At 72.1% G+C, this 57671-nt stretch carries 47 protein-coding genes and 1 tRNA gene (2 of these 48 cut by a window edge); 29 read left to right on the plus strand and 19 right to left on the minus strand.

The features are described 5' to 3' along the window. From ABT299_RS03545 to ABT299_RS03555, 3 genes are all read left to right on the plus strand, one after another. On the plus strand, positions 1-635 hold the 3' portion of the coding sequence (locus ABT299_RS03545) for an inositol-3-phosphate synthase (RefSeq protein ID WP_190857600.1). Its footprint begins 445 nt before the window's first position; the window shows 635 of its 1080 coding nt (coding positions 446-1080); its start codon lies beyond the left edge, outside the window; its stop codon occupies positions 633-635. A 236-nt stretch (positions 636-871) separates the two neighbouring features. Then, complete coding sequence (locus tag ABT299_RS03550) at positions 872-2641, plus strand: ABC transporter substrate-binding protein (RefSeq protein WP_500249643.1); 1770 nt, start codon at positions 872-874, stop codon at positions 2639-2641. Positions 2642-2736: 95 nt separating this feature from the next. Next, on the plus strand, positions 2737-4059 hold the full coding sequence (locus ABT299_RS03555; protein ID WP_190857604.1) for an MFS transporter: 1323 nt from the start codon (positions 2737-2739) through the stop codon (positions 4057-4059). A gap of 64 nt (positions 4060-4123) precedes the next feature. On the opposite strand, the gene ABT299_RS03560 is transcribed toward ABT299_RS03555, so the two are convergent. Together ABT299_RS03560 and ABT299_RS03565 are read right to left on the minus strand one after the other, a co-directional pair. Beyond that, positions 4124-5437: an adenosylmethionine--8-amino-7-oxononanoate transaminase gene (locus tag ABT299_RS03560; protein ID WP_190857606.1), complete on the minus strand. Its 1314-nt coding sequence runs from the start codon at positions 5435-5437 to the stop codon at positions 4124-4126. Next, the gene (locus ABT299_RS03565; protein ID WP_500249644.1) at positions 5434-6945 is read right to left on the minus strand and encodes a CCA tRNA nucleotidyltransferase; all 1512 of its coding nucleotides are present in this window, start codon (positions 6943-6945) and stop codon (positions 5434-5436) included. The genes ABT299_RS03560 and ABT299_RS03565 overlap by 4 nt, the downstream gene beginning before the upstream one ends. Before the next feature lie 340 nt (positions 6946-7285). Here ABT299_RS03565 and ABT299_RS03570 point away from each other — a divergent pair, with 340 nt between their 5' ends. From ABT299_RS03570 to ABT299_RS03595, 6 genes are all read left to right on the plus strand, one after another. After that, a complete protein-coding gene (locus ABT299_RS03570) occupies positions 7286-7867 on the plus strand; it encodes an aminoacyl-tRNA deacylase (RefSeq protein WP_500249645.1) in 582 nt (193 codons plus the stop codon). Positions 7868-8013: 146 nt separating this feature from the next. Continuing rightward, on the plus strand, positions 8014-10797 hold the full coding sequence (locus ABT299_RS03575) for a DUF6049 family protein (protein ID WP_500249646.1): 2784 nt from the start codon (positions 8014-8016) through the stop codon (positions 10795-10797). Between the two features lie 28 nt (positions 10798-10825). Continuing rightward, positions 10826-12523: a murein biosynthesis integral membrane protein MurJ gene (murJ, locus tag ABT299_RS03580; protein WP_500249647.1), complete on the plus strand. Its 1698-nt coding sequence runs from the start codon at positions 10826-10828 to the stop codon at positions 12521-12523. A gap of 179 nt (positions 12524-12702) precedes the next feature. Continuing rightward, the gene (locus ABT299_RS03585) at positions 12703-14379 is read left to right on the plus strand and encodes a protein kinase family protein (protein ID WP_500249648.1); all 1677 of its coding nucleotides are present in this window, start codon (positions 12703-12705) and stop codon (positions 14377-14379) included. Positions 14380-14584: 205 nt separating this feature from the next. Beyond that, positions 14585-15208: an RNA polymerase sigma factor SigM gene (gene sigM / locus ABT299_RS03590; protein WP_190857618.1), complete on the plus strand. Its 624-nt coding sequence runs from the start codon at positions 14585-14587 to the stop codon at positions 15206-15208. After that, positions 15205-15987: an anti-sigma factor family protein gene (locus ABT299_RS03595; RefSeq protein WP_190857620.1), complete on the plus strand. Its 783-nt coding sequence runs from the start codon at positions 15205-15207 to the stop codon at positions 15985-15987. The genes sigM and ABT299_RS03595 overlap by 4 nt, the downstream gene beginning before the upstream one ends. A gap of 103 nt (positions 15988-16090) precedes the next feature. On the opposite strand, the gene ABT299_RS03600 is transcribed toward ABT299_RS03595, so the two are convergent. Beyond that, on the minus strand, positions 16091-16450 hold the full coding sequence (locus ABT299_RS03600; protein WP_190857628.1) for a TfoX/Sxy family protein: 360 nt from the start codon (positions 16448-16450) through the stop codon (positions 16091-16093). An 86-nt stretch (positions 16451-16536) separates the two neighbouring features. Beyond that, positions 16537-17109 carry a dienelactone hydrolase family protein gene (locus tag ABT299_RS03605; protein WP_500249649.1) on the minus strand — a complete coding sequence of 191 codons (573 nt, stop codon included), beginning with the start codon at positions 17107-17109 and terminating at the stop codon, positions 16537-16539. Between the two features lie 197 nt (positions 17110-17306). Here ABT299_RS03605 and trxB point away from each other — a divergent pair, with 197 nt between their 5' ends. Further along, positions 17307-18266, plus strand: a complete 960-nt coding sequence (trxB, locus tag ABT299_RS03610) for a thioredoxin-disulfide reductase (protein WP_190857632.1) — start codon at positions 17307-17309, stop codon at positions 18264-18266. Positions 18267-18354: 88 nt separating this feature from the next. Next, positions 18355-18669 (plus strand): thioredoxin, encoded by a 315-nt coding sequence (gene trxA, locus ABT299_RS03615; protein ID WP_190857634.1) that lies wholly within the window; start codon positions 18355-18357, stop codon positions 18667-18669. A 149-nt stretch (positions 18670-18818) separates the two neighbouring features. Here trxA and ABT299_RS03620 read toward each other — a convergent pair whose 3' ends face one another. Next, positions 18819-19436: a GNAT family N-acetyltransferase gene (locus ABT299_RS03620; protein WP_500249650.1), complete on the minus strand. Its 618-nt coding sequence runs from the start codon at positions 19434-19436 to the stop codon at positions 18819-18821. A gap of 324 nt (positions 19437-19760) precedes the next feature. Between ABT299_RS03620 and ABT299_RS03625 the strand changes: the two genes are divergently transcribed. Further along, entirely contained in the window at positions 19761-20993 is a 1233-nt protein-coding gene (locus tag ABT299_RS03625; RefSeq protein ID WP_190857875.1) for an aminotransferase-like domain-containing protein, read from the plus strand. 98 nt (positions 20994-21091) lie between these two features. Continuing rightward, positions 21092-22033, plus strand: coding sequence for a D-alanine--D-alanine ligase family protein (locus ABT299_RS03630; RefSeq protein ID WP_500249651.1), 942 nt, complete (start codon positions 21092-21094; stop codon positions 22031-22033). Between the two features lie 2282 nt (positions 22034-24315). Here ABT299_RS03630 and ABT299_RS03635 read toward each other — a convergent pair. The 3 genes from ABT299_RS03635 to rsmG form a co-directional block, all read right to left on the minus strand. Beyond that, the gene (locus ABT299_RS03635; RefSeq protein WP_500249652.1) at positions 24316-25329 is read right to left on the minus strand and encodes a ParB/RepB/Spo0J family partition protein; all 1014 of its coding nucleotides are present in this window, start codon (positions 25327-25329) and stop codon (positions 24316-24318) included. Beyond that, on the minus strand, positions 25326-26204 hold the full coding sequence (locus ABT299_RS03640) for a ParA family protein (RefSeq protein WP_318839258.1): 879 nt from the start codon (positions 26202-26204) through the stop codon (positions 25326-25328). The genes ABT299_RS03635 and ABT299_RS03640 overlap by 4 nt, the downstream gene beginning before the upstream one ends. 308 nt (positions 26205-26512) lie before the next feature. Next, complete coding sequence (gene rsmG / locus ABT299_RS03645; RefSeq protein WP_347256751.1) at positions 26513-27202, minus strand: 16S rRNA (guanine(527)-N(7))-methyltransferase RsmG; 690 nt, start codon at positions 27200-27202, stop codon at positions 26513-26515. Between the two features lie 201 nt (positions 27203-27403). Here rsmG and ABT299_RS03650 point away from each other — a divergent pair, with 201 nt between their 5' ends. Continuing rightward, on the plus strand, positions 27404-27892 hold the full coding sequence (locus ABT299_RS03650) for a DUF6458 family protein (protein ID WP_190857644.1): 489 nt from the start codon (positions 27404-27406) through the stop codon (positions 27890-27892). 953 nt (positions 27893-28845) lie between these two features. Here ABT299_RS03650 and ABT299_RS03655 read toward each other — a convergent pair. From ABT299_RS03655 to rpmH, 5 genes are read right to left on the minus strand one after another with little or no spacing between them, the layout of a single operon-like run. After that, positions 28846-29331, minus strand: a complete 486-nt coding sequence (locus ABT299_RS03655; protein ID WP_190857646.1) for a Jag family protein — start codon at positions 29329-29331, stop codon at positions 28846-28848. Positions 29332-29367: 36 nt separating this feature from the next. Beyond that, positions 29368-30405, minus strand: coding sequence for a membrane protein insertase YidC (gene yidC, locus ABT299_RS03660; RefSeq protein ID WP_433242937.1), 1038 nt, complete (start codon positions 30403-30405; stop codon positions 29368-29370). Further along, complete coding sequence (yidD, locus tag ABT299_RS03665) at positions 30398-30769, minus strand: membrane protein insertion efficiency factor YidD (protein ID WP_500249653.1); 372 nt, start codon at positions 30767-30769, stop codon at positions 30398-30400. The genes yidC and yidD overlap by 8 nt, the downstream gene beginning before the upstream one ends. Further along, entirely contained in the window at positions 30766-31134 is a 369-nt protein-coding gene (gene rnpA, locus ABT299_RS03670; RefSeq protein ID WP_190857652.1) for a ribonuclease P protein component, read from the minus strand. The genes yidD and rnpA overlap by 4 nt, the downstream gene beginning before the upstream one ends. 12 nt (positions 31135-31146) lie before the next feature. Then, entirely contained in the window at positions 31147-31284 is a 138-nt protein-coding gene (gene rpmH / locus ABT299_RS03675; protein WP_151593908.1) for a 50S ribosomal protein L34, read from the minus strand. A 759-nt stretch (positions 31285-32043) separates the two neighbouring features. Here rpmH and dnaA point away from each other — a divergent pair. The 9 genes from dnaA to ABT299_RS03720 all read left to right on the plus strand — a co-directional run bounded on the left by dnaA (position 32044) and on the right by ABT299_RS03720 (position 45147). Then, complete coding sequence (gene dnaA, locus ABT299_RS03680) at positions 32044-34293, plus strand: chromosomal replication initiator protein DnaA (RefSeq protein WP_500249654.1); 2250 nt, start codon at positions 32044-32046, stop codon at positions 34291-34293. Positions 34294-34936: 643 nt separating this feature from the next. Beyond that, the gene (gene dnaN / locus ABT299_RS03685; RefSeq protein ID WP_190857656.1) at positions 34937-36079 is read left to right on the plus strand and encodes a DNA polymerase III subunit beta; all 1143 of its coding nucleotides are present in this window, start codon (positions 34937-34939) and stop codon (positions 36077-36079) included. A 97-nt stretch (positions 36080-36176) separates the two neighbouring features. Further along, complete coding sequence (gene gnd, locus ABT299_RS03690; RefSeq protein WP_387025765.1) at positions 36177-37097, plus strand: phosphogluconate dehydrogenase (NAD(+)-dependent, decarboxylating); 921 nt, start codon at positions 36177-36179, stop codon at positions 37095-37097. A 72-nt stretch (positions 37098-37169) separates the two neighbouring features. Beyond that, positions 37170-38294 carry a DNA replication/repair protein RecF gene (recF, locus tag ABT299_RS03695; RefSeq protein ID WP_190857660.1) on the plus strand — a complete coding sequence of 375 codons (1125 nt, stop codon included), beginning with the start codon at positions 37170-37172 and terminating at the stop codon, positions 38292-38294. A gap of 162 nt (positions 38295-38456) precedes the next feature. After that, positions 38457-38978, plus strand: a complete 522-nt coding sequence (locus ABT299_RS03700; protein WP_190857667.1) for a DciA family protein — start codon at positions 38457-38459, stop codon at positions 38976-38978. Positions 38979-39433: 455 nt separating this feature from the next. Beyond that, positions 39434-41383 (plus strand): DNA topoisomerase (ATP-hydrolyzing) subunit B, encoded by a 1950-nt coding sequence (gene gyrB, locus ABT299_RS03705; RefSeq protein ID WP_190857670.1) that lies wholly within the window; start codon positions 39434-39436, stop codon positions 41381-41383. 91 nt (positions 41384-41474) lie between these two features. Further along, complete coding sequence (gyrA, locus tag ABT299_RS03710) at positions 41475-43982, plus strand: DNA gyrase subunit A (protein ID WP_190857673.1); 2508 nt, start codon at positions 41475-41477, stop codon at positions 43980-43982. Positions 43983-44024: 42 nt separating this feature from the next. After that, on the plus strand, positions 44025-44984 hold the full coding sequence (locus tag ABT299_RS03715) for a DUF3566 domain-containing protein (protein WP_347256742.1): 960 nt from the start codon (positions 44025-44027) through the stop codon (positions 44982-44984). Positions 44985-45073: 89 nt separating this feature from the next. After that, positions 45074-45147: transfer RNA gene (locus tag ABT299_RS03720), tRNA-Ile, on the plus strand. 177 nt (positions 45148-45324) lie between these two features. Here ABT299_RS03720 and ABT299_RS03725 read toward each other — a convergent pair. Together ABT299_RS03725 and ABT299_RS03730 are read right to left on the minus strand one after the other, a co-directional pair. Beyond that, the gene (locus tag ABT299_RS03725; RefSeq protein ID WP_500249655.1) at positions 45325-46779 is read right to left on the minus strand and encodes an MFS transporter; all 1455 of its coding nucleotides are present in this window, start codon (positions 46777-46779) and stop codon (positions 45325-45327) included. After that, positions 46776-47297 carry a DUF2231 domain-containing protein gene (locus ABT299_RS03730; protein ID WP_500249656.1) on the minus strand — a complete coding sequence of 174 codons (522 nt, stop codon included), beginning with the start codon at positions 47295-47297 and terminating at the stop codon, positions 46776-46778. Before ABT299_RS03730 ends, ABT299_RS03725 begins: the two co-directional genes overlap by 4 nt. Positions 47298-47453: 156 nt before the next feature. Between ABT299_RS03730 and ABT299_RS03735 the strand changes: the two genes are divergently transcribed. Next, a complete protein-coding gene (locus ABT299_RS03735; protein WP_500249657.1) occupies positions 47454-48389 on the plus strand; it encodes a LysR family transcriptional regulator in 936 nt (311 codons plus the stop codon). 208 nt (positions 48390-48597) lie between these two features. On the opposite strand, the gene ABT299_RS03740 is transcribed toward ABT299_RS03735, so the two are convergent. Next, positions 48598-49080 (minus strand): hypothetical protein, encoded by a 483-nt coding sequence (locus tag ABT299_RS03740; RefSeq protein WP_190857684.1) that lies wholly within the window; start codon positions 49078-49080, stop codon positions 48598-48600. Positions 49081-49176: 96 nt separating this feature from the next. Then, complete coding sequence (locus ABT299_RS03745; RefSeq protein ID WP_500249658.1) at positions 49177-50715, minus strand: MFS transporter; 1539 nt, start codon at positions 50713-50715, stop codon at positions 49177-49179. A 200-nt stretch (positions 50716-50915) separates the two neighbouring features. On the opposite strand from ABT299_RS03745, the gene sigJ reads away from it, so the two are divergent. The 5 genes from sigJ (at position 50916) to ABT299_RS03770 (ending at position 56005) form a co-directional block, all read left to right on the plus strand. Beyond that, positions 50916-51842, plus strand: a complete 927-nt coding sequence (gene sigJ, locus ABT299_RS03750; RefSeq protein ID WP_190857692.1) for an RNA polymerase sigma factor SigJ — start codon at positions 50916-50918, stop codon at positions 51840-51842. Between the two features lie 217 nt (positions 51843-52059). Beyond that, on the plus strand, positions 52060-52944 hold the full coding sequence (locus ABT299_RS03755) for an alpha/beta fold hydrolase (RefSeq protein WP_500249659.1): 885 nt from the start codon (positions 52060-52062) through the stop codon (positions 52942-52944). A gap of 345 nt (positions 52945-53289) precedes the next feature. After that, the gene (locus tag ABT299_RS03760) at positions 53290-54150 is read left to right on the plus strand and encodes a CPBP family intramembrane glutamic endopeptidase (protein WP_500249660.1); all 861 of its coding nucleotides are present in this window, start codon (positions 53290-53292) and stop codon (positions 54148-54150) included. 23 nt (positions 54151-54173) lie between these two features. Continuing rightward, positions 54174-55349, plus strand: coding sequence for a sensor histidine kinase (locus ABT299_RS03765; RefSeq protein WP_500249721.1), 1176 nt, complete (start codon positions 54174-54176; stop codon positions 55347-55349). Continuing rightward, the gene (locus tag ABT299_RS03770; RefSeq protein ID WP_190857698.1) at positions 55346-56005 is read left to right on the plus strand and encodes a response regulator; all 660 of its coding nucleotides are present in this window, start codon (positions 55346-55348) and stop codon (positions 56003-56005) included. Before ABT299_RS03765 ends, ABT299_RS03770 begins: the two co-directional genes overlap by 4 nt. Before the next feature lie 313 nt (positions 56006-56318). Here the strand turns inward: ABT299_RS03770 and ABT299_RS03775 are convergent, their stop codons facing one another. Further along, entirely contained in the window at positions 56319-56669 is a 351-nt protein-coding gene (locus ABT299_RS03775; protein ID WP_500249661.1) for a hypothetical protein, read from the minus strand. A 694-nt stretch (positions 56670-57363) separates the two neighbouring features. Continuing rightward, a protein-coding gene (locus ABT299_RS03780) for a VOC family protein (RefSeq protein WP_190857702.1) crosses the window boundary here: on the minus strand, positions 57364-57671 show its 3' portion. 43 nt of this gene lie beyond the right edge of the window; the window shows 308 of its 351 coding nt (coding positions 44-351); the start codon falls outside the window, past its right edge — the gene reads right to left on this strand; the stop codon is at positions 57364-57366.

Raw genomic sequence — 57671 nt, forward strand, 5'->3', positions numbered from 1 at the left:
CCATCGACGCCAAGGTCGCGTTCGTGAACGCGCTGCCGGTGTTCATCGCCTCCGACCCCGAGTGGGCCGCCAAGTTCACCGAGGCGGGCGTGCCGATCGTCGGCGACGACATCAAGTCGCAGGTCGGCGCCACCATCACGCACCGCGTCATGGCCAAGCTCTTCGAGGACCGCGGGGTCGAGCTGCTGCGCACCTACCAGCTCAACTTCGGCGGCAACATGGACTTCATGAACATGCTGGAGCGCAAGCGGCTCCAGTCCAAGAAGATCTCCAAGACGCAGTCGGTCACCTCGCAGATCCCGCACGAGATGGCGAAGGCCGACGTGCACATCGGCCCGTCCGACCACGTGCCGTGGCTGGACGACCGCAAGTGGGCGTACGTCCGCCTGGAGGGCAAGTCCTTCGGCGACACGCCGCTGAACCTGGAGTACAAGCTGGAGGTCTGGGACTCCCCGAACTCCGCCGGCGTCATCATCGACGCGGTCCGCGCCGCGAAGATCGCCAAGGACCGCGGCATCGGCGGCCCGATCCTGTCCGCCAGCTCCTACTTCATGAAGTCGCCGCCGGAGCAGTACAACGACGACCAGGCCCGCCAGGCCGTCGAGAAGTTCATCGCCGGCGAGGTCGAGCGCTGAGCGGCTCTTGCCGGGTGTCCGGGGGTCTTCGCCCCGGGCCGGGCACCCTCCTCGCAGGCTGAGAGTCTCGTCACAAAGCTCTCGAAGGACGCCCTGACAGTGGACATCCCGCTGTCAGGGCGTCCTTACTTCTCTACATAAAACGGTGATGTAGCGGCTCTTTGTCACGCTCTGGCCCTACTGTGACACCGCCGGTTATCGCACACCAGCTGCCGAGTGCCGGACTGGAGGACGACATGGCGCGCGAGGTGATCAAGGTGACGGCGGGCATCGCCGGGCTCGCGGTCGGGCTGGCCGCGTGCGGCGGCGGTGGCGACGGCGCGTCCGCCGACGGCCCGCCCCGCGACGGCCGCACGCTCCGGATCGTCGGCTCGTCCGACGTCGAGCACCTGGACACCGCCTCGGTCGCGAGCGTCGGCGGGTACGGGCTCGTCCGCACGTTCGCCCGGACGCTGTTCGCCACCCGCGCGTCCAACGACTTCGCCGAGACCCTCGCCGTCCAGGCGGACGCCGCGGCCCGGCTGCCCAGCCGGGAGAACGGCGACATCAGCAAGGACGGGCGCACCTACACGATCCGGCTGCGCGACGGCGTCATGTGGGACTCCTCGCCGCCGCGGCCGGTGACCGCGCAGGACTTCGTCCGCGGGTTCCAGCGGCTGTGCAACCCGGCGTCCCCGTCCGCCGGGAAGGGCTACTACATCTCGACGATCAAGGGGATGGACGGGTTCTGCCGCGGCTTCGGCGGCGTGAACGCCAAGGACGCGCGGGCGATCGCCGCCTACCAGCGCGCCCACCCGATCGAGGGGGTCCGCGCGAAGGACGACCGGACGCTCGTGTTCCGGCTGAAGCGCCCGGCCAGCGACTTCCTCAACCTGCTGTCGCTGCCGTTCACCGCGGCCGCGCCGCGCGAGTACGACGCTTACGTGCCCGACAGTCCCGACCTGCGCCAGCACATGATCTCGGACGGCCCGTACCGGCTCGAGGAGTACCGTCCGGGGATCTCCTACCTGCTGACGCGGAACCCGGCCTGGCGGCAGGACGCCGACCCGATCCGCGAGCGGCACGTGGCGCGGATCCAGATCACCCTCGGCCAGGACTCGCCGGAGACGGTCCAGCAGCAGATCGAGCAGGGCGCCGCCGATCTCGCGTGGGACCAGCCCGTTCCGACGTCGGCGATCCCGCGGCTGCGCGACGACCCGCGCTTCGCCATCCGGGAGACCCCGAACAACAGCCCCTACCTGGTGTTCAACCTGCGCAGCCCGAACAACGGCGGCGCGCTCGGCGACCGGGCGGTCCGGCAGGCGCTGGAGTACGCGGTCGACCGCAGCGCCCTCATCAAGATCGTCGGCGGGCCGTCGGTGGCGCAGCCGCTGCACACCGTGATCCCGCCGGGCAACTCGGGCTACGCCGCCTCGAACCCGTACCCGACGCCGAACGAGTCGGGCGACCCGGGCAAGTGCCGCCAGCTCCTGGCGAAGACGAACCATCGGAAGATCACGCTGAAGTTCCCGTACCGCACCAACAGCGTCCACAAGCTCATCGCCCAGTCCATCGCCGAGAACCTGTCCGCGTGCGGCGTCGACACCCGCCTCACCCCGGACACCGGCGGCTCGTTCTACTCCAGCACCATCGCGACGCCCGCGCGCGCCCGCGAGGGCCAGTGGGACATCGCCGCGCCCGGCTGGACGCCCGACTGGTACGGCAACAACGGCCGCTCGATCATCCAGCCGCTGTTCGACGGGCGCGGCTACGGGCAGAACTCCACCGACTACGGCGGCTACAACAACCCGCAGGTCAACGCGCTGATCGACAGCGCGCTCACGGCGGCGGACGCCGGGCACGCGGCCGGCTACTGGCAGCAGGCCGACCAGCTGATCATGGCGGACGCGGCGATCGTCCCGCTCCTCGACCGCGCCCACACGATCTTCCGGTCGGAGCGCGTCCACGGGGCCCTCTTCGTCCCGACGGCCGCCGGCTACGACTACACGAGGCTGTGGCTGTCCTAGCGGCGGGGCCGTGGTCGTCCCGGCGGCGCGGCCGTCGAGCGGGCGGCGCGGGTCGCGGGGGCCGCTGAGGTCGCCGCCCCGGGTACTTTGATCAGGTGAAAGCGGGTGAGCTGGGCGCGATCGTGCGGGGGCGGGACTTCCGCCGCCTGTACGCGACGCGGCTGACGTCCCAGCTCACCGACGGCGTCTTCCAGGTCGCGCTGGCCGGCTACGTGTTCTTCTCGCCCGAGCGGCAGGCGACGGCGGGGAAGGCGGCGGCCGCGTTCGCGGTGACGCTGCTCCCGTACTCGGCGCTCGGCCCGTTCGCCGGGGTGTTCATCGACCGGTGGCAGCGGCGGCAGATCCTGGTGTGGACGCCGGTCCTGCGGGCGACGGTCGTGCTGCTCGTCGCGGCGCTCGTCGCGACCGGGCGGGACGGCGTCGGCTTCTTCCTGGCCGTGCTGGTGGTGCTGGGCGTCAACCGGTTCTTCCTGTCGGCGCTGTCGGCGGCGCTCCCGCACGTGGTGCGGCGCGAGCACCTGGTGACGGCGAACGCGTTCTCGGTGACGAGCGGGACGGTGATCGCGTTCGTCGGGGGCGGCGCCGGCTACCTGCTGCGCACCCTGTTCGGCGGCGGTGAGCGGGGGACGGCGCTGATCCTGGCGTCGGCCGCGCTGATGTACCTGGCCGCCGGGGCGATCGCGACGCTGCTGCCGCGCGGGCTGCTCGGCCCGTACCCGGCGGAGGCGGAGGCGCTGGCGGGCCGCGGTCCCGGGCGGGACGCGCCGGGGGTGCGGGACGCGTTCGGCGCGGTGCTGTCCGGGCTGGCGGACGGGGCGCGGCACATCGCGGGCCGGCGGCCGGCGGCGCTGGCGCTCGGCGCGATCTCGTTCCACCGGTTCGTGTACGGGATCATCCTGATGATGACGCTGCTGCTGTGCCGCGGCCACTTCGCCGACGACGCCGACGAGGGCCTGGCGACGCTGGCGCTGATGCTGGGCGTGTCCGGCGCGGGGTACTTCGCGGCGGCGATCGTGACGCCGCCGGTGGTGCGGCGGATCAGCAAGCAGGCGTGGATCGCGCTGCAGCTGGCCGCCGCGTCGGCGGGGATGCTGCTGCTCGGCCTGCCGTTCTCCCAGGCGGCGTGGACGGCGGGCGCGTTCGGGCTCGGCGTGGTGTCGCAGGGCGTGAAGCTGTGCGTCGACACGACGCTCCAGGAGACGATCGACGACGCGTACCGGGGCCGGGTGTTCTCGGTGTACGACATGCTGTTCAACACGACGTTCGCGGCGGCCGCCGCGCTCGCGGCGACCTGGCTGCCGCCGGACGGCGTCGCGTCGATGACCCTGGTCGCGGTGGTCGCCGCGTACGCGGCGGGCGCGGCGCTGTTCTGGACGGCGTCGGTCCGCGGCCCGAAACCCCTCCCGGCGCGGGACTAGCGCCTCCCCCGCCCCGCGGTGCGGGACCAGCGCCTCCAGCCCTCGCCCCGGGCCGCGAGAGCGGTCAGAGGGACTCGGCGATCGCGTAGAGCGCGGAGCCGATGTGCCCGACCTCGTCCTCGGTGCACACGTACGGCGGCATCGCGTAGACCAGCTTCCCGAACGGGCGGAGCCAGACACCGTGGGCCGTCGCGATCTCCTGGACGGCGGCCATGTCGACGGGCTCGCGGGCCTCGACCACGCCGATCGCGCCGAGGACGCGGACGTCGGCGACCCCGGGCAGCTCCTCGGCGCCGGAGAGCTCGCTGGTGAGGACGGCCTCGATGGTGTCGACCTCGTCCCGCCAGTCGCGGGACAGCAGCAGGTCGATGGACGCGGACGCGACGGCGGCGGCGAGCGGGTTGGCCATAAACGTCGGCCCGTGCATGAGCGCGCCCGCTTCGCCCGAGGTGATGCCGTGCGCGACGCGGTCGGTGCACAGCGTCGCGGCCATCGTCATGTACCCGCCGGTCAGGGCCTTGCCGACGGACATGATGTCGGGGACGACCTCGGCGTGGTCGCAGCCCCACAGCTCGCCGGTCCGGCCGAACCCGGTGGCGATCTCGTCCAGGACGAGCAGGAGGCCGTGCTCGTCGGCGATCTCGCGGAGCGCGCGCAGGTACTCGGGGGCGTAGAAGCGCATGCCGCCGGCGCCCTGGACGATCGGCTCGGCGATGATCCCGGCGAGCTCGTGGGCGTGCTCGGCGGCGAGCTTCGCGACCTCGTCGATGTACGCCTGGTCGGGGTCGGCGGTGTAGCCGAGCGGCGGCACGGGCGCGAACACCTGCCGCGCGAGGACGTCGCTGAACAGGTGGTGCATGCCGTTGACGGGGTCGCAGACGGCCATGTCGCCGAAGGTGTCGCCGTGGTAGCCGCCGCGGACGGTCAGCAGCCGGTGCCGTTCCGGGCGGCCCTGCGACCGCCAGTACTGCATCGCCATCTTGATCGCGACCTCGACGGCGACGGAGCCGGAGTCGGCGAAGAACACCTTCGTGAGCGGCTCGGGCGTCAGCTCGACGAGCCGCTCGGCGAGCCGCACGGCGGGCGGGTGGGTGAGCCCGCCGAACATCACGTGCGCCATCTTGCCGAGCTGCCCGGTGACGGCGGCGTTCAGCCTCGGGTGGTTGTAGCCGTGGATCGCGGCCCACCACGACGACATCCCGTCGATCAGCTCGGTGCCGTCGGCGAGGGTGAGCCGGACGCCGTCCGCGGACACGACGGGCAGGGCGGGCGCCGTCGCGGGCATCGGCGCGTACGGGTGCCAGATGTGGTCGCGGTCGAACGCGAGCATCCGCTCGGTCTCGGCGGGGCTCATCCGGCCCAGCTGAAGGGGGATCATTCCTCCCCCTCCGCCGCCCCGGGGGACGCTCCGGCGGGCGGTTCGGGCTTGATCCCCTCGTCGGCGGCCCAGCGGCGCAGCTCCCGCTCGGCGGCCTCCTTGCCGACCATCCCCTGGTCGAGGCGCAGGTCGAGGAGGAACTTGTAGGCCCGGCCGACGAGCGGCCCCGGCCCGATGCCGAGGATCGCCTGGATCTCGTTGCCGTCGAGCTCCGGGCGGATCGCGGCGAGCTCCTCCTCCTCGGCGAGCCGCTCGATCCGCGCCTCCAGGTCGTCGTAGGTGCGGCGGAGCCGGTCGGCCTTGCGCTTGTTGCGGGTGGTGCAGTCGGCGCGGGTCAGCTTGTGCAGCCGGGCGAGCAGGGGACCGGCGTCGCGGACGTACCGGCGGACGGCCGAGTCCGTCCACTCGCCGGTGCCGTAGCCGTGGAACCGCAGGTGCAGCTCGACCAGGCGCGACACGTCGGCGATGACGTCCTTCGGGTAGCGCAGCGCGGTCAGCCGCTTGCGGGTCATCTTCGCGCCGACGACCTCGTGGTGGTGGAACGACACCCGGCCGCCGGCCTCGAACCGGCGGGTCCGCGGCTTGCCGATGTCGTGCAGCAGCGCCGCGAGCCGCAGGATGAGGTCGGGCCCCTCCTGCTCCTGCGCGATCGCCTGCTCCAGCACGATCAGCGAGTGCTCGTAGACGTCCTTGTGCCGGTGGTGCTCGTCGATCTCCAGCCGCAGCTTCGGCAGCTCCGGCAGCACGTGCGCGGCGAGGCCCGTGTCGACCAGCAGCGCCAGGCCCTCCCGCGGGTACCGGCCGCAGATCAGCTTGGACAGCTCGTCGCGCACCCGCTCGGCGGAGACGATCTCGATGCGCCCGGACATGTCCTTCATCGCCTGGACGACGTCGGGCGCGACGGTGAACCCGAGCTGCGCGGCGAACCGGGCGGCCCGCATCATCCGCAGCGGGTCGTCGCTGAACGAGTCCTCCGGCCTCCCCGGCGTCCGCAGCACCTTGCGCCGCAGGTCGGCGAGCCCGCCGAACGGGTCGACGAACTCGTACCCGGGCAGCCGCGCCGCCATCGCGTTCACCGCGAAGTCGCGGCGGCGCAGGTCCTCGACGAGGGACGTCCCGTACGACACCTCCGGCTTGCGGGACTTCGGGTCGTAGGACTCGCTGCGGTAGGTGGTGATCTCCAGCTCGTGGCCGTCCTTGCGGAGGCCGACCGTGCCGAACTCGATGCCGATCGTCCAGACCGCGTCCGCCCAGCCGTCGATGATCTCCAGGATCCGCTGCGGCGGCGCGTCGGTGGTCAGGTCGACGTCCTTGGACGGGCGGCGCAGCAGCGCGTCCCGGACCGGCCCGCCGACCAGCGCCAGCTCGTGCCCGGCGGCGGCGAACCGCGCGCCGAGCTCGTCGGCGACCGGCGCTATCCGGCGCAGCAGCTCCGCGATCGCGGTCCTGCGCCGCGCCGTGGCGCTGGGGTTCTCGTTGTCGTCGGGCACCTGGTCGAGCACGGCCATCGAGCGTATTTCCTTGGTGAGCGGGCTGACAAAGGACTTTCGGCGGGTCCGGGCCCTTCACGCGGCGTCGGCCCCGGGTCACGTTCTGGGCACCCCGATGCCGCCGGCGCGACCGCCGGTGAGCCTCCCGTACGCACCACGGTAGCGGGATCCCCAGGCTGTACGGTCCGCCGCACCTGCGGCTCAGGCGCATCGGAAGCCTTCACCTGCCGTTCGGCGGGTGTTGATCCGAGTACCTCGGGTATGTGGGGACACTCCCCGCAGAGTGCGACCTACGGGGGCACAGGGAGACCGGCACGGGGATGTGCGGGACGTTCCCCCCGCAGGACGGAGCCAGATCATGAAGGACGCGCTCACCCTCCACCGCGCGCTGCTCGAGCGGGAGGCCGTGCACGAGATCGTGCGCCTGCCCATCGGCATCGCGCACGCCGACGAGCTGCCCAAGGCGCTCGGCCTGCCGGCGGACCGGTGCCTGGTGACGCGCGTCTTCGCCTGCGACGACCCCGGCCCCGACGACGCGCGTCCGGGCCGGCGCTTCCTCACCGGGGTGATCGTCCGGGCGGGGGACCGGCCGCCCGCCGAGGCGGTCCGCCGCGCCATGGGCGCCCGGCGGGTCGGCCCGGCCCGCGCCGACCTGGTCAACGCCGTCACCGAGTACGCGGCCGGGCTGGTCTGCCCGCTGCTGCTCCCGGAGTCGATGCCGCTGCTGATCGACCAGCGGCTGGTGGACGGCCCGCCCGGTCCCGGCGTCGTCTACACCCCGACCGGCGAGCCGTCCACGGCGCTCGGCATCCGCCGCCCCGACCTCGCCGCGTTGTGCCAGGCCAAGCCGGTCGACCTGGACGCCGCGGCGGGCGTCCCGGCGCACGCGGCGCGGCGCGGCGGGCCGAACACGCCCGGACGGCGCCATCCGGTGGGCTGATCCGCCTCGGAAGTCCGCCGCCCGGCCGGTCCCGACTACCATCGGGGCCGTGGTGCGGGAAAACGACCTCCGCTCCGAGGCCGGCCCGGCGCCGGGCGGCCGCCGGGCGGACCTGTCAGCGGGCACGGCGTGAGGGCGGGCACGGCGTGAGAGCGGTCAGACGCGCGGTGACGCTGGCCGCCCTGCTGCCCTGGCTCGCGGTGGGCGCGGGCCCCGCGCTCGCCGCCGCGCCCGGCACCGCCGCGCTCCCCGGCACGGCCGACGCCGCGCTCCTCCCGGGCGCGGCCGCACAGCCCGAAGCGGCGCAGCCCGGAGCCGCGCAACCCGAAGCGGCGCAACCCGAGGCCGCTCAGCCCGGGGTCGCGGGGCCGCAGGCCGCGCAGCCCGGCTCGCCCGGCGCGGCGCAACCCCCCGACCAGGCGCACGCCCGCGCCCAGGTCGGCCTCGCGCTGACCAAGGTCAGCCCTAAACCGCTGAAGGCCGGCTCCACGCTCGACATCCGGGGCACGGCGCAGAACCGGTCCGGGCACCCGATCGCCGGCACCACCGTGCGCCTCCGCTTCGGCCGCCAGCCGATCACCAGCCGCAGCCAGCTCGACCAGTACGCCGGGATGACGGCGAACCAGCTCCCCTTCCCCGGCCAGGCCAAGCAGATCCCGCAGGCGGCCGCCGCCGGCGGCAAGCAGGACTGGCAGTTCAAGATCCCGGTCAAGGCGCTGCACCTGGTCCCGCCCGGCGCCACGCCCGGCGTCTACCCGGTCGGCGTCGAGGTCCTCAACTCCGCGCAGCAGGTCGTCGGCGGCGTGACGACGTTCGTGACGTTCATGCCGAGGCAGACGCAGTTCAAGCCCGTCGCCGTCGGCTGGGTGCTGCCGCTCGCCGACCAGCAGCACCGCGCCGGCGACTCGGTCTTCCTCGACGACCGGCTCGCCGCGGAGGTCGCCGGCACCGGCCGGCTGAACGACCTGGTCGGCGCCGCCGCGGCCAACCCCAAGACCCCCGTGACCTGGGCGATCGACCCGGCGCTCCTCGACGACGTCCAGGAGATCGCGCAGCACGGCTACCACGTGCTGACGCCCGGCGGGCAGACCGCCGCCAAGACGATGAAGAAGAGCGACGCGGCGGGCACCTGGCTGACCGCGCTGCGGAACGCGGCCAAGGGCGGCCGCTACTTCACCCTCCCGTACGCCGACCCCGACGCCGTGGCGCTCGCCCGCAACAAGATGACGGCCCCGCTCGCGACCGCGTTCGACCCGCGCAACACCCGCGTCGCGTCGGACGTCCTCGGCCGCGCGCCCGACGCGCACTACGCGTGGCCGCCGTACGGCGTCGCCGGCCCCGACACGCTCGACGCGCTCGCCAAGTACGGCCTCAAGAACGGCGGGTCGTTCCTGATGAGCGACCTCCAGTTCGGCGACCCGGCCGCGGGCGCGCCCGCGAACGCCACCAGCGCGATCCAGACGGCGCACCAGGGCACCCGCAAGACGCTGATCTACGACTCGGGCCTGAACGACATCGTCAGCGCGAACTCGCGGACCCCCGGCGGCACGGTGCTCACCGAGCAGCGGTTCCTCGCCGAGACCGCGGTGATCGCCGGTGAGGCGCCCAACGTCCAGCGCACCCTCGTCATCGCCCCCGACCGGACCTGGAACCCCGCCCCCGGCCTCGCCGGCGACCTGCTGAAGTTCACCAAGGGCGCCGGCTGGCTGCGCGCGACCGGCCTCGACAAGATCGAGCGGGCCCCCGCGCAGGCCCGGGAGCTGCGCGCCTACAACGACGAGTACCAGAAGTACGAGCTCGGCGCCGCCTACCTCGACCAGGTGGCCGCCATCGCCCGGCGCGCCACCCGGTTCCGCTCGATCATGACGGCGCCGATCGGCGTGTCCTACGAGCGCGCGCTGCTGCGCGTCCAGTCGGCGTCCTGGCGGACGAGCCCGTCCCGCGCCCGCAACGCCAGGATCGAGCTGTCGAACGAGGTCGACCACGAGATGGCGCGGGTCCGCATCGTCACCACCAAGAACCGGCGCGCGAACATGGCGGGCAGTTCCGGCAAGCTGCCGGTCACCGTCAAGAACACGCTGCACGGCCAGGCGGTCCGGGTGCGGCTGGTCGCCACGTCCGTGACCCCCGCCAAGCTCCAGCTCGGCAAGCTCGACAAGGGCGAGGACGTCATCGACCTCCGCCCGGGGGAGCAGCAGCAGCGCTGGTTCCCCGCGCAGGCGGCGGGCAATGGCACCTTCAACGTCCGGCTGGAGTTGCGCGACCCGTCGTCGGGCAGGGTCTTCAGCAGCGTCGTCATCATGGTCCGCACCACGGGTTACGGGCGGCTCTCCCTGCTCATCACCGGTGGCGGACTTGCCGTACTCTTCGTGGGCGTCGGAGTGCGGGGCATCAGAGCGAGGCGCCGCCGGAAAGCGGAGGCAGCCGGTGACGGGTCGACCGGAGTGGGACCAGCAGAGACCGGAGAACCGGGGAACGGATTCCCCGGTCCCGGGTTCCCAGGGTCCGGGTTCCCGGGGTCCGGAGTACCGCCCGCAGGGGCCTCCGCAGCCGAGCCCCCCGCCGGACCCGCGGCAGGGCCCTCTGCAGGGCACGTCTCCGGGGCGTCCGCAGCAGGGCCGCCCTCCGCAGGGCCAGCCGCCGGGGCGTCCTCCGCAGGGATATCCGGGGCAGCCGGGTTCCCCGGGACGGCCCCAGGGGCGTCCCGGGCCTCAGGGCTACCCGGAGCAGACGCCGCAGGGCTACCCGGCACGGGGCCAGCAGCCCCCGTACCCCCCGCAGCCTCCCCGGCAACCGCGCCATCAGCGGCCCCCGGCGCCCCAGCACCCCCAGGGGCCTCCGGCGCCGCAGAACCCGGCGGGCCACCCGGGCCAGGGGCCGACGGCCCCGCCCCGCACCGCGGCGAACATCGCGGCCGAGACCGCGATTGACATCCCGCTCCCGGGCGGGGGCGGACCCATGGGCGAGACCGTCGTGGACGTCCCGCCCCCCGCGGACGGCGGCGCCGACGGCGGCAAGGCCGCGTCCGGAGGCATCCTGCGCTCCGGCGCGATCATGGCGGTCGGCACGCTGGTGTCCCGCGTCACCGGGTTCCTGCGCACCGCCGTCCTCGTCGCGGCGCTGAGCACCGGCGCGCTCGCCAACGCCTACAACACCGCGAACACGATCCCGAACCAGATCTACGACCTGCTCCTCGGCGGCATCCTGACCAGCGTCGTCGTGCCGCTGCTGGTGCGGGCGAAGGAACGCGACCGCACCTACGGCGACCAGTACGAGCAGCGCGTGTTCACGCTCGCGGTCATCGGCCTCGCGGTCCTGACGGTCGTCGCCGTGCTCGCCGCGCCGCTGTTCATCGACGTCCTCGCGGGCAGCTACAAGGGCGACCAGCGCGACATCGCGGTCATGTTCGCCCGGTTCTTCCTGCCGCAGATCTTCTTCTACGGCGTCGGCGCGTTCGCCGGCGCGATGCTCAACACCCGCAACAGCTTCGCCGCCCCGATGTGGGCGCCCATCCTGAACAACATCGTCGTGATCGGCGTCGGCGGCGTGTTCCTGGCGATGGCGGCGGGCAAGGTCGACCCGTCCAGCATCTCCGACACCGAGTTCATGGTGCTCGCGGCCGGCACGACCGGCGGCATCGTGCTGCAGACGGTCGCGCTGTGGCCGTCGCTGCGCCGCGCCGGGTTCCGGTGGCGGCCCCGCCTGGACTTCAAGCGCGGCGAGATCGGGCAGGTCGGCCGGATGGCCGGGTGGACGCTGGTGTACGTCGTCGCCACGCAGGCCGGGCTCGCCGTCGTCACCGCCCTCGCCAACCGGGCCGGCGACCTCGGGGCCGCCAAGGGCTACGGCGAGGGCTACGGGTACACCCCGTACTTCACCGCCTACCAGATGTTCCAGCTGCCGTACGCGATCGTCGGCGTCTCGGTGATCACCGCGCTGCTGCCCCGGATGAGCCGGTTCGCCGCCGAGGGGAAGATCGCGGACGTCCGGTCGGCGTTCTCCAGCGGGCTGCGCCTCTCCTCGGTGATCATCATGCCGGCGGCGGCGCTGATGCTGGTGCTCGGCCCGGAGATCACCACGGTGCTGTTCGCGCACGGCAACACGAGCGCCGACAACGCGCTGGTGATCGCCCGCGTCATGCAGATGTTCGCGATCGCGCTGGTGCCCTTCTCGACCTACCAGCTGATGCTGCGGGTCTTCTACTCCTTCGGCGACACCCGGACCCCGGCGCTGATCGGCGCCGTCTCCGTCACCGCCAACATCATCCTGGCGTTCGCCGCCTACAACCTGCTCGGCGTCAAGTGGATCGTGGTCGGCATGGCCGGCGGGTACGCCGTCACCAACGCCGTCGGCACCCTCGTGTGCTGGCTGGTGCTGCGCCGCAAGCTCGGCGGCATGGACGGCCGCCGCATCATCGGCGGCCACCTGAAGCTGCTGGTGGCGATCTGGCCGCTCATCGGGTTCGCGTACGCGGTGCACGCCGTCGCCGACGCGGCCATCGGCACCGACACGCTGCTGCCCGCTCTGATCACCATGGTGGTGGGCGCCGGGGGCGGCGGGCTGCTGTACCTGGTGTTCGCCAAACTGCTCCGGGTGGACGAGGTTCAGGCGACGATCGCCACGTTCGCGCGCAGGTTGCCGGGCGGACGCCGGTAAGTCGTGGCAAAGTGAGGGGGACGCGCCCGGATCACGCCGCCATTCCCGTGTTCGAACCACTACCATGTGGGGGACTACGGCTTGCGGGCTGACACCCTGGGGAACGCAAAGAGGAGGGTCGGAGGCGTAAGCTGCCACGCCACGAACATGGGATCTGACCACCTGCGCAGGACGTTGCCGTGAGCACGTCAGTGATCGAACCCGGCACGCGTCTCGCCGGCCGCTACCGGCTCGAGGAGCGCATCAGCGACTCGGGCGGGTCCTCGCTCTGGAAGGCCATCGACGAGATCCTGGCCAGGGCCGTCGCCGTCCGCACCTTCGACCCCGAGTTCCCCCGCGTCGGCGAGGTCGTCACCTCCGCCCGCGCCGCCAGCCGCCTCACCGACCCCCGCCTCACGCAGGTGTTCGACGCCGACGACAGCGGCGAGAGCGCCTACGTCGTCAGCGAGTGGGTGGCGGGCGAGACGCTGGAGCAGATGCTCGCCAAGGCCCCGCTGGAGCCGGGCCGCGCCGCGACCCTGCTGTACGAGGCCGCCGAGGCGATCGCCGCCGCGCACGCGGCCGGGCTCGCGCATCTCTGCCTGTCCCCGCGCGACCTGGTCTGGACGACCGGCGGCACCGTCAAGCTGCTCGGCGTCGCCACCGACGCCGTGCTCGGCGACCGCTACTCCGACGACCCCGCCGCCGAGGACGTCCGCGGCCTCGGCCGGATGCTGTACGCGGCGCTGACCGCGCACTGGCCCGGCGACGAGGCCGCCTCCGACCTGCCCGCCGCGCCCGACGCGGACGGCGTCCCGCAGGCGCCCCGGCAGGTGCAGGCCGGCATCTCGCACGCGATCGACGCGATCGTCTGCCGCTGCCTCGGCATCGGCACCGCCGAGCCGCTCACCGAGCCCGCCGAGCTGGCCAAGGCGCTGCGCGGCGTGCCGCGCACCCCGCTGCCGCTGTTCGCGGGCCTCGGCAGCGCGCCGTCCCCGCGTCCGGCGGCGCCCAAGCGTCCCGCGACCGCCTCGACGGCCGCGACGACGCAGCCGCACCAGCCCCCCGTGCAGGACCCGCCCCGGCCCGCGCCGGGGCATGACGCGCGCGGGCCCGGCAGGCGCGCGCGCGGCGCGCACGCACAGCACGCGCAGCATGCACAGCCCGCGCCTCCGGCCCAGTCCGGGCAGGTCCCGCCGCCGCGCGGCCGGTACGACACGCCTCCGCCGGCGCCCCCGGCCAACGCCGCCACCATCGCGTCGCCCGCCCGCAAACCCGCCAACCGGGCCCTGCTCGGCGTCGCCGCAGCGGCGCTCACCGTCATCGTCGGGCTCGGCGCCTGGGCGCTGTCCGGCGGCGGCTCCGACGACGACCACGGCGCCAAGGGCCAGAAGACCGACCAGGGCCAGAAGAGCGCGCCGCCCAGGCCGGCGACCGTGAAGCTGAAGATCCAGGACGCGTCCGCCACCCAGAAGCCGGCCGACCAGCACCCCGACTCGGCCATCGGGAAGAACCCTGCGGCTGTCATCGATGGCGATCCCAGCACGGTGTGGGAGACCCAGACCTACACGTCCGAGCAGTTCGGCAACTTCCTCCAGGCCGTCGGCGTCACGCTGACCCTGAGCACTCCGGCCAAGGTCTCGACCATCAAGGTCGACTGCCCCGTCCGGGGCGGCACCCTCCAGGTCAAGATCGGCGCGTCGCGCTCGCCCGGCGCCATGAAGGCGGTCGGCGAGCAGTCCTGCAGCCGCGGCGAGCTGACCTTCGCGGCGAACCCGGCGATGCAGGGACGGTACGTGCTCGTCTGGTTCACCCGGCTGCCCGAGGGCCTCAAGGGCAAGCTCAACGAGATCTCCGTCGTCGGGACGGCCGGCTGACCGCGTCGCGGCGGGCTGCACCCGCCCGCGCCGGGGCGTTCCGTGGCGTCTCGACCTGTGACGTGAGCTGCCGGTTGTCTGTATCGTGCCTGTGAGCATCCATGTCCCCTCGCCCCCAGGAATCCGTGGTGACCACCCGAGCAGCCGGAGCCGGTCGCAGCCGCCCGGCACCGGCAGGGCGTCCCGTACGAGAAAGCGGTCGCTCATGACGTCGGTGAGCATGCGTCGAGTCGACGAGGTCCCCGACAAGGAGCTCCTCGCCCGCCACGCCCAGGGGGACCCGCACGCCTTCGCGGAGCTGGTGCACCGGCACCGCGACCGGATGTGGGCGGTCGCGCTGCGCACCCTCGGCGACCCGGAGGAGGCCGCCGACGCGCTGCAGGACGCGTGCCTGTCGGCGTTCCGCGCCGCCGGCCGGTTCCGCGGCGACGCCGCCGTCACCACCTGGCTGCACCGGATCGTGGTGAACGCCTGCCTGGACCGGATCCGCCGCAAGTCCGTCCGCCCGGCCACCCCGATGGGCGACGACGCCACGTTCGACGCCGTCGCGCCCAAGATGCCCGACCCGACCGACGCGCACGGGGTGTCGCTGGACGTCCGCACCGCGCTGGAGCAGCTGCCGTTCGAGCAGCGCGCCGCGCTCGTGCTGGTCGACATGATGGGCTACTCCGTCGACGACGCCGCCGAGGTGATGGAGGTCCCGCCCGGGACGATCAAGAGCCGCTGCGCACGGGGCCGCGCGCGGCTCGCGCCACTTCTGACCCACCACCGGAACCGACGCGACTCCAAAAACGTCGGAGGTGTGGAAGGAGGTGGCATGCCCAAGTGAACCCCGCACATCTTGACTACGACATCCTGGCCGACCTGGCCGAAGGACTGCTCGAAGACGACCAGGCCGCCTCCGTCAACGCGCACCTCGATTCCTGCGCAGAATGCCGGGACCGCTCCGCCGACCTTGCGGACGTCTCCCGGATCCTGGCGGAGGCGCCCGCGCCGTCCATGCCGCCCGAGCTGGCCGAGCGCATCGACACCGCCATCGCGGCGGAGTCGATGCACAACGCCACCGTGGTGAGCATGGAGCAGCGGCGCGGAAGGCGGCATTGGCGGATACTGTCCGCCGCGGCGGCGACGATCGTCGTCCTCGGCGGCGGAGCGACGGTCGGCAAGATCGCGCTGGACGGCTCGGACGGCAGCGGCAGCCAGGCGTCGACCCCGCCGCAGGGGGACAACGCGCGGCGCCTGTCCGCCGGCGCGGCGCCGCACTCGGCCGCGCCGTCGGAGTCCACGATGGTCAAGGGGCCCTTCAAGGTCACCCGCAGCGGCACCGAGTACCGGGCCGGTAAGGTCGCCGGCCAGGTCGACCGGCTGCTCGGCAAGGGGCAGGAGCTGCGGCTCGACGGGTCCCCGCCCACCGCGCAGATGTCCGGCTGCGTCACCGGCGTCACCCACGGCCGCACGCCCGCCCTGGTCGACCAGGCCAGGTACGACGGGCGCGCCGCGACCGTGATCGCGCTCCAGGGCGGCACGGACGGCCGCTGGGACGTCTGGGTCGTCGGCCCGGACTGCACGGCGCAGGACCCGCACGTGCTCGACCACGAGCCGGCCTGACGCGCGGCCCGAACGACGTCCAGGGGGCGGCCTGGGGACCCGCCCCCGCCCGGCGACGGGCACCGGACACCCCGCGGCGGTCCGCCGCCGGCATCCCTGACGGTCAGCGCCGCCGGGTCCTTTTCTTGGCGTCCTTGGCGGGAAGCGACCGCGCGTAGGAGACGCCCCGGGCCACCCACCGCCCGACGTCCCCGTCCGGGTCGTCGGCGTCCGCGTCGACGTGCAGCCAGCCGCGCATCTCGCGGCCGCCCATGACCATCGGGCGCACCCCGTCGCCGTCCTCCAGCTCCGCGGCCTCCCGCGGGTCCAGCCGGACGAGCAGGCCGCCCTGCCGGCTCGCGGCGACCGCCATGTTGCCCCCGACGAGGAAGGCCAGGCCGCCGAACATCGGCCGCTCGGTGACGCCTTCCTCGCCCGCCGTCAGCTCGCGGACGAGCTCGGCCAGATCCCGGTCGTAAGCCATGACCGGATTATGCGCGGCGCCTACGACGATCCACCGCCTGCCGCTGCTACACCCCGCCGCCGCGACGACCGCCGCCGCTACGCCCGCTACAGGGATGCCAGGAAGTCCAGGGCGATCGCCCAGGCGCGCTCGGCCGCCTCGGTCTCGTAGTCGGGCAGGTCCGGGTCGGTGAACAGGTGCCCGGCGCCGCGGTAGCGGAAGACCTCCACGTCCGCGCCCGCCTTGCGCATCCGCAGGTACCAGGCGTTCAGCCAGTCGACCGGCTCGTAGGTGTCGGGGTCGGCGACGTGCAGCTGCACCGGGATCTCGGTGGACGCGTCGTCGGGCAGGTCGGACGTCCCGTGCATCAGCAGCAGGCCCCGCGCCCTGTCGTCGCCGAGGGCCAGGTTCTGCGCGATGGACCCGCCGAGCGAGAACCCCGCGTACACGATCCCGTCGCCGTCCAGCAGCGGCGCCGCCGCCGCGACCGCGCGGCGCAGCAGCTCGTCCCGGCCGATCTCCTCCTTGATCTCGACGCCCTCGTCCGGCGTGTCGACGACCCGGCCGCCGTACAGGTCGGGGACGGTCACCTCGTGTCCCGCGGCGCGGAGCCGGTCCGCCGCCTGGTGCACCGCCGGACGCAGCCCGTACATCGAGTGGAGAAGCAGAATGCGTGCCATGGCCACCACCCTATGGCCGTCCCGGCCCGCCTCCGGGCCGCCGGAGCGGCGGCGCCCGGAGGGGTCGGCGGCGCGTTGCGGGGCAGGTCACGGGAAGGGCCGCGCGTGCCGGGAATCCCCTGGCCCTAGTATCGGTTGACGCGACTGGCAGGCCGTGCGGTGAGGCCACCGAAGGCCAAGAGGAGAGGCGCACAACAGTGAGCGACGTCCGTAACGTCATCATCATCGGATCGGGCCCCGCGGGCTACACGGCCGCGATCTACGCGGCCCGCGGCGACCTGAGGCCGCTGCTGTTCGAGGGGTCGGTGACCGCCGGCGGCGCGCTGATGAACACCACCGACGTGGAGAACTTCCCCGGCTTCCCCGACGGCGTCATGGGCCCCGACCTGATGGACAACCTGCGCAAGCAGGCCGAGCGGTTCGGCGCCGAGTTGGTCACCGACGACGTCACCGAGGTCGACCTCGCCGCCGACCCGAAGGTCGTCAAGGTCGGCGACGAGACGTACCTCGCCAAGTCCGTCATCGTCGCGACCGGCTCCGGCTACCGCGAGCTCGGCCTGCCGGACGAGAAGCGGCTGTCGGGCCGCGGCGTGTCCTGGTGCGCCACCTGCGACGGCTTCTTCTTCCGCGAGCAGGACATCGCCGTGGTCGGCGGCGGCGACACCGCGATGGAGGAGGCGATCTTCCTGACCAAGTTCGCCCGCTCCGTCACCGTGATCCACCGCCGCGACGAGCTCCGCGCGTCCAAGATCATGCAGGACCGGGCGTTCGCCAACGACAAGATCCGCTTCCGCTGGGACAGCGAGGTCGTGAAGATCGACGGCGAGGACCGGGTCACCGGCGTGCAGGTCCGCAACCTCAAGACCGGCGAGCAGTCGCCGCTGGAGATCACCGGCCTGTTCATCGCGATCGGCCACGACCCGCGCAGCGAGCTGTTCACCGGCCAGCTGGAGACCGACGCCGACGGCTACCTCCTCGTCGACGCCCCGACCACCCGGACGAAGATTCCCGGCGTGTTCGCCTGCGGCGACGTGGTCGACCACATCTACCGTCAAGCCATCACCGCGGCCGCCAGCGGCTGCTCGGCGGCCATCGACGCCGAGCGCTGGCTCCAGGACCAGGGCGCCGCGGAGACCGTCCCGCAGGCACAGGCCTGACCGCGGGCCCGCGGGAGCCGACCGCACGGCCCGCACGCCCGGCCCGGCGCACGAGAACCGCGCCGGGCCCGTTACCGAAGGAGACACCATGAAAGCCGTGACCGACGCCGACTTCGCCTCCGAGGTCCTGGACAGCGACAAGCCGGTCCTGGTCGACTTCTGGGCCGAGTGGTGCGGCCCGTGCCGGATGGTGGCGCCGATCCTGGAGGAGATCTCCAGGACGCACGGCGACAAGCTCGAGATCGTCAAGCTGAACATCGACGAGAACCCGCAGGTGCCGGCCACGTACGGCGTCATGCAGATCCCGACGATGAACGTCTACAAGAACGGCGAGGTGGTCAAGCAGATCATGGGCGCCAAGCCGAAGGCCGCCCTGCTGCGCGACCTCGCCGAGTTCATCTGACCCGCCCGGCGCACGCCGCCCGCGGCACACGCCGCCACGCCGCCGCTCCTGTCGGCGGCCGCGAAGGAACGTGAAGGAAACGGCCCGCATCCCGTCACCGGGATGCGGGCCGTTCCACGTGTCCATGGACAGGAGCCGCTCAGACGGCCTCAGACGGGACGCAGCGCGCCCTCCGGGGTCATGGAGCCCAGCAGGCGTTCCAGAGCCACCTCGACGTCCTCACGCCACGACAGGGCCGACTTCAGCTCCAGCCGCAGCCGCGGGTACCGGTGGTGCGGGCGAACGGTCTTGAACCCCACCGACAGCAGGTAGTCGGCCGGCACCATGCAGCCGCCCTCCTCGCTCTTCAGGTCCCCGAACGCCTCGATCGCCTTCACCGCCCGGCGCGTCAGGTCCTTCGCGACGCCCTGCACGAGCATCCGGCCGAGCCCGCCGCCCGCGAACTCCGGCAGGATGTGCGCCGTCATCAGCAGCACCGCGTCCGCGCTCACCGGGCTCGTCGGGAACGCCACCGACCGCGGCACGTACAGCGGCGGCGCGAACATCACGAACCCCGCCGGCACGTCGTCCACGTACGCGATCTTGCCGCAGGAGCCCCACTCCAGCAGCGTGGAGGAGATCCATGCCTCCTTCTCCAGCGCCGCGTCGCCGCTCGCGTGCGCCCGGTCGCGGCTGACCGGATCCAGCTCCCAGAACACGCACCCGCGGCAGCGATGCGGAAGATCGTCCAGATTGTCCAGCGTGATGTTGACGAGACGACGCGACACCGGGCCGGCACCCCCTGCTGGCATCCTCGTCCGCCGGGCGAAGACCCCCGCCGCGGCCGGGACCTTCGGGGCGGATCGCCCACTTGCGCGAAAGTTCCCGGCAACAAACCGGGATCCTCGGGCATCGTATCGGACGGGGGACGAGCGGCCGGGCGGCGCGCCACGTGCGGGAACCGCCGAACACGCGAGGTACGGGGTTCGCCCGATCCCCCCGGAGCCCATGCCGTAACTTTGCGGTCAAGCCAGCCCCACCGGAGGTGCCACGTGGAACAGCACTCGCGAACCGACGCCTACAGCGACCGCTACGCCGCCCGCGCCGCCGGCATGGTGCCGTCGGAGATCCGGGCTCTGTTCGCGATGGTCGCCCGCCCCGAGGTCGTCTCCCTCGCCGGCGGCGCGCCCTACGTCTCCGCGCTGCCCCTCGACGCCGTCGGCGCCCTGGTCGGCGACCTCGTCGCCGGCAAGGGCGCCGAGGTCCTCCAGTACGGCTCCGCGCAGGGCGACGAGACCCTCCGCGAACTCATCTGCGACGTGATGGCGCTCGAAGGCGTCCAGGGCTCCGCGGACGACGTCGTCGTCACCGTCGGCGCCCAGCAGGCCCTCGACCTCATCACCAAGATCTTCGTCGACCCCGGCGACGTCGTCCTCGCCGAAGCCCCCTCCTACGTCGGCGCGCTCGGCACCTTCGCCGCCTACCAGGCCGACGTCGTGCACGTCCCCCTCGACGAGGGCGGCCTGATCCCGGCCGCGCTCCGCGAGACCCTCGACCGGCTCCGCCGCGAAGGCCGCCGCGTCAAGTTCCTCTACACCGTCCCCACGTTCCAGAACCCCGCCGGCGTCACCCTCACCGCCGCCCGCCGCGCCCAGATCCTGGAGATCTGCGCCGAGCACGACGTCCTGATCATCGAGGACAACCCCTACGGGCTCCTCGGCTTCGAGGGCGAGCCGATGCGGGCGCTGCGCGCCGACGACCCCGACCGCGTCATCTACCTCGGGTCGTTCTCCAAGACGATCGCTTCCGGCCTCCGCGTCGGCTGGGTCCTCGCCCCGCACGCGGTGCGCGCCAAGCTCGTCCTCGCCGCCGAGTCCGCGATCCTCTGCCCGTCGAACTTCTCCCAGCTCGCCGTCCGCGAGTACCTCGCCACGCAGCCGTGGCGCGAGCAGATCAAGGACTTCCGCGAGCTCTACCGGGAACGCCGCGACGCCATGCTCGACGCCCTCGACCAGCTCATGCCGGAAGGCTGCACCTGGACCCGCCCCGCCGGCGGCTTCTTCGTCTGGGTCACCCTTCCCGAGGGCCTCGACGCCAAGGCGATGGCGCCCCGCGCGATCGCCGACCGCGTCGCCTACGTCCCCGGCACCGGCTTCTTCGCCGACGGCGGCGGCCGCCGCAACATGCGCCTGTCCTACTGCTTCCCCGAACCGCACCGCATCCGCGAGGGCGTCCGCCGCCTCGCCGCGGTGGTGGAGAAGGAGATCAGGCTGCGGGACACTTTCGGGGGAGTCGAGCATGACGGCCCCGGCGGTGTGCACACCCCGGGCCCCGGCATCGTCTGAACGGATACCACCCGGTTTCGCGTAACCGCGCCGGCTCCCCCATGCTGGGAGCCGGCGCGTTTTTCGTGACCGCTCCTACCGCCAGAAGGGCACCTGCTGTGGAACTCGGGCACGTCGTCGTCCTCGCCGGGGGACTGTCCTACGAGCGAGAGGTCTCGCTGCGCTCCGGCCGCCGCGTCACCGACGCGCTGCGCGCCCTCGACATCCCCGTCGAACTGCGCGACGCCGACGCCACGCTCCTGGACTCCCTCGCCGACGACCCGCCGGACGCCGTGTTCCCCGTCCTGCACGGCGCCGCGGGGGAGGACGGCTCGATCCGCGACGTCCTCGACCTCCTCGACGTCCGCTACGTCGGCGCCCGCGCCGACGCCTGCCGCGTCGCCTGGGACAAGCCGACCGCCAAGTCCGTCGTGCGCCAGGCCGGCCTGCACACCCCCGACTCCGTCGCCCTCCCCAAGGAGGTCTTCCACGACCTCGGCGCAGCGTCCGTCCTCGACCAGATCATCCGCGGGCTCGGCCTCCCCCTGTTCGTCAAGCCCACCCGCGGCGGCTCCGCGCTCGGCACGTCCGTCGTGCACGAGCCGTCCGAGCTCTCCGCCGCCATGGTCGGCTGCTTCGCCTACGGCGACGCCGCCCTCGTCGAGCGCTACGTCGAGGGGACCGAGATCGCCGTCAGCGTCATCGAGCGCCACGGCCACCCCCAGGCGCTCCCCGCCGTCGAGATCGTCGCGCCGGGCGGCCGCTACGACTACACCGCCCGCTACGACGCGGGCGACACCGAGTTCGTCACCCCGGCCCGCCTCACCCCCGACGCCGCGGACTGCGCCACCGCCGCCGCCGTCACCGCCCACCGCGCCCTCGGCCTCCGCGACCTCTCCCGCACCGACCTCATCGTCGACCCCGACGGCGAGGTCCACTTCCTCGAGGTGAACGTCGCGCCCGGCATGACCGAGACGAGCCTCCTCCCCCGCGCCGTCAGCGTCGCCGGCCTCGACCTCGGCGAGGTCTGCCGCGACCTCCTCCTGGCCCAGTTCGCCTGACCGATGTTTCACGGGAAACACCCGCCCTCCCCAAGCCCCCACCAACGTTTCCCGTGAAACATCCCCTCCCCTCACCCTCCAGACGCCAAGGGGACGGCCTCCTCAACAGCCACCAGCCCCGTAGGACGCCCAGCCTCAACGCCTCCAGCCACGGCGCCCTCACCACTGCATCGGGGACCTTCGTACGCGCGCTTCCTAGGCGGCCCATAGAAGGGTGGCCAACTCCGGAGGGTCCGGCGCTCTCTCAGGCAAAGGCGCGGCGGCAAGTTCGCAAAGAGGAAGGCCGACAAGCGATGGTCGCCAGACGCCATGCACAGATGACAGGGCGACCAAGAACGGGCAGCGGCCGCAGCGTCGCGAGCGTGGCAGCCAGGCAGCAGCGGACGGCGGCAACATAAGGATGGTCGGGGGAGTCGGACGCTGCGGCCCATCGCATCACCGGGCAAACGACAGGCCTCGTCGGCAGCTCCTAGTCGGAGCCCGGCACCACACGCGACAGACATCTCCAGCGCACCCGACGAGGTTCCGTGCGTGCGAGCGCGCCAGCCGAGACCCGACACGGCAGCGCTCACGAGCCACAGGCGCGCAGCGGACGGTGGACGATCCCCCGTGAATGGCAAGGAACCGCCAACGCGCGAGGCGCGACGATTCATACGGGCGAGCAGTAGGCGCCGGCTTGCGGATAGATCCGGAACGCCTCTGCCCGGTGCAGGGGAGCGTCCTGCGCACCCCGGGGCGATGGCGGGATCAGGAGGGGCCGCAGCATCGGGCAAGCGGGCAGCCGCCGTGAGGCTGAGACGGCGGATGGACGCGGATCCGCAGAGGGCTCCATCACGGCGCGGCAGGCTCGGGCCGCAGCATCACGGCGATGGCGCAGGCTCACCAAGCGCGTCCCCCAACGGGCGGTGCGAGGGCGTCCTCTGGCAAGGCCCGCAACGGCGTGCTGAGAGAGGGCATGCCCGGCCGGACCCACACGCGGTGCGATTCAAACGGTGGTCCCGTCGACCCCGATACGACGGAGGGCTCGACGCGACGCCGCCCACCGATCAGCAAATCGCAGTCCACCCGGAATCAATGAGCCAACGGGAGGCCGGAGAACGGACACCTCACTGGTATCACCCTGCCTCATCATCTGCCGGTGCGGCGTGCTCGCCCCGAGCGCCAGCACCGCCTACCCCCGGAGACGCCCGAGAGCCGCACGCCCGGCAATGTCAGCCGTGATGAGCCGAGCGCTCGGCTTTCATACCCACAGAGTCGCCTAGTCCTTGGCTGCGGCCCCGCCACCCCGCCGGCCCATCAGCCCGTCGGCCGTCTGGAGTCGCCGACTGGCCGGTACAGCCGTCTGGGCAAGCCGCCAAACGATGCCTTTGCTGTGAGTTCCCGCCCGGCAGAGCCTTGGAGGCCATCCTCGTGATCTGCCGCGCTCGTGACTTCCGGTCATGGGTGGTGCGGGGCTTCCCACACCGGCACTCGCCGGCGGCCGCCGGGAACAGCGAGGCGCCAGTAGCCGCCGCCGACGGTCGGTCAACGCCTCCGCTGCCTGAGAACGCTCGCCTCGCCGTCCGCCCGCCGCCGCTGGGCTCCCCCACATGCCCCCCCGCTGACTACCCGAAGGTCTAGAAACCATCCTGCGCTCGCTGCTCGACGCGCTGGGGCTTTCATGGCGGACGCTAGAACGCAGTGGGCGCCTGAAAGTCGCCCGCTGCTATCCGTCTCGACGGTCCGACCGGTGAGGGGCGGCCTCCAGCGGAGGGCGGTCAGGCGGAGATGCTTTCACCCGCGGGATGGATGGGGCATGCCGACGCAGTCTGTGTCCGGGCGCCGCTCGCTGGAAGGTGTCGATGTTTCACGCGAAACCTCGATGCGACGCGCAGTTGCAATCCGGTACGGGCGCCGAGGCGCTGAGGGGGAGCCGGAAAGCGCGTCGACGATCGGCGGCGGGCACCCCGGTGTCGCAGCGGGGCCGCAGCCGCACGGCGGGATGGCGAGCGTGCCGACGGTCTCGGTGATCTCGTGGCCGTGCTCGACGGCGATCGCGACGGCGGCGCTGCTCCACATCGGGCGGCAGCCGGTCCCTTAGGTGAGCACCTCATAGACGGGTGCACCGGTAAGACAGAAGGGCGCCTGGGGGAGAGACGCCGGACGGTGCTCGCCTAGGGGTGGGCTTGCTGGCGGGCAGGTGATCGCCGGGGATGTTTCACGGGAAACATGGGTGCCCGGAGAAAGCGAAGCGCCCCGGAGGAGGGGTTCCGGGGCGCTGAAGGGGGACGGCGAGCGGGTGGTTACGGCTCGCCGGGGCTGTCGTCGTCGGGGGCCATCGACTTGATGATGCGGTCGAGGTCCTCCAGGGTGGCGAACTCGACCACGATCTTGCCCTTGTTGCGTCCCATGTCGACGCGGACCTTGGTCTCGTAGCGGTCGGAGAGGCGGTCGGCCAGCTCCTGGAGCCCGGGGGCGACGGGCTTCTTGCGACGGCCCTGCCGGGGCGCCTTCGGGGCGTCCTCGACCTCGCGGAGCGCGATCATCTCCTCGACCGCGCGGACGGAGAGGCCCTCCTGGACGATCCGCTGCGCCATGTGCTCCTGCGCCTCGACGCTGTCGAGGGAGAGGAGCGCCCGGGCGTGGCCCGCCGACAGCACGCCGGCGGCGACGCGGCGCTGGACGGCGGGCGGCAGGTTCAGCAGGCGGAGCGTGTTGGTGATGTGCGGGCGGGACCGGCCGATCCGTCCGGCGAGCTGCTCGTGAGTGGCGCCGAAGTCCTGCAGCAGCTGCTGGTAGGCGGCCGCCTCCTCCAGCGGGTTCAGCTGCTGGCGGTGCAGGTTCTCCATGAGGGCGTCGCGGAGCAGATCGTTGTCGCCGGTGTCGCGGACGATCGCGGGGATGACGTCCAGCCCGGCCATCTGGGAGGCGCGCAGCCGGCGCTCGCCCATGATCAGCTCGTAGTCGTGCTCGCCTGACTCGGCCCGGCGGACGACGATGGGCTGGAGGAGCCCGACGATGCCGATCGACTCGGCGAGCTCCTCCAGGGCCTGCTCGTCGAAGTGCTCGCGCGGCTGGCGCGGGTTCGCGGTGATGGACGTGACGGGCAGCTCGGCGAAGTGCGCTCCGGCGACCGGCTGGATGTCCGGGCCCGCGGCGCCGTCCTGCCCTGGGCCGTTCGGGCCGCCGGGGAAGCCCGGCCCGCCCAGGGCGCCGGTTCCGCCCGCGCCGGACGGGTCGTCCGCCGGCGGTGGGGGCGGGGCGGTGGGGATGAGGGCGCCGAGCCCCTTGCCCAGACCGCGTCGCTGCTGGCTCACTTCCTCGCCCCTCCATGGGCCATTTCCGAGGCCGCCTCGCTGTAGGCGAGGGCGCCGCTGGAACCCGGGTCGTACGTCATGACGGACTGCCCGTAGCTCGGCGCCTCGGAGACGCGGACGCTGCGGGGGATCACCGTGTTGAGGACGACGTCCCCGAAGTGGTTGCGGACGTCGTCCGCGACCTGCGCGGCGAGCCGCGTCCGGGCGTCGTACATGGTGAGCAGGATGGTGGACACCCTGAGCTTCTGGTTGAGGTGCGCCTTGACGAGGTCGACGGTGCGGATGAGCTGTCCGAGCCCCTCCAGCGCGTAGTACTCGCACTGGATCGGGATGAGCAGCTCGTCGCCGCCGACGAGGGCGTTGACGGTGAGCAGGCCGAGCGACGGTGGGCAGTCGATCAGCACGTAGTCGAACTTGTCGGTGTCGTAGGCGTCCAGCGCGCGGCGCAGCCGGGACTCGCGGGCGACCTTGGAGACGAGCTCGATCTCGGCGCCGGCGAGGTTGAGCGTCGCGGGGGCGCAGTACAGGTTCGGGATCTCGGGGGCGGCGACGACGATGTCGGCGAGCGCCATGTCCTCGATGAGGACGTCGTAGATGGACGGGATCTCGGCGTGGTGTTCGACGCCCAGGGCGGTGGACGCGTTGCCCTGCGGGTCCAGGTCGACGACGAGCACCTGCGCGCCGTGCATGGCGAGCGACGCGGCGAGGTTCACCGAGCTGGTGGTCTTGCCCACCCCGCCCTTCTGGTTGGCGATGGTGATGATGCGGCAGCGGTCCGGCCGCGGCCATTCGCGTTCCCTGCGGCCGGACATCGCCTTGAGGGCGGTGACCGCTGTTTCATGTGAAACCTTGGCGTCCTTGAGCGCCTCGCGCACGAGTTCTGACTCCCCCTGAGATGGTCCCTTGCGCGGACCCGCCTGCTGTGTGCCGGCGCTGGTCGGCACATAGCCGACGTTCTCCGCGGTACCGGACGTCGTGTTACCCCACATTGCGTGCCCGGAGGGCGCGGCCGCCGGCGTCGTCACGGCGCCGGCGTCCCCCCGCGTCCCCTCGTCGGCCTGCGCGCCCTGGCCCGCGGGGGTCTCCCGCGCGGGCTCCGAGGCACCGGTCCCGCCCGGGCCGGGCGGCTGTTCGTCGGGGGATTCGTCGGCGCGGTCAGGCCGTCCCAGTCCTGGTCCCGTGCTCATGAAGACCTCTTCCTCGACCTTCCAGCGCGTCGGGGCGCGCTCTGTCGTCGCCCGGCCGCTGCACTCCGGTCCGCCGGCCTGCCGGCGACCACACGGACAAGCGTTGTCGGCGGGTCGACCATACCGCGCCCGACTTGGAGCAGTTCGGTCTCCCGCACCCCGAAACGCTGCAGAACGGGTGCGGCCTCGTCGAGTTCGGCCGCGGCCCGCTCGCCTTTCAGCGCGAGCAGTTCACCCCCGGGACGCAGCAGCGGCAGCGCCCACTTGGCGAGACGTTCGAGAGGGGCCACCGCGCGCGCCGTCGCGACGTCCACCGAGAACTCCTTGGTGACGTCCTCGGCCCGGGCGCGGCGGACCTCCACGTTCCGCAGATCGAGCATCTCGACGCACTCGCTGAGGAACGTGGTCCGCCGGAGCAGCGGTTCCAGGAGCGTGATGCGCAGGTCGGGCCGGACGATCGCGAGCACGATGCCGGGCAGTCCGGCGCCGGATCCGATGTCGACGACCTGGGCGTCCGCCGGGATCGCCTCGGCCACCACCGCGCAGTTGATCAGGTGGCGTTCCCACAGCCGGTCGGCCTCGCGCGGGCCGATCAGCCCGCGTTCGACGCCCGCGTCGGCGAGGAACGCCGCGTAGCGTTCCGCAACCGGCAGTGTTTCCCCGAAAACCTCGCGTGCAATCCCCACCGTACGAATCGTTCCATAAAACGGCGTGGCGGCGTACACACGCAACGTCCCAGGAGGCAACAGCATGACGCTTTCGGGGGGCGAACCCCGTCCGACAAGGCCTGTTCCTTGCGATATGGCAAGAACCACATGTCCTTCCGCATATTCGGCGCTCGCCGGGTAGAGGGACGGTGTCGCCCCCCTTGGAAGGAGCTCCGAGCCATGGGAATCGGAGTCAGTCTCGCGTTCATCGCCATCGGAGCGATCCTCGCGTTCGCCCTCCGCGTCGATCTCGCCGGCGTCGACATCCACCTCGTCGGCTGGATCCTGATCGTGGTCGGGGCCGTGAGCATGGCCTTCACCCTCAGCTACACGCGTCCGCGGCGCCGCGCCGGCCGGGTGGTCGGAGCAGATCCCGCTTACGGGGACGAGCCGGGCACCGTGGTGCGTGAGGAGCACATCATTGAGGACCCCGCCCCTCCGGGACGTCCCGCCGAGCGCGTCGAGCGCGTCGTCGAGCACCCCGCGGACGAAGGGGTGACGCACGGGCACGTGGCACAGGACCCCGCGTTCGCGCAGGACCCGGGACGGGCCCAGGACCCGGCCGAGGAGAACAACACCGCTGTCGACTCCGACGCCGTCGACCCGCTGCACGACCCCGCGCCGCGGGAGCGGAGCGTTTACGGACGGACGCCGCGCGGACGCAGGTGACGGCAGTCCGTCGGGCGGCGCCGCCGTCACCGTCCAGACGGACCCGGGCGGCGTTCGCCGCGAACACCGACCCGGACTCGTCCGACCGATAGACCAGCCCGGTGTGCTTTGGGCGGCGGTGCACACCGGGTTCCAGGGGCCCCGCGCCGGTCAGGGCGCGGGGCCCCGCCCTTTCCACCTACAGAGACGTCGTGCACCGTCCGGCCGCAGAAGCGTCCTGGCCTGTCCGCCCGCCGAGCCGTCCCGCCGGTCCGAACAGAGGGACGCCCCCGCCCCCGCCCGGCCTGCCGCAGAGACGTCCCGCCTCCCCGTCCACAAGGCCACACCAGACCGCGCCACGCCAACTCGTCAACACCCACCTCCCGCCCACCCCACCTGTGGATAACAAGGCCCTTTATCCACAGGGCATCCGGCCTTAGCCGAGCGAGGCCGGGCCATCTGGACAGCGCGCAGGAACCCCTTCACCTGCGGCGATGAAACGCCGACAGGTCGCCTCGGAGATCGTCCCCTGGTGCGAAATCCCCTGGGGAAACAGGAGGGCTGGGCGCGAGTTATCCACAGAACAACGTTCTAGTGCCATGGATCCCAGCGGGCCTTGACCATGGGGGTAAGCGGGTCCGCCCCCGGGCGGGAGGGGCCTCTTTTCAACATCGAGCTCGTATCCTCACCCGCGTCAATCACGGGCCTCCACCCCGCGCCCATACCGAGCACCTCGGGGCGGCCCGGTCATCCGAACGGCCCCGGCATCCGAACGACCCCCGCATGCGAACAACCCCCACATGCGAAGCGAACAGCCCGGGGCGTCCGAACGGCCCGGGCATGCGAACGGCCCCGGGCATGCGAACGGCCCGGGCATGCGAACGGCCCCGGCGATGGAGTTCGCCGGGGCCGTTCGGTGGACTGGCTGTTCGCTTGTGGAAACCGCGTCTCGCGTTCCGCCTCGCGGAGATCCGTCAGGACGGGTAGACGACCACGTAGCGGTCGGGCTCCTCGCCCTCGGACTCGCTGCGCAGGCCGGCCGCCGCCACCGCGTCGTGGACGATCTTCCGCTCGAACGGCGTCATCGGCGCGAGCGGCTTGGGCTCGCCCGCCTGCTTGACCTCGTCGGCGACGTCGGTGCCGAGCTTGGTCAACTCGGCGCGGCGGCGCTCGCGGTAGCCGCCGATGTCGAGCATCAGCCGGGTCCGGTTGCCGGTCTGCCGGTGCACGGCCAGCCGCGTCAGCTCCTGCAGCGCCTCCAGGACCTCGCCGCGCTTGCCGACCAGCTCGTCCAGCGAAGCGCCGACCACCGCGACGATGGCGCGCTCGCCCTCGACGTCCATGTCGATGTCGCCGTCGTAGTCACCGATGTCCAGCAGACCCTCGATGTAGTCGGCGGCGATCTCGCCTTCCTGCTCGAGGGCCTGGACGTCGACCTCGGTGGTGTCGGTCTGGCTCAACGGGGTCTCCTTCTTCGGCGAGGACAGAGGTCCAAACTAGCGCTTCTGGCTTCCGCTGCGCTTGCTGCGCGGCTTGCGGGTCGGCTGGTTGCGGACGACCTTGGGCTTGGTGTCCTCGGGCTCCGGAGCGGGCTCCGGCTCCTTCTTGAGCTTGGCCTTGATCCCGGACGGCGCCTGGCCGTTCTTGCCGGCGGCCGCCTTCGCGCCGCCGCTCTTGGCTCCCGCGGCCTTCGCACCGGGCTTGGCGGCGGTCTTCGTCCCGGTGGTCTTGCCGCCCGACGTGGCCTTGGCGGTGGCGGTGTCGTCCGCCTTCTCACCGGGCGGAGGGAAGCGCTTGTAGATGTAGTGCTGCTGCGCGAGCGTCCAGCTGTTCGACGTCACCCAGTACATGAGGACGCCCAGCGGAAAGCCGAGGCCGAAGAGGCCGAAGAGGGGCGCGAGGAAGACCATCATCTTCTGCGCCTGCATCATCGGGTTGGCGTCGGCCGCCGCGGCGGGCTGGCGCTTCATGCTGGCCCGGACGGTGAAGAACGTCGTGCAGGAGCTGATCACCACGGCGATGCCGGTGACGACGATCGCGCTCCAGGTCTTGTCGCTCCAGGCGTTCAGGAACGTGTCCGGGATGTGCGCGCCGAAGATGTTGGCGTGCTGGGCGCTCTGCACCAGGTCCGCCGACATCGCGAAGACGCCGTGGCCGGGCTTGGCGTCCGAGATCCGCTTGAGGGTCTGGAACAGGCCGATGAAGACCGGCATCTGCACGACCAGGGGAAGGCACCCCGACAGCGGGTTGGCGCCGTTCTCCTGGTAGAGCTTCATGACCTCCTGGTTGAGGCGCTGCTTGTCGTTCTTGTACTTCTTGCGCAGCGCCTGAACCTTCGGGTTCAGCTCCTGCATCTTCCGTGAGGCGTGGATCTGCTTCACGAAGAGCGGCACGAGGATGAGCCGCAGCATGACGGTCAGCAGGATGATCGAGCCGCCCCACGCCCATCCGCTGTCCTTGGGGAAGACGACACTCAGCCCCGCGTGAATCCACACGATGAGCTGAGAGACGATCTCGTATAGCCAGTCAAGCACCGGGCAGCTCCTTGGGCTCTGCTAGGGCGGGGCCGCTCTCCTCGCGGCCGGAGTTCGAAGAAGCCGCCTTCGCCTTCGCGGAGGACGTCTTCTTCGGCGGCACCGGGTCGTGGCCGCCGGGGTGGAAGGGGTGGCACCGCGCGATCCGGCGGACCGTCAGCCACGTGCCGCGCGCCGCCCCGTGCACCTGGAGGGCCTTGAGGCCGTAGGTGCTGCAGGTCGGGGTGAAGCGGCACTGCTGCCCGAGCAGGGGACTCAAGAAGCGGCGGTAGGCGCGGACGAGAAGGATCAACACCGCGGCGACCGGACCAGGGGTGGTCGCCGGGCGCTGGTCGGTGAACGGTTCCCCGTGCCGGTTCCTCATCTCCGCCCCTTGGACGCGGACCGCAGCAGCCGGTCGAGCGCCGACTCGAGATCCGCGGCCAGATCGTCAGGGCGCGCCTCGCCCGCGCGGGGGTTGGCGCGCACTACGAGCAGGCTACCCGGTGGAAGCCGGTCCACGTGCCCGCGCGCGAGGTGCCGGAGCCGCCGCCGTACCGCGTTGCGGGTGACGGCGTTGCCGACGTTGCGCGCCACGATGAACCCGACCAACGCCGGGCCCGCGGCCTCCGCGTCCCCTTCCCTGCGGAGCAGGTGGACGACGACGTTAGGCCGTCCGGCGCGGCGCCCGCGCCGGACGGCCAACGAGAAGTCGTCCCGCCGCCGCATCCGGTGCCCGGACGGCAGCATGAGAGAGGTCGGTCAGACCGCGACGCGGGCGCGGCCCTTGCCGCGCCGCGAGGAGAGGACGGCGCGCCCGGCGCGCGTGCGCATCCGCAGCCGGAAGCCGTGCTTCTTGTGGCGGCGGCGGTTGTTCGGCTGGAATGTACGCTTGCTCACTTTGAGGCTCCAGTGCTGCGGTCGGTTCGACTAGAAAGGCGCGATAGCTCGCATCGAGGGCCCGCGTTCGGTCCCCCGCAGCGGGGGCCCACCCGTGCCGTCCGGGCGGACGACCGGCGGGCACGCGTCACCTCCGTCGATGCGACTCGACCTCAGCACGTTACGGGCTATCCGCCCGCCGGGTCAAACGGATCACCGGTTCCCCGACCCTGCCGGCCGGCCTCAGCCCGAGCACGGCCGGCCCTCGCCCGAGCTTGGCTGCCCGTCGCCCGTGCGGCGTCCCGGCCCTAGCGCGGCACCCGTCGGCAGGCGCCCCCGCCAGGCCCTCCTCGCCAGGCGGTCGGTGCGCATACGACGGGTGGCCGTTCGCTCCGGGCGGGGCCTGAGCTCTCGGCTGCTTCTTGTTGCGGGTGGGATCGGCAGGGGTTAAGGTCTTCCTTCCGGGCACGCCGACATTCCCGTGACGATCTGGATCGCGGTCGGTGTTCCGCCCGCCGAACCCCCCGTCAGAGAACCGCCCGCGCACCGGCCGCCGAAGTGGCCGGAGACCTCCCGTCCCCGCGTCTCCCGCCCCTGCGGCGGAGTTTTGCACAGGGTCCCGCATGCCTATGCACAGCATGTGGACAACTCTGTGGACAACTCGTGAGAGAGTAAGGCTTCCGCGTCGCGGCCGTGCCCAACGAGGCGGGCCGCAACCCGTGGGAGAACCGGGCAGTCAGGTACTCCGTTGACCGGAGTTGTGGGGAGGGGACCTTGCGCATGGACGGTCAGGATCTCGGATCGGTCTGGGCCCGCACCCTCACCGCGCTGTCTGAGAGCGATCTGTCCCCGAGCTACCGCGCATGGCTGCCGATGGTCCGCCCGCTGGCCCTGGTGGAGGGGACGGCGCTGCTCGCGGCGCCGAACGAGTTCGCCAAGGACGCGCTGGAGACCCGGCTGCGCAACCTCATCACGCAGGCGCTCTCCCATGAGCTGGGCAGGGAGATCCGTGTCGCGGTGACGGTCCAGCCGGAGCCGCCCGCGGTGCCGGGCCCTGGCCCGGGCGGCGGTTCGCGGGCGGGGGCGGGCGAGCCGCTGCCGGCGCCGGTGCCCGGCGGCGGGCCGCACGAGTCCGCACCTCCTTCTTATGGCGAACGGCCCCTCGACGACCGCGAGCGCGAGCGGGACCGCGACCGGCCTTATACGGACCAGCAGCCGTACGGCGACTCTCCTTACTCGGAGCGTCAGGATTACGGCGACCGCTCGTACCCGGAGCAGCCGTACGGCGACCCGGGGTATCGCGCGCCGTCCGAAGTTACCCACAGGCCCGGCCTTCCCGGTGGATATCCACAGGGCGACGACAACGATCGTGGATGGCCGCAGCGCGACAACGACCACGGCGCGCCGTTCCCCCCGGCTCCGCGCCCTCCGGCGTACGGCGCCGGTCCGGGCGGCCGGGGGCCGTCCTCCTATGACCGGGGGCACGTCCCGGGTTTTCCGGGGCGCGGCCGTCCGCAGGAGGGGTTCGGCGGGCAGGAGGGATTCGGCGGTTCGGAGGGGTACGGAGGCGAGCCTCCCGGAAGGCCCCCGCACGCGCCGTCGCATCTCAACGATCGGACCCTCGGCCCGCTGCGTCCGGGGGGGCGCGGCGAACCGCTCGGCCGGGAGCCCCAGCATGGTTCCGCCGAGCCTCCGCTGGGACACGACGAGGAGTCGTACAAGACGGAGTTCCCCGGCGCGGAGAAGTCGTACACAGGGCCGGAGCAGTACCCGGCGTCCGAGCAGTACCGGGGTGAAGAGCCGCCGTACCGCGGTGAAGGCGGTTTCCGCGACGACGAGGCGTCCGACTCCCGTGGACCGGTCCCCGCACCGGGCGGCGGCCCTGGAGGTCCCGGCGGTCCCGGCGGACCAGGAGGTCCCGCCTCCTCCGGATCAGGAGCGCCCGGGGGCGCGCGCGAGGGTGGCGGCGGTCAGGGCGCCGGCGCGTCCGAGCACGCCCGCCTGAACCCGAAGTACACGTTCGAGACGTTCGTCATCGGCTCCTCCAACCGGTTCGCGCACGCGGCGGCCGTCGCCGTCGCCGAGCAGCCCGCCAAGGCGTACAACCCGCTGTTCATCTACGGGGACTCCGGCCTCGGAAAGACGCACCTGCTGCACGCGATCGGCCATTACGCGCAGAGCCTGTTCAATGGCGCGCGGGTCCGGTACGTCAGCTCCGAGGAGTTCACGAACGACTTCATCAACTCGATCCGCGACGGCAAGGCGGACGGGTTCCGCCGCCGCTACCGGGACGTCGACATCCTCCTCGTCGACGACATCCAGTTCCTTGAGGGCAAGGAGCAGACGCAGGAGGAGTTCTTCCACACCTTCAACACGCTCCACAACGCCAGCAAGCAGATCGTGATCTCCAGCGACCGGCCGCCCAAGGAGCTGGTCACGCTGGAGGACCGGCTGCGCAACCGGTTCGAGTGGGGCCTGACGACCGACGTCCAGCCGCCGGAGCTGGAGACCCGGATCGCGATCCTGCAGAAGAAGGCCCGCCAGGAGGGCCTGGCCGCGCCGCCGGACGTGCTGGAGTTCATCGCCTCGCAGATCGCGACGAACATCCGGGAGCTGGAGGGCGCGCTGATCCGGGTGACGGCGTTCGCGAGCCTGAACCGGCAGTCGGTCGACATGAAGCTGGCGGAGATCGTCCTGAAGGACCTGATCCCGAACGACTCCGGCCCGGAGATCACCGCCGCGATGATCATGGCGCAGACGGTGGAGTACTTCGGCACGACGATCGAGGACCTGTGCGGGCCGTCGCGGTCCCGGATGCTGGTGACGGCCCGGCAGATCGCGATGTACCTGTGCCGGGAGCTGACGGACCTGTCGCTGCCGAAGATCGGCCAGCAGTTCGGCGGCCGCGACCACACCACCGTGATGCACGCCGAGCGCAAGATCCGCTCGCTGATGGCGGAGCGCCGCGCGATCTACAACCAGGTCACCGAGCTCACCGGGCGGATCAAGCACCAGGCCCGCAAACGCTGAGGATAAGCCTGGGGACGGCCCTTCCCGGGCTGTGTACAAGGACCGTGCACAGGCCCGTTCGAACGCCCGATCGAGACAGGGCCGGGATGGCGCCCGAATCAAGATCGACACGCACAGCCTGGGGATAACCCTGGGGATCCCGACCGAAAGGCCGGGGAAAACCTGCGGACAACATGGGGACGACTCGTGGACCGATTGTGGAAGCCCTGGGGACGGCCACCCGGCATCATGGGGACGAACCCGTGGACAAGCTGGGGAAGCGTTGGGGACGCCCTGGGGACGGCCCCGACCGGTCCCCGCCACGACGGCCGGCCGACGCCGCGGCCAGGGAGAACCTGCGGAAAACTCGTGGACAACCGGGGGATGACGTGAGGATGACGTGTGGGGACGGAATCGCCGTCCCCAGCGCGGCTCGCCGCGTCCACCGCCGATGCACAGCCCCCGTGGACAGAGATCCGCGGCCTCACCTGCGGGAACGCGGGCTGTCCACACTATCCACGGCCCCTATTACTGGTACTGCACTACTTCTCTACTCAAGAAAAGATCCAACTCAAGCTAGGGCCTGGGGACAACGCGCCCCGAGCGCCCGAGCCGAGGCCGAACCACCTCACCCTTGTCCGACACCTGCAGGAGGCGGGTCCCCTTGAAGTTCCGCATCGACAGAGACGCCCTGGCCGACGCCGTGGCCTGGACGGCGCGCACGCTGCCGGTCCGGCCCCCGGTGCCGGTGCTCGCGGGCATGCACATCGTCGCCGGAGGCGAAGGCAACGACGACCGCCTGAAGCTGTCGGCGTTCGACTACGAGGTCTCCGCGCAGGTCTCGACGGAGATCGACGTGGAGGAGGCGGGGACGGCGCTGGTGTCCGGCCGCCTGCTCGCCGAGATCTCGCGCAGCCTTCCTCCCCACCCTGTGGAGGTGACGACCGACGGCGCGAAGGTGATGCTGCGCTGCGGGAGCGCGAAGTTCACCCTCCTCACCATGCCTGTGGAGGACTACCCGTCGCTGCCGGAGATGCCGCCGGCCGCGGGCGCGGTGGGCAGCGACGAGTTCGCCGCGGCCGTCGCGCAGGTCGCGATCGCCGCTGGCAAGGACGACACGATCCCCATGCTCACCGGCGTGCGCGTGGAGATCGAGGGCGAGACGGTGACGCTCGCGTCGACCGACCGGTACCGGCTGGCCGTCCGGGAGCTGCACTGGAAGCCGGAGCGGCCGGACTTCTCCGCGGTCGCGCTCGTCCCGGCGAAGACGCTCGCCGACACGGCCAAGTCGCTGACCGCGGGCGCCGAGGTGTCGATGGCGCTGGCCGGGACGGGCGGCGCCGGCGAGGGCATGATCGGCTTCGAGGGCGGCGGGCGCCGCACCACCTCGCGGCTGCTGGACGGCGACTTCGTCAAGTACCGGTCGCTGCTGCCGAGCGAGTACGCGGGGCTGGCGGAGGTGAACACGGGGCAGTTCATCGAGGCGGTGAAGCGCGTGTCGCTGGTCGCCGAGCGCAACACCCCCGTGCGGCTGTCCTTCAGCCAGGGCGAGGTCGTCCTGGAGGCGGGGACGGGCGACGAGGCGCAGGCCGTGGAGGCCCTGGAGGCCACGCTGGAGGGCGAGGACATCGACATCGCCTTCAACCCCGGGTTCCTGCTCGACGGGCTCTCGGCGATCGGCTCGGACGTCGCGCGGCTGTCGTTCACGACGCCGACCAAGCCGGCGGTGCTGACGGGCAAGCCGCCGCAGGACGGTGAGAACCCGAACTACCGTTATCTGATCATGCCGGTGCGGTTGTCTGGGTAAAGACCGGTCCTGGGGCATACCTGGGGAGACGACCGGTCCGCGGGGGAGTCGCCCCCGCGGACGGGCACGGGCAGCGACGCACAGGGGAGAAGTGAGCATGGAGCTGGGCATCATCGGCCTGGGCAAGATGGGCGCCAACATGGCCGAGCGGCTGCGGCGCGGCGGTCACACGATCATCGGCTACGACCACAACGCCGATCTCAGCGACGTCGGCTCGGTCGAGGAGCTGGTCCGGCGCCTGACCCCGCCCCGTGCCGTGTGGGTGATGGTGCCCGCGGGCGGCCCGACGCAGGACACCGTCAACAAGCTGGGGGAGGTCCTCGACGCGGGCGACCTCGTCGTGGACGGCGGTAATTCACACTATGTGGACGACCAGAAGCACGGCGAGGAGCTGGCGGCGAAGGGCATCGGCTTCCTCGACTGCGGCGTCAGCGGCGGTGTGTGGGGCCTGCAGAACGGCTACGCGCTCATGGTCGGCGGCGACGACGAGAACGTGAAGCGGATGATGCCGATCTTCGAGACCCTCAAGCCGGAGGGCGAGTACGGCTTCGTGCACTCGGGGAAGATCGGCGCGGGCCACTACGTGAAGATGGTCCACAACGGCATCGAGTACGCGATGATGCAGGCGTTCGGCGAGGGCTACGAGCTGATCGAGGCGAGCCCGCTGGTCACCCGGGTGCCGGAGACGTTCCTCAGCTGGCAGGAGGGCACGGTCATCCGGTCCTGGCTGCTGGACCTGCTGAACCGCGCCCTCAAGGACGACCCGGAGCTGGACGACCTGCGCGGCTACGCCAACGACTCCGGCGAGGGGCGCTGGACGGTGCAGGCCGCCGTGGAGCACGCGGTGCCGCTGCCGGCGATCAGCGCGTCGCTGTTCGCGCGGTTCGCCTCCCGGCAGGACGACTCCCCCGCGATGCGGGTCGTCGCGGCGCTGCGCAACCAGTTCGGCGGGCACGCGATCGAGTCCGCCAAGGGCGCCGACTCCCCCGGCGCCGACGTGGAGCCCCCGAAGGTCTGACCCGCCGCGGAGTTATCCACAGAACGCGCCGGGTGTGTGGGCGGCGCGCGAAAGGCTCTACCCTCGTGTCCCGTGCACGTCGCCCACCTCTCGCTCCAGGACTTCCGGTCGTACGCCACCGCGGAGGTGGCGCTCGCGCCGGGCGTGACCGCGTTCGTGGGGCCGAACGGGCAGGGCAAGACGAACCTGGTCGAGGCGATCGGGTACGTCGCCTCGCACGGCAGCCACCGCGCCGCGACGGACGCGCCGCTCGTCCGGCAGGGCGCGCCGCGCGCGATCGTCCGCGCGGGGGTGGTGAAGGACGACCGCAAGGCGCTGATCGAGCTCGAGATCAACCCGGGGAAGGCGAACCGGGCGCGGCTGAACCGGTCCCCCGTCCCCAGGCCGCGGGAGATCCTGGGGATGCTGCGGACGGTGCTGTTCGCCCCCGAGGACCTCGCTCTGGTGAAGGGCGACCCGGGGGAGCGCCGCCGGTTCATGGACGAGCTGCTGACGGCGCGGGCCCCCCGGTTCGCGGCGGTCCGGTCCGACTACGAGCGGGTCCTCAAGCAGCGCAACGCGCTGCTGAAGTCGGCGGCGGCGCACCGCCGGTCCCCCGGCCCGGAGGTGCTCGCGACGCTGGACGTGTGGGACGCGCACCTCGCGCGGACCGGCGCGGAGCTGCTGGCCGGGCGGCTGGAGCTGGTGGAGGCGCTGCGTCCGCTCGTCGCGCGCGCGTACGCGGCGCTCGCCCCGTCCAGCGGCCTGGCGGATCTGCACTACCGGAGCTCGCTGGGCGCCGAGGAGTTGTCCACAGACCGTGGACGGCTGGGCGAGCAGCTGCTCGCCGGTGTGGCGGAGTCCCGCAAGCAGGAGCTGGAGCGCGGGGTGAGCCTGGTCGGGCCGCACCGCGACGAGCTCGTCCTGCGGCTGGGGGAGCTGCCCGCGCGCGGGTACGCCAGCCACGGCGAGTCGTGGTCGTTCGCGCTGGGGCTGCGGCTCGCGGCGTTCGACCTGCTCCGCGCGGACGGCGACGACCCGGTGCTGATCCTCGACGACGTGTTCGCCGAGCTGGACGCGGGGCGCCGCAGCCGGCTGGCGGAGATGGTGGCGCCGGCGGAGCAGGTGCTGATCACCGCGGCGGTGCCGGCCGACGTCCCGGAGGAGCTGACGGGCGGTTCCTACACCGTCTCCGACGGCCGGGTCGTCCGGGACTGACCGGGAAGGGGCGCGCAGGTGGCCAGTGATCCCCAGAAGCGGCGGGCCGGGGGAGAACGTCCCGGCTCGGGCGCCGATGATCCACAGGATGTGCACAACTCCCCCGGTCCGGTGAATTCTCCGGAACCCGGGGGTGTGGACGGAGCCGGCGATCCCCAGGCTGTGGACGGCGGGACGGCCGATGCGGCCGCCGCGTCCGGGGAGCCGGCGGCCCCGGCGAAGTCGGGGATCGAGCTGGCGCGGGAGGCGCTGGCGCAGGCGAAGGCGGACGCGCTGAAGCGCGGCACGCTGCCCGGCCAGGGCGGGCGGCGCAAGGGCGCCGCGAAGCCCGTCCGCACGCGGGACCCGGGCCGCGGCGGCGACCCGAAGGCGTTCGGCGCGGCGATCCGGGAGCTGCTGGCCACGCGGGGGTGGGAGCAGCGCGCCGCGGTCGGCGGCGTGTTCGGCAACTGGGCCGGCATCGTCGGTCCCGAGCTGGCCGAGCACACCCGCCCGGAGCGGTTCGAGGACGGGGAGCTGACCGTCGCCGCCGACTCCACGACGTGGGCGACGCAGCTGCGGCTGCTGTCGTCGACGCTGGTGCGGCGGCTGAACGAGGAGCTGGGTCACGGGACGGTCCGCCGGGTGAAGGTGGTCGGCCCGGCGTCGGGCCCCCGTCGCACCGGCGGCTGGCGCGTACGCTGAATCGCCGATCGGCGGCGACGGGTCCTCGGGAACCGGCGTCGTCCGTGACCGGCGTCGTCGGGAAGTGACAAGGCGGCGGGGCCGATCACGCGCCGCCGGGCCGCCGGTTGCGCGGGGTGACGGGATGTCAGTGGCGGGTGGGAACATCTGTTCGGGAAGCCCGGTGACGAGTTCAGCAACGAGGGCGCCGTAGGCCAGAGAACCCCCCTAGGGCTATGGGGGGATGCATCTCCAGGCCCGCTCGGCCGCCACACGCGCACACAGCGCTCGGGAGTGCCACTTTTCGCCGTGTGACCCGGTAGAATGATGACGGGTTCAGGATGCTGCACCGCCATGGGGTGCCCGGAGCTCTCACGAACACGTACAGAGCACTAGGGCGCCCTCATGTGTGTACGGGGCACACCGCGCTCCCCTGGGCGCGGGGCGGCTCACCATCCCCGGCAGGAGGATCTCCTTTGGCGTACGACGCTAGTTCGATCACTGTCCTTGAAGGCTTGGAAGCGGTTCGCAAGCGTCCGGGCATGTACATCGGGTCGACCGGTGAGCGCGGCCTCCATCACCTGGTCTACGAGATCGTGGACAACTCGGTCGACGAGGCCCTCGCGGGCTACGCCGACGACATCGTCGTGACGCTGCGCGCGGACGGCGGCGTCAGCGTTGTCGACAACGGCCGCGGCATCCCGGTGGGCGAGCATCCGGTGGAGAAGCGGCCGGCGATCGAGCTGGTGCTGACGACGCTGCACGCCGGGGGCAAGTTCGACGGGAAGTCCTACGCGGTCTCCGGCGGCCTGCACGGCGTCGGCTCCGCGGTGGTGAACGCCCTGTCGACCCGGCTGGAGGCCGAGGTCAAGGTCGACGGCCACGTGTGGCGGCAGTCCTACACCTGGCAGGGCCCCGAGACGGAGCTGCGGAAGGGCGAGGAGACCGCCGAGACGGGCACCCGCATCACCTTCTGGCCCGACGGCGACATCTTCGAGACCCTCGAGTGGAACTTCGAGACGCTGTCGCGCCGCATGCAGGAGATGGCGTTCCTGAACCGGGGCCTGTCGATCACCCTCCGCGACGAGCGCCCCGACCACTCCAACGGCGAGTCCAACGGCGAGCCGCACGTGGTGAAGTACCACTACGAGGGCGGCATCGAGGACTTCGTCCGCTACATCAACGCGCGCAAGGACGCGGTCCACGAGTCGGTGATCTACTTCGGCGACGACACCGAGGGCATGTCGGTGGAGATCGCCATGCAGTGGAACTCCTCGTACGCCGAGTCGGTGCACACGTTCGCGAACACGATCAACACGGCGGAGGGCGGCACCCACGAGGAGGGGTTCCGCGCGGCGCTGACCACGATCGTCAACCGGTACGCGCGCGACAAGGGGCTGCTGCGCGAGAAGGACGACAACCTGACCGGTGAGGACGTCCGCGAGGGCCTCACCGCGATCATCTCGATCAAGCTGGCCGACCCGCAGTTCGAGGGGCAGACGAAGACCAAGCTCGGCAACACCGAGGCGAAGTCGTTCGTGCAGCGGGCCTGCAACGAGCATCTCCGCGACTGGTTCGAGGAGAACCCGGGCGAGGCCAAGGAGATCATCAACAAGGCGTCGCAGGCCGCGCGCGCGCGTGTGGCGGCGCGGCAGGCGCGCGACCTGACCCGGCGCAAGAGCCTGCTGGAGTCGACGTCGCTGCCCGGCAAGCTGTCGGACTGCCAGTCGACCGACCCGTCCAGGTCCGAGCTGTACATCGTCGAGGGCGACTCGGCGGGCGGCTCGGCGAAGGGCGGCCGCAACCCGCACTTCCAGGCCATCCTGCCGATCCGCGGCAAGATCCTGAACGTGGAGAAGGCGCGGATCGACAAGATCCTCAAGAACAACGAGGTCCAGGCGATCATCACCGCGCTCGGCACCGGGGTGCACGACGAGTTCGACATCTCCAAGCTGCGGTACCACAAGATCATCCTGATGTCGGACGCCGACGTCGACGGCCACCACATCAACACGCTGCTGATGACGCTGCTGTTCCGGTTCATGAAGCCGCTGATCGAGGCCGGGCACGTGTACCTGTCGCAGCCCCCGCTGTACAAGATCAAGTGGGACGCCCGGGGCAACGAGGCCGACTACGCCTTCTCCGACGCCGAGCGCGACGCGATCATCGAGGCCGGGATCGCCGCGGGCAAGCGCGACCCGCGCCCCCGCGACCAGGTGCAGCGCTTCAAGGGCCTCGGCGAGATGAACGCCAACGAGCTGTGGGACACCACGATGGACCCCGACAACCGGGTCCTGCTGCAGGTGCAGCTCGACGACGCCGCGCAGGCCGACGAGCTGTTCAGCGTGCTCATGGGCGAGGAGGTCGAACCCCGCCGGGAGTTCATCCAGCGCAACGCCAAGGACGTGCGCTTCCTCGACATCTGACAGGTGCGGCGGCCCCGGCCCGCCCTGACCGGCGGCGGGGCTCCCATCGGGCGTCGTACTTCGTTCCCACTTAGCAGAAGAGGTCTTGAGAGTGACGGACGTGACCGCAGAGGGCGGACACTCGGACGGGCGGATCGAACCGGTCGACATCCAGGTCGAGATGCAGAAGAGCTATCTCGACTACGCGATGTCGGTCATCGTGTCCCGCGCGCTGCCCGATGTCCGCGACGGCCTCAAGCCGGTGCACCGCCGGGTCATGTACGCGATGTACGACGGCGGCTACCGGCCCGACCGCGGCTACTTCAAGTGCGCGCGCGTCGTCGGCGACGTCATGGGGAACTACCACCCGCACGGCGACTCGCCGATCTACGACGCGCTGGTCCGCCTGGCGCAGCCGTGGTCGATGCGGTATCCGCTGGTCGACGGCAACGGCAACTTCGGTTCGCGCGGCAACGACCCCGCGGCGGCCATGCGGTACACCGAGTGCCGCATGGCGCCCCTGGCGATGGAGCTGCTGCGCGACATCGACAAGGAGACCGTCGACTTCTCCCCGAACTACGACGGCCGCTCCGCCGAGCCGGACGTCCTGCCGTCGCGGTACCCGAACCTGCTGGTCAACGGGTCCGCCGGCATCGCGGTCGGGATGGCCACGAACATCCCGCCGCACAACCTGCGCGAGGTCGCCGACGGCGTCCGCTGGTACCTGGAGAACTACGGCGCGTCCGACGAGGAGCTGCTCGAGGCGCTGATCGAGCGGATCAAGGGCCCCGACTTCCCGACCGCCGGCCTGATCGTCGGCCGCAAGGGCATCGAGGAGGCCTACCGCACCGGCCGCGGCTCCATCACGATGCGCGCCGTCGTCGAGGTCGAGGAGATCCAGGGCCGCACCTGCCTGGTCGTCACCGAGCTCCCCTACCAGGTCAACCCGGACAACCTCGCGCTGAAGATCGCCGAGTCGGTCAAGGACGGCAAGCTCGACGGCATCGCCGACGTCCGCGACGAGACGTCCGGCCGGACCGGCCAGCGCCTGGTGATCGTCCTCAAGCGGGACGCGGTCGCCAAGGTCGTCCTGAACAACCTGTACAAGCACACCCAGCTGCAGGAGACGTTCGGCGCGAACATGCTCGCGCTGGTCGACGGCGTGCCGCGCACGCTGCGCGTCGACCAGTTCGTCCGGCACTGGGTCGCGCACCAGATCGACGTCATCGTCCGCCGCACCCGGTTCCTGCTCCGCAAGGCCGAGGAGCGCGCCCACATCCTGCGCGCGCTGCTGAAGGCGCTCGACCGGATCGACGAGGTCATCGCGCTGATCCGCCGGTCGCCGTCGGCCTCGGAGGCGCAGCAGGGCCTGATGGACCTGCTGGAGATCGACGAGATCCAGGCGCAGGCGATCCTGGACATGCAGCTGCGCAAGCTCGCCGCCCTGGAGCGCCAGGCGATCACCGACGAGTACGACAAGCTGATGGCGGAGATCGCCGACTACAACGAGATCCTGGCCTCGCCGGAGCGGCAGCGCCAGATCGTCGGCGACGAGCTGGCCCCGATCGTCGAGAAGTTCGGCGACGACCGGCGCACGCAGATCATCCCGTTCGACGGTGACGTGTCGTACGAGGACCTCATCGCCGAAGAGGACGTCGTCGTCACCATCACCCGCGGCGGCTACGCCAAGCGCACCAAGACGGACCTGTACCGGGCGCAGCGGCGCGGCGGCAAGGGCATCCGCGGCGCGCAGCTCAAGCAGGACGACATCGTCGACCAGTTCTTCGTCACCACGACGCACCACTGGATCCTGTTCTTCACGAACAAGGGCCGGGTGTACCGGGCGAAGGCGTACGAGCTGCCGGACGCCGGGCGCGACTCGCGCGGCCAGCACGTCGCGAACCTCCTCGCGTTCCAGCCGGACGAGCACATCGCCCAGGTCATGGACCTGCGCGACTACGAGGTCGCCCCCTACCTCGTGCTCGCCACGAAGAAGGGCCGCGTCAAGAAGACCGCGCTGAGCGACTTCGACTCGCCCCGCACCGGCGGCATCATCGCGATCAACCTGATCGACGACGACGAGGTGATCGCCGCGCGGCTCGTCTCCGCCGACGACGACCTGCTGATGGTGTCCACCGGCGCGCAGGCGATCCGGTTCCACGCCGACGACGACTCGCTGCGCCCGATGGGCCGCGCCACCTCCGGCGTGATCGGCATGCGCTTCGAGGAGGACCAGGAAGTCCTGAACATGCTGGTCGTGAAGGACTCCGATCACGATGTCCTGGTCGCGACCGAGGGCGGCTACGCCAAGCGGACGCCCGTCGACCAGTACCCGGTCCAAGGACGGGGTGGTAAGGGAGTTCTCACCGCTAAGATCGTGGAGTCTCGCGGCAGGTTGGTAGGGGCTCTGATGGTCCGCCCGGACTACGAGGTCTTCGGCATGACCTCGAACGGCGGGGTCATCCGCACCAGCGCAGCGGAGATCAAGCAGTCCGGCAGGCAGACCATGGGCGTCCGCCTGATGAACCTCGCCGAGGGGGACAGCGTGGTCGCGATCGCGAGGAACGTAGAGTCCACCATTGAGGACTCAGTCGACGCCGAGGGGGGCGATGGTGAGTGACGCGTCCGTCCGCCTCACCGAGCCGCTAGGCCAGGAGGACACGTGAGCACGGAGCCCGGCAAGAGCAAGGGCGGGCCCGGCGGGGGCCGCAGCGGCAAGGGGACGGCCGGCAAGCCCGCCGGCCGTCCGGCCGCCTCCGGGAAGTCCGGGGACCGGACCGTCGCCGCGGCGTCCGCGAAGCCCGCCCGGGACGAGCCCGCCGCCGAGGTCGACTCCGACGCCGCCGCGCCGGACGGCGGTTCGAAGTCCTCGTCCGGCTCCTCCGGTTCGGACGAGACCCGGGTGGACCTCGCCCACCTGAAGGACGAGCCGGAGGCGTCCGGCTCGCCGGAGATCGCTCCGGTCAGGGACACCGCCGAGCCGTCCCGGCCCGCGAAGGACGCCGCCAGGCCCGCCAAGGACGCCGGCAAGCCCAGCTGGACGAAGCCCGCGGAACCGTCCGGGTCCAGGTCGGCGGGCCGTACGGAGAAGCCGTCGGTGCCTCCTCCCGCGCCGGCGGCCGCCGCCGCGTCGGGCGGCGGCTCGGGGAGCCGGCCCGGCTCCGGCTTCGCCGGGACCGTCCTGAAGGACCGCCCGTCCGCCGCGGTCGCGCCGGTGAACTCCAACGCGCCCGCGCAGGCGAAGCCGGCCCGCAAGGCCCAGCTCCAGCTCGCCCGGCTCGAGCCGTGGTCGGTGATGAAGTTCAGCTTCGTGATGTCGCTGGTCTGCTTCGTCGTGCTGCTGGTCGCCGTCGTCGTGCTGTACGTGATCCTGTCCGGCCTCGGCGTCTTCGACGCGATCAGCGACACCGTGAACAGCCTCACCAAGCAGCAGGGCGACACCACCGGCGGCGTCGACGCCGGCAACTGGTTCTCCTTCGCCCGCGTGTTCGGCTACACGGTCCTCGTGGGCGCCCTGAACGTCCTGCTCATCACCGCCCTGTCCACGGTCGGCTCGGTGATCTACAACCTCGCCGCCGACCTCGTGGGCGGTGTCGAGGTCACCCTCAAGGAGGCCGAGTAGCGCGATCCCGCCGCCGTCCGGCAATCGATTTCCGGTTGCCCTTCCACATGGGGTAATCTCTGGTTGCGCCGCAAGGGCGGCGGCAGTGCGGGCCTATAGCTCAGTCGGTTAGAGCGCATCCCTGATAAGGATGAGGCCGGTGGTTCAAGTCCACCTAGGCCCACAACGAAAACGCAGGTCAGAGGCCGGTTCCGGAAAGCTCGGAACCGGCCTCTCGATCGTTTGGCACTCCCATGGCACTCGGACCCCGTGCCACCGGCCCGTACGCCGCGAGCCCTTGAATCACTCCGCCCGCCTTTTGGGGTTGCTTGCGGCTGCGCGGGAGGCGTCCACCCCGCTATTACGTCGGCTCTGCAGGCGTGGTCGCCGGGGCTGCTCGTCGAGACGTGCTCCAGGTCGTGAGGAGCACCGCGGCGAGTGCTGCGGCGGTGGCCGCAAGGTATCCCGGCCTGGGGTCGAGCGCGGGGGTGGTATGCGTCGCGCTGTGGCCGGTCCGCGGACCGTGCACGGTGGCCAGCGATCCCATCACGGCGACGCCGAGGACGGCCCCGAGTTGTCGCGAGGTTCCCACGGTCGCGGAGGCCACGCCGGCGCGGGCCGGGGGCATTGCGACCATCGCGATGTCGGTGAGTAGCGGATTGGCCAGGCCCAGACCGGCGCCGAGGAGCAGGAAGGCCGATTCGGTGGGCAGCGGACCGGTGTTCTGTTCGGTGAGGACGAGCAGAACCGAGCCGGCGGTCAGGGCTGCGGCGCCGGACAGCAGGATCGGCCGCGCCCCGAGGCGCGGCGCCAGACGCCCGGCAGCGGTGCTGGCCAAGGCCAATGCGGCCGGGGCGGGGAGCAGCCTCAGGCCGGTCTGCATCGGGGACAGGCCCTGGAGCTGTTGCAGTTGCAGAGAGCCGATGAACAGGATGCCGTTGAACGCCAGGTAGAACAGCACGGCCAGCAGGCTCGCGCCGGCGAACGCCCGGTCCCTGTACAGCGTCGGATCGATGAGCGGATGCCGGGATCGCGTCTCGGCGACACCGAAGGAGACTGCCGCGACGGCCGCTGTGCCGAACAGCAGCAGGCCCGGTGTCGACAGCCAGCCGGCGGAAGAGGCGTGGATGAGGGCGTAGGCCAGGCTGGCGGTGGTCAGGATCCAGAGCGTCTGCCCGGCGGCGTCGAACGGTCGCGGGCGCTCGGCGCGGGACTCGGGGACGTAGCGGCGGGTCAGGAACAGGCCCAGCGCGCCGATCGGCACGTTCAAGACGAAGATGGCACGCCAGTCGACGGCGGCGACCAGGGCGCCGCCGATCAACGGCCCGGCCCCAGCCGCTACGCCCGAGGACCCGGCCCACACGCCGATCGCCCGGGTCCGGGCGGCCGGGTCGTCGAAGGTGTGGGCGATGATGGCCAGGGTCACCGGCATGAGCATGGACGCGCCCACACCCTGGAGGACCCGCGCGGCGATCAGGGCCGGAAGGTCCGGGGCGGCCCCGCACGCGAGCGAGGCGAGGGTGAAGACCGCCAAGCCGACGAGGTAGACGATGCGACGGCCGAAGCGGTCGCCGAGCCCGCCGCCGGTCACCCCCAGACAGGCCAGCGCCAGCACATAGCCGTCGACGACCCACTGCAGGGCGCTGACCCCGCCGCCGAGATCGCGGCCCATGGTCGGCAGCGCGACGTTCACGGCGGTGGCGTCGACCTGGGTCATGACCAAGCTGAAACAGCATATGAACAGCACGATTCCGGCGCTGCGGAGCGCGGCACCCGGCCGCGCCCCGTGGCGGCCCGTGAGCGTCGGCGAGCTCACCGCTCCGCCGGTTCCTCGATGCCGCCGGCGGGTGCCGGAGCGGGCGCGACACCCGCGGCGAGGCCCTGGCCCCTTCCGTGGACGAGCTTGCCGCCCACATGCAGGCCGAAGATCGTGAGCGCGACCGCGATCGCCTCGACCACGAGCACCGCCGCCGGTGGGGCTCCGGCGTCGGGATACCGCTGGCGACGCAAGGTGAGCTCGGCGATCGTCAACACCATCACGGTTCCCATGATCGCCGCGTGCCGATTCACCCCCCGCCGCGCGACGGGCCCGCGCTCCAGCACACGGGACCGGTCGGCCAGGCCGGCCAGGGCCGCCACGAACATCACGCCCATGCCGACCATGAGCGCCCAGGTCGCGGCCTCGTACAGGTTGCGCGCCGAGCCGTGGCCGGACCCGGTGGCCGCGGAGATCGCGTCGAGGACGGCCGCCGTGATCGACGCGCCGATCGGAACGTGCACCAGCGGCGGATGGTAAGGCATACGCCGCCGGCCGGGGGTCGCGGGGGAAGTCATGGCTCTCCAAATCGGTTCATCGCGGCCCGCAGGATGATCGCGGCCGGGCGCGGAAGGCCTGCCAGCACGGGGCGGGCGCCGGACACCTCCAGGATGTGGCGGGGAACGATCAAAAGTCCAAGATATGATTTTGATGATCACTGATAAGTTTTCACTATGGAGTTGCGGCAGCTTCGGTACTTCGTGACGGTGGCCGAGGACTTGAACTTCACCCGTGCCGCGGCGCGGGTTCACGTCGCGCAGCCGGCGATCAGCCAGCAGATCGCCCGGCTCGAACACGAACTGGGCCAGGAACTGTTCGACCGGTCCGGACGGCAGATCCGGCTGACCGCGGCCGGGGAGATGTTCCTTCCCTTCGCCCGCGAGACCCTGGAGACCGTCGCCCGAGGCCGCGACGCCGTAGCCTCTCTGGCCGGGGCTCTGGCCGGGCGCCTTTCGATCGGCACCATCCAGTCCCCGCCGCCCTCCCTGCTGGATGTGCTCGCCGCGTTCCACCACGACCATCCGCTCGTGGAGATCTCCCTACGCACCGCCAACCCGCAACACCTGGCTGAACACGTCGCCAAGGGCACCCTGGACGCCGCGCTGCTGGGGATCACCGGGCAGCCGCTGCCCGCCGCCGTCGCCACCGCCGCCTACACCACCGAACCGCTCTTGGCCCTCGTTGCGCCCGACCACGCGCTCGCCGGCCGGGCTCACATCACCCTGACCGCACTCAAGGACCAGCCCTTGGCCACGCTCACCCACGGCAGCGGCCTGCGAACCGTCCTGGAAACCGCCTGCGCCAAGGCCGGATTCACGCCTTTGATCCACGCCGAGACCGACGACATCGGCCTTCTCATCGACTTGGCGGCCCGCCGCCTCGGCGTCGCCCTCGTCCCCGGTGCCGGCCTCGTCCCCGGCACCGGCCTCGTGCCCTCCCGCCCCGACCTGGTCGTCCTCCGCGTGCACCGACCCAAACTCGCCCGGCGCACCGTATTGGCCTGGCACCGACACCGACCCACCCGTCCGGCACTGGCCTTCCTGGACTACGCGCGGGCCGCGACCTCACGCGACACCGAAGACCAGGCGACTCCCAGCGAGTCCAGTTGAGGGTTCCGGCGATGTCAGTCGGCAGGCGACAGGCGGCCGAGCGGGGCACCGCGCAGGCGACCTCCAGTCGCCGACCTCGGCGGCGGAGGGGCAGGATGTGGGCGGCATGCCAGGCGGCCGACGGCCTCCTTGTTGGTGGCGAGCGGCCTTCTGCTTGTTCGGCATTGCGCCGTCCCGGCCTCCAGGGGACGGGCGGGTGGCGTGCGGTTTATACGTGCTCTTCGAGTTCGGGGATGCCGAGTTCCTTGCGTGCCGCCTTGAGGAACGTCTCGCGCGCGTCGCGGATGAAGTCCTCGTGCGTGCCGTCCGCCGGGCGCTCGTGCCAGAGCGCCGCGTCCAGGCGTCCGGCGTAGGCGAGCGCGGCGGTGCGCAGTTCGGGAGAGCAGACGAGGTCGAGGCACCGCTGCAGGTACCAGAAGCGATGGGTGACATCGCCGGTGTCGCTTCCCAGCGGGGCGTCCCGGAACCGGCGGTGGCTCGCACGCTCCATGGCCTGTGCGGCGTCCATGAACTCCTGCAGCGCCTCTTTGCGCTCCGCTCTGAGCGCGGCGAGCCGGTCCGCTCTGGCCCGGGCCGTCGACTCCCGGCTCAGCAGCCGCTGGGTCCAGTACGAGCCGCCGGCCGCGATGACCGCTCCGACGACCACACCCGACAGGGACGCCAGGCTCGCCGCCAAGCCAGAACCGCTCATGTGCACATCCTGTACCGCGCGAGCCGCCACAGCGGTGCGAATCGGACAGCTCCCCCGGCACCCCGCCCTCTTGGTGAGTGCCGGGGGGCGCGCTGGTCAGTTCGGTGCCGGGGTTCTGGCGGGTTCGGTGTCGGGCCGCGGGGCTGCGGCTTCGGCGGGACGGAGCAGCGGGCCGGGGCGGAGCAGCGCGCCGCAGAGGACGGCGCCGGTCGCGAAGATGCCCACGCACCACCAGAACACCGTGGTGTAGCCGTGGATCGCGGCGAGCTGGAGCAGGTGCGGCGTCGGGCGCCCGTGCAGGTGGTCGGTCAGGTAGCCGGTGGTGGCGCCGGCGGCGATGGTGTTGAGCAGCGCGGTGCCGATCGAGCCGCCGAGCTGCTGCCCGGTGTTGATGCTCGCCGACGCCACCCCCGCGTCCTGCGGCGCCACCCCGAAGGTGCCGGTGGCGGCCGCCATGCCGAAGATGAGGCCCATGCCGGCGCCGGTCACCATGAGCGGGCCGAGCAGCGCCGACGCGTAGTCCGAGTGCGCGCCGATCCTCGTCAGCCAGACCATGCCGGCCGTGTTGAGCAGCATGCCGGCGATGACCATCGGCCGCGGGCCGAAGCGCGGCAGCAGCCTGGTGTTGCCGAGGGTGGCCGTGCTCCCGCTGAGCACCACCATCGGCAGCATGGCGACGCCGGACCTGACGGCCGAGTACCCCAGCGTCACCTGCATGTAGTAGACGAGGAACAGGAAGACGCCGAAGGTGCCCGCGCCGCTGATCAGGACGGTGAGGTAGGCGCCGGCGCGGTTGCGGTCGAGGACGATCCGGGGCGGGAGCAGGGGTTGCGCGGTGCGGGACTGCCAGGCGGCGAAGACGAGCAGGAGCGCGCCGCCGCCCGCCAGGAACCCCCAGGTCGACGGCGTGCCCCAGCTGTGCGACGCGGCGTTGGAGAAGCCGTAGACCAGGCAGAACATGCCGCCGGACACCGCCAGGACGCCCGGGACGTCCAGCCGGCCGCCCGGCGTCCGCGGCTGCCGGGGCACCAGCAGCGCGCCGCCGGTGATCGCGACCGCGGCGAAGAGCAGGTTGACGTACATGCACCAGCGCCAGGACAGCGAGGACGTCAGCGCGCCGCCGAGCAGCAGCCCCAGGCCGCCGCCCGCGGCCGCGACCATGCCGTAGACGCCGAACGCCTTGGCGCGCTCCTTCGGGTCCTTGAACGTGGTGGCGAGCAGGGACAGGGCGGACGGTGCGAGCAGCGCGCCGAAGACCCCCTGGCAGGCGCGCGCCGTCACGAGCATGGGGAAGCCGGTCGCGGCGCCGCCGGCGGCGGAGGCGGCCGCGAAGCCGACGAGCCCGGTGAGGAAGGTCGCCTTGCGGCCGACCAGGTCGGCGAGGCGGCCGCAGAACAGCAGCAGGCCGCCGAACGACAGCGCGTACGCGGTCACGACCCACTGCCGGTCGGCGGTCGTGAAGCCGAGGGCGCGCTGCGCGGACGGCAGCGCGAGGTTCATGACGGTCAGGTCGAGGACGACCATGAGCTGGGCGGCGGCGATGACGGCGAGGATCAGCCACCGCCTCGGGTCCCGGCCGGCCGTGCCCGCCGGGTCGGCCGGGCCGGAGGCCGGGGCCGCACTGGGTGTCGCCACGATGATCTCCTTGTCGCGTCGGGCGGGTCGGGGCGCCGGCGGCGGTCGCCGCACGCCGCCGGGTCTCCCGCCGCGGATCGGTGTCACCGGTCCGACGAGGCGGCCCGCCGGAATGTCAGGCGGCGGCGGGGCCTCACATTCCGGTGCGGTATCCCGTCGGAGAGGTGAGGGCGGATCCGACGCAGGGAGCCTCTGGGACCATGACCGACCATTCGCGGCACGACGACGCGGGGCTGAGCGCGATCATCAGCGAGCGGCGCCGGCTGATCAATCTCGCCTACCGGCTGCTCGGCTCCCTGTCCGAGGCCGAGGACGTCGTTCAGGAGACCTACGCCCGCTGGTACGCGATGTCGCGGGAGCAGCAGGACGCCATCGAGTCCCCCGGAGCATGGCTGTCGAAGGTCGCCGGACGCATCTGCCTGGATATGCTCGGCTCGGCGCGCGCGCGGCGGGAGCGCTATGTGGGCGAGTGGATCCCCGAACCGGTGCCGGAGCCCGGGCAGTGGGTCAGCGGCCGCATGGGCACCGCCCCGCCCGACCCGGCCGACCGGATCACCCTGGACGAGTCGGTCAGCATGGCCTTCCTCGTCGTGCTCGACGCGATGACCCCGGCCGAACGCGTCGCGCTCGTCCTGCACGACGTGTTCCGGTACCCGTTCGCGGAGATCGCGGAGATCACCGGGCGCACCCCGGCGGCGTGCCGCCAGCTGGCGTCCTCGGCCCGCCGCCGCATCCGCGACGCCGCGCCGCCCGCGGCTCCGGCGGCCCGGCAGGCCGGCATCGTCCGGGACTTCAAGGAGGCGCTGGAGGCCGGCGACGTCGGCGCGCTCGTCGGCCTCCTCGACCCCGGCGCCACCTTCACCGCCGACGGCGGCGGCCTGGTCAGCGCCACGCTGCACCCGATCGAGGGCGGCGAGCGGATCGCGCGCTACTGCGCCGGCATCGCCGCCCGGTCCCAGGGCCTGACGCGGCTCCTGGAGCGCACCGTCAACGGCCAGCCCGGCCTGGTCGCCCAGTACGGAGGCGTCACCTCGACGGTCTACGCGTTCGAGATCGCGGACGGCCGGATCAAGCACATCTGGGCGGTGCGGAACCCCGAGAAACTCCGGTCCTGGGGCGTGGACTGAGACGTCCGGCGTTGTCCGGCCCCGGCGGACGAGCGGAAACGCGCGTGCCGGCCGTGCCCGTCCCCCGTGCGAGCTACCTGGGAATGTCCACCGCGCGGTGACGTTTCCGAACGGGCCGATTCCATAGCGTTCTCTGCGTGAGCGCGGCGCTCCCGCCGCGAAATCCCAGGCAATGGCAATTTCGCCGGGCCGCCGGTTTCTTTCGCTGGAGGACAGGATGATTCGCAAGCTCAGGACGTTCGCCGTGGCCGCTCTCTGCTGCGCGGTGGCCGGCGCGGGGCTGACCGGATGCGATGACGACTCGGGCTCCTTCCCGTTCATGAACGCCCACAAGGCCGCCACCTTCGTCGGGACGAAGAAGATCGAGGTCGAGGGGAAGAAGGTGAACGTGTCCTGCTCGGGCGAGCGGGCGGACGGCGGGCCGGTCGTCGTCCTGCTGCACGGCGGCGGCGACGGGCTGGACAAGATGGCCGCGTTCCAGAAGACGATCGCCAAGAAGAACCGGGTCTGCTCCTACGACCGGCTCGGCGCGGGCGCCAGCGACAAGCCGGACGGACCGCAGAGCTTCGGCAGCACCGGGAAGGTCCTCACCGGGGTCCTCGACAAGATCGCCGGGGACGCTCCGGTCGTCCTGGCCGGGCACTCGATGGGCGGGCTGATCGCCGCCCGGTACGCCCCCGACCACCGGGGCCGGGTGAAGGGCCTGGTCCTCATGGACGCGACGCCGCCGTCCATGCTCGCCGACCTGACGGCGGCGATCCCCGCGTCCGCGCAGGGCCCGGCGGCCGAGCTGCGCGCGCAGAACCTCGCGGTCTTCAAGGGGGAGAACCCGGAGCGGCTCGCCATGCCGGACGGGAAGGTCCGTTCCGCCGGGAACATGCCGGTGGAGGTGATCAAGCACGGGAAGCCGTACCTCGCGGCCGTCCCGGGGTCCGGCCCGCGCCTGGAGCGGTCCTGGACGGCGGGCGAGCGCAAGTGGCTCGCGCTGTCCGGCCGCAGCAGGTTCACGGTCGCGGAGAAGAGCGGCCACTACATCTACCTGGAGCAGCCCGAGGTCGCCGTCCGGGCCGTCGAGCGCGTCGCCGCGCAGGCCGCGAGCTGAAGCCCCGCGAGGCGGCGTCCCCGGGCTGTCCCTGCAGCGTCCTGATCACGTCCTGGCCGCGTACTGACCGAGCCCGGCCGCGCCGCGTCCTCGCGTGGCATCCCCGCACTGTTCACGACAGGTGAGCAGGCGGGGATGCTCGTTTTCCAGGCAAAGTCGCGCCCACCGGTGGGAGCCGCCTAATGCGCCGCCCACGCCATTCGGGCGCCGGCCCGGAAAGGCTTGTCCCCCGTGCGAGCTACTCGGGAATGTCCACCGCGCGGTGACGTTTCCGAACGGGCCGATTCCATAGCGTTCTTCCATCGCCGCGGTGCTCGGGCCGCGGATCCCCCCGAAGGAGTCGGAATGCGTTTGGTGAAGCAGCTGGTGGCCGTCGCGGTGGTCGCCCTCGTCGGAGGTCAGGCGGCCGCCGCGGTGAAAGGGAACGATCTCCTCACCCTCCTGGTGGGGATGGCGACGGCCGTCCTGGCGCCGATCGTGTACGCCTGGGTGGTGCGGCGGACGGAGCACCGCGAGCCGGCGGAGATCGCGAGGAAGGGCGCCGGCGCCGCCGTCGCGCGCGGCATGCTCATCGGCTTCGCGATGTTCGCGTCCGTCATCGTGAACATCGCGTTCCTCGGCGACTACCGGGTCGACGGCTTCGGCTCGGTCGCGGGCGCGGTCGGGCTGTTCGGCTTCATGGCCGCCGCGGCGGTGACGGAGGAGCTGCTGTTCCGGGGGGTGCTGTTCCGGATCGTCGAGGGCCGCATCGGGACGTGGGCGGCGCTGGCGCTGACCGGCCTGCTGTTCGGGCTCTCGCACCTCACCAACGCGCACGCCACCCTGTGGGGCGCGCTCGCCATCGCGGTGGAGGCCGGGGGCATGCTGGCCGCCGCGTACGCCGCGACCCGCAACCTGTGGGTGCCGATCGGGCTGCACTTCGCGTGGAACTTCGCCGAGTCGGGCATCTTCGGTACCGAGGTGTCGGGCAACGGCTCGAACAAGGGGCTGCTGGACGGTGCGATGTCGGGCCCGTCGCTGATCACCGGCGGCGAGTTCGGCCCGGAGGCGAGCCTGTACTCGGTCGGGGCCGGGGTGGCGGTGATGGTCGCGTTCATGTGGCTGGCCCGCCGGCGCGGCCACGTCCTGCCCGCCCGCCGGAGAGGCGCCGGGGCCGCCGGGAGCGCCGCCGCCCGGCCGGCCGAGACCGCTACGCTCTCCCGGTGATCGGTCTTCGGCGGCTTCCGGCGATGGATCTCGGACGGTTCCCGGACGCGTGGCGGCGGTTCGACGTCACGGTCCGGGACCTCCCGTTGGCGCTGCTGCTGGTCGCCATGTCGTTCGTCCCGGCCTTCCACGGCGCGGGGACGCGGATCGGCGAGATGGCGACCCGGCCGTTCGACGCGCTCGCGGCCCTCGTCGTCCTCCTGGAGTGCCTCCCGCTGGCGGTGCGGCGGCGGTGGCCCGGCGTGTGCCTCCTGCTGGTGTCGCTCGGGTTCGCCGCCGACCAGATGCGCGGATACCACCTGGTCGCGGGCACCGCGCTCCCCTTCGCGCTGCTGAGCGCGGGCGCCTACCTGGAGCGCAACCGGCGCGTCTCCATGGCCGCCGGGTCGGTCCTGTACGTGGGGTTCGCGGTCGCGCTCAACCGGGTGGGCGCGAACGAGCGGGCCGACGAGTACGTGACGTTCTACCTTGCGCTCGCCCTGATCTGGGGGGTCGGGGCGTGGCTGCGTTCGACGCGGGCCGCCGAGGCCGAGCGCCGGCTCCGCGTCGCCGAGGCCACCCGGACCGCCGAGCGCACCCGCATCGCCCGCGAGCTCCACGACGTGGTGACCCACCACGTGACGGCGATGGTGGTGCAGGCGGAGGCGGCGCGCTACCTGGTCGCGGCCCCCGACCGGCTGGACGAGACGCTGAGCACGGTCACCGACACCGGACGGCGCGCCATCACCGATCTGCGGCACCTGCTCGACCTGCTCAACCCCGACCACGGCACGGGGGACGGGAACGGCGACGGCGGTTCGGGCAGGGCGCCGTCCGCGGGCGACCTGGACGCGCTCGTGGAGCAGACGCGGCGGGCCGGGCAGCCGGTGGAGTTCACGCGGGTGGGCGAGGCGGCGGTGGCGGCGGGCAGCGCCGAGTCGGTCGCCTACCGGGTGGTGCAGGAAGCCCTGACGAACGTGTTGAAGTACGCCCACGGGAGCCGCGCCGCGGTCCAGGTGCGTTACGGCGAGAAGGAGATCACGGTGGAGGTCGGCAACGATGGCTCGGGGTCGCGGGCCGCGGCCGTCGGCGGCGGCGGGCGGGGCCTGACCGGCCTGAGCGAGCGGGTGGCGGCGCTGGGCGGGGAGTTCAGCGCGGACCCCCGGCCCGGCGGCGGGTTCGTGGTGCGGGCCCGCATCCCGTCGGGGAGCGCGTCGTGACCGCGCCGGTCCGGGTCCTGGTCTGCGACGACCAGGCGCTGATCCGCACCGGGTTCGCGACGATCATCGACGCCCAGCCGGACCTGGAGGTCGTGGGCGAGTGCGGGGACGGGCGCGCCGCGGTCGACCTCGCCCGCCGGCTGAACCCCGACATGGTGGTGATGGACGTCCGGATGCCGGTGCTCGACGGCATCGAGGCGACCCGCCTGCTCGCCGGCGCCGGGGTGGAGCATCCCGTGAAGGTGCTGGTGGTGACGACGTTCAACCTGGACGAGTACGTCTACGAGGCGCTGCGGGCGGGGGCGAGCGGGTTCCTGCTCAAGGACGCGCCGCCGGCGCAGCTGCTGCAGGGCATCCGCACCGTCGCGTCCGGTGCGGCGCTGCTGGCCCCCGAGGTGACGCGGCAGCTCGTCGGCAAGTACGCGGAGCGGATCCGGCCCGCGCCGGGCGCGGCGGAGGGCACCGCGCTGGCGCCGCGCGAGCTGGAGGTGCTGCGGCTGATCGCCAACGGGCTGTCCAACAGCGAGATCGCCGCGACCCTGGTGATCAGCCAGGAGACCGTCAAGACCTACGTGTCGCGCATCCTCACCAAGCTGGACCTGCGCGACCGTGTTCAGGCGGTCGTCTACGCCTACCGCAACGGGCTGGTCACCTGAGCCTCGGCGCACCGGCCGCACTCGGCCCCGGAGCGCCGCCGGTTCTCCGGCCGCCTGCCGTGCTCCGGCCGCCGGACGCGCTCCGGGCGCCGGACGCGCCCCGGGCACCGGACGCACCGGCTGGGGACAGCCGGCGCACAGGGGTGTGAACAGAGATATCCACAGGATGTGGATTGCGTGGTGCCGGGGCGCGGGAACCGCTCGTGGCCAGGGAAGACGCGGATATCCCCAGGAAGCGGGGGTGGGGACGAGCGGTGGACGGCGGTGGGTACGGCGGCCGTCCCCGGGATGGGGACGGCGTTATCCACAGGCGTCACGCGTCGGCGTGGAACTCGTGGACGACCTCGATCGGGCCGACGAGGTGCGCGTTGAACTCCTCCAGCTCCTCCGCCGGGACCCACAGCTCCAGGATCGTCCGGCCGCCCACCTGGCGGACCGGGTAGCGGTCGGCGAAGGCGGCCTCGACCTCGAACCTGGTCACGTAGCCGGAGCCGTGCGCGGGCACGTTCCAGTCCCGGGCGATCTTGATCGCGTACTCCTCGTTGAGGACCGGGTAGAAGATCGGCTGGTCCGGGAGGCGCGGCGGCCACGCGTGCCAGTCCGCGGCGCGCAGCAGGTCCAGCTCGGCCGGGCCGACGGGCCGCCAGAGGGTGAGGGTGGTCATCCGCAGAGTCTGCCCGCGCGGACGGCCCGGCGGCCATCCACTTCTCGGGGCGCACGCACCGGCGGCCCGAGAGCGTTTCCCTTCGGCGGCGGCGGCCGTGCCGGCGGGCCGCCTGACGCATCTGTCCGGAGCGCCGGCGGGCCGCCTGAGCGATCTATCCGGGGTGCCGGCGGACCGCTTGACGGATCTGTCCGGATCGTCACACCGCTCTGACCTGCGGACGGGCTCCGGCTGTCCACAGGCGGCCGGTCGGGTGGCGGCTGGGGACGTGGTTGGGGATTCTTGGTGGGCGGAGCCGTCCACCGGTCGCGGGCACCTGTGGAGGGCGGTCGCCCACAGGCTGTGAACGGGCTGTGTGCGGCGGGCCGGTGAGAGCCGTCTCGCCCCAGGTCAGCGGGTTATCCACGACGGGGACAACGGTCCTGCGCATTGGGGACCGAGTGGGGAAGAATGGTGGACGGCGCGTCTCGGCGGTCGTGCCCAGGGTGTGCACGGGAGTTATCCACAGGTTGTGGAAACTGTGCATGACCGGGGGGCGGTGTGGACGGGGCGGCGCCGCGCCCGCCGGTGCCGATCGGATGTTCGAAAGGCCCTGCCGCCTGGGGATTCCGCTGTGGAGCCAGCGTTGGGAACGCCTGCTCGCAGGGGTCGGAGGATGTGCGGAACGTTGCCCCCAGCCTGTGGACGACGGGCCTCACAGGTCCTTGGCCAGGGGATGGCGGGGTTGGTAGATCGGCAGTTCGCCGCCGCTCGGCAGCCTGATCGCGGCGAGCAGTCCCCAGCCCCGGTCGCGGATCGGCACGTCCACCTGGACGCCGCGCTCGGCGAGGTCGTCGAGGGTGGCGTGGATGTCGTCGCACATCAGATAGAACTCGTGCCGGGGCGCGCCCTCGGTCGGATGGGCGGCGAGCTCGGCGGGCGGCAGTTTGAAGATCAGCCATCCGCTGCCGGCGTCGACGTCCGGGAGGCCGAGCACGTCCCGGAGGAACGCGCGGTCGGCGT

Origin of the sequence: Spirillospora sp. NPDC000708 (assembly GCF_040299565.1) — a bacterium.
Lineage (GTDB): Bacteria > Actinomycetota > Actinomycetes > Streptosporangiales > Streptosporangiaceae > Spirillospora.

Coding starts and splice junctions, on each gene's coding strand:
- sigJ (WP_190857692.1), top strand. CDS start 50,916: ATGACCGACCATTCGCGGCACGACGACGCGGGGCTGAGCGCGATCATC.
- rnpA (WP_190857652.1), bottom strand. CDS start 31,134: ATGCTGCCGTCCGGGCACCGGATGCGGCGGCGGGACGACTTCTCGTTG.
- ABT299_RS03760 (WP_500249660.1), top strand. CDS start 53,290: ATGCGTTTGGTGAAGCAGCTGGTGGCCGTCGCGGTGGTCGCCCTCGTC.
- dnaA (WP_500249654.1), top strand. CDS start 32,044: ATGGACGGTCAGGATCTCGGATCGGTCTGGGCCCGCACCCTCACCGCG.
- ABT299_RS03730 (WP_500249656.1), bottom strand. CDS start 47,297: ATGACTTCCCCCGCGACCCCCGGCCGGCGGCGTATGCCTTACCATCCG.
- ABT299_RS03600 (WP_190857628.1), bottom strand. CDS start 16,450: ATGGCTTACGACCGGGATCTGGCCGAGCTCGTCCGCGAGCTGACGGCG.
- ABT299_RS03765 (WP_500249721.1), top strand. CDS start 54,174: ATGGATCTCGGACGGTTCCCGGACGCGTGGCGGCGGTTCGACGTCACG.
- sigM (WP_190857618.1), top strand. CDS start 14,585: ATGACGTCGGTGAGCATGCGTCGAGTCGACGAGGTCCCCGACAAGGAG.
- ABT299_RS03755 (WP_500249659.1), top strand. CDS start 52,060: ATGATTCGCAAGCTCAGGACGTTCGCCGTGGCCGCTCTCTGCTGCGCG.
- trxA (WP_190857634.1), top strand. CDS start 18,355: ATGAAAGCCGTGACCGACGCCGACTTCGCCTCCGAGGTCCTGGACAGC.
- ABT299_RS03570 (WP_500249645.1), top strand. CDS start 7,286: ATGAAGGACGCGCTCACCCTCCACCGCGCGCTGCTCGAGCGGGAGGCC.
- ABT299_RS03775 (WP_500249661.1), bottom strand. CDS start 56,669: ATGACCACCCTCACCCTCTGGCGGCCCGTCGGCCCGGCCGAGCTGGAC.
- ABT299_RS03735 (WP_500249657.1), top strand. CDS start 47,454: ATGGAGTTGCGGCAGCTTCGGTACTTCGTGACGGTGGCCGAGGACTTG.
- ABT299_RS03550 (WP_500249643.1), top strand. CDS start 872: ATGGCGCGCGAGGTGATCAAGGTGACGGCGGGCATCGCCGGGCTCGCG.
- ABT299_RS03560 (WP_190857606.1), bottom strand. CDS start 5,437: ATGATCCCCCTTCAGCTGGGCCGGATGAGCCCCGCCGAGACCGAGCGG.
- gnd (WP_387025765.1), top strand. CDS start 36,177: ATGGAGCTGGGCATCATCGGCCTGGGCAAGATGGGCGCCAACATGGCC.
- ABT299_RS03650 (WP_190857644.1), top strand. CDS start 27,404: ATGGGAATCGGAGTCAGTCTCGCGTTCATCGCCATCGGAGCGATCCTC.
- ABT299_RS03605 (WP_500249649.1), bottom strand. CDS start 17,109: ATGGCACGCATTCTGCTTCTCCACTCGATGTACGGGCTGCGTCCGGCG.
- ABT299_RS03740 (WP_190857684.1), bottom strand. CDS start 49,080: ATGAGCGGTTCTGGCTTGGCGGCGAGCCTGGCGTCCCTGTCGGGTGTG.
- ABT299_RS03625 (WP_190857875.1), top strand. CDS start 19,761: ATGGTGCCGTCGGAGATCCGGGCTCTGTTCGCGATGGTCGCCCGCCCC.
- murJ (WP_500249647.1), top strand. CDS start 10,826: ATGGGCGAGACCGTCGTGGACGTCCCGCCCCCCGCGGACGGCGGCGCC.
- ABT299_RS03565 (WP_500249644.1), bottom strand. CDS start 6,945: ATGGCCGTGCTCGACCAGGTGCCCGACGACAACGAGAACCCCAGCGCC.
- yidD (WP_500249653.1), bottom strand. CDS start 30,769: ATGAGGAACCGGCACGGGGAACCGTTCACCGACCAGCGCCCGGCGACC.